This window comes from Rhizobium sp. BT04 (assembly GCF_030053135.1).
Classification (GTDB): Bacteria; Pseudomonadota; Alphaproteobacteria; order Rhizobiales; family Rhizobiaceae; genus Rhizobium; species Rhizobium binxianense.
On record NZ_CP125647.1, the window covers coordinates 57,672 to 112,817 of the forward strand.

The window sequence follows — 55,146 nt, forward strand, 5'->3', positions numbered from 1 at the left end:
TGCCGACCGCATCGTCGTCCTTCGGCTCGGGCGCAATAACGGCACTTTCGTGCCCGATGCCTCCAACGAAGAGCTCGTCAGCGCGATCACCGGCGCATCCAACAATTCCGTCTCCCGCCGCGCCATGCGCCGCAAGGCGCAAAGCCAAGAGAATGAGGAGGGCAGGGCATGATGAAGACCTTGCAAAATGAACCTGCGGCACCTGCACTCCTCGACCGGCGTGACGAAAGAGTGCGCCATGACGATAGCCTTGCCGGCTCGATCCGCGCCTTCTGGGATCGCGTCCGCTCCGGCGACCTCGGCTCGCTGCCGGTCATCGTCGGCCTGGCGATCATCTGGACGGTGTTCCAGGCGCTCAATCCGGTGTTTCTCTCCAGCGCCAATCTCGTCAACATGCTGTTCGACTGCTCGACGGTCGGCGTCATCTCGCTCGGCATCGTCTGCATCCTGATGGTGGGCGAGATCGATCTTTCCGTCGGCTCGGTCAGCGGTTTCGCCTCGGCACTCACCGGTGTCTTCTGGGTAAACCAGGGCTGGCCGGTCATCATGGCGGTCCTCGCCGCGATGATCGTCGGCGCGCTGATCGGCGCGCTCTATGCCTTCCTGTTCAACCGCTTCGGCATGCCGAGCTTCGTCTCCACCCTGTCAGGGCTGCTCGCGGTTCTCGGCCTGCAGCTCTATATTCTGGGCGCGACCGGTTCGATCAATCTCCCCTATGGCTCCTGGCTGGTGAATTTCGGCCAGATCATGGTCATGCCGGACCCGGTCGCCTATCTGCTGGTGGCGCTTGGCGGCATTGCCTTCTTCCTCGCGAGCTACCGCACCTCGGCGCGCCGGCGGGCAGCCGGCCTGTCGTCGAAATCGGTCGGCGGCCTGTGTCTCCATGCCGTCGTCATCACGGTCGCCCTGGCGGCGGTTGCTTTCTATCTCAACCAGTCGCGCGGCATCCCCTGGATGTTCGGCCTCTTCGTCGGGCTCGTCGCCGCCATGAACTATGCGCTGACGCGCACCAAATGGGGACGCTCCATGCATGCCGTCGGCGGCAACAGGGAGGCCGCCCGCCGCTCGGGCATCAACGTGTCGCGCATCTATACGAGCGCCTTCGTCACCTGTGCCCTGCTTGCGGCGACCGGCGGCGTGCTTTCGGCCGCGCGGCTCGCGACCGCAAGTCAGCAGGCCGGCACGGGCGACGTCAATCTCAACGCCATCGCGGCGGCGGTCATCGGCGGCACGAGCCTGTTCGGCGGGCGGGGCAGCGCCTATTCGGCCCTTCTCGGCATCATCGTCATTCAGTCGATCGCCAGCGGGCTGACGCTTCTCGATCTGTCATCGTCGCTTCGATACATGATCACCGGCGCCGTCCTTGCCGTTGCCGTCATCGTCGACTCGCTGGCACGCCGATCGCGAATTTCGCACGGCCGGGCCTAAACCATAGAAAAGCAGAGGAAGAAAATGGGACAGGATCTGTCTGGAAAGGTCGCAGCCGTCACCGGGGCGGCGTCGGGTATCGGCCTGGAATGCGCCAAGGCCTTGCTCGCTGCTGGCGCCCGGGTCGCGCTGGTCGACCGCAATGAAGACGCCTTGAGGGAAATCTGCTCGAAACTCGGCGCGAAGGCCATTCCCTTGGTCATCGATCTCACCGATCCGAAAAGCGTGACGCGGATGATGCCTGAGATCCTGGGAAAAGCCGGCCAGTTGGATATCTTCCATGCCAATGCCGGTTCCTATATCGGCGGCGAAGTGCTGGGCGGCGACCCCGATGCCTGGGACCGGATGCTCAATCTGAACGTCAATGCCGCCTTCCGCTCGGTGCATGCCGTTCTGCCGCATATGGTTGAGCGCAAGACCGGGGATATCATCCTGACGAGTTCCGTTGCCGGCATGATCCCAGTCGTCTGGGAGCCGATCTACACAGCCTCGAAACATGCCATCCAGGCTTTCGTCCACACGCTAAGGCGGCAGGTGGCCAAGCATGGATTGCGCGTCGGCGCCGTCGCTCCGGGCCCGGTCGTCACCGCTCTTATCAGCGATTGGCCGCAGGAGAAGCTGGAAGAGGCACTCGCTGCAGGCGGCCTCATGGAGGCGAACGAAGTGGCCGAAGCGGTGCTCTTCATGCTGACGCGTCCACGCAACATCACCATCCGCGATCTCGTCATCCTACCGCAGAGTGCCGATATCTGACGAAAGTGCGAACGGCTGCTCAGAGCAATTCCAGCAAAAGTGTGCAGGGGTTTTGCCAGGCAAGGCGCGAAACACTTTTGCCGCAATTGCGCGAAAACAAAGAGATAGAGCATTTTCATGTTTCGAAGAAAAACGGAAATGCCGTAGGAGGAAGAAAACATGATCTTCGACAGATTTCGCCTGAACGGTCAGGTGGCGCTGGTGACCGGCGGCACGCGCGGCATCGGGCTTGCCATTGCCGAGGCGCTCGGCGAGGCGGGCGCCAAGGTCATCATCACGGGCCGGGCTCGCAATGCGGCGGCGGAAGACCGGCTCTCCAAGGCCGGCGTCGATTGCGATTTCATCGCCGCCGACCTGATGAAGGAAAGCGCTGCCGACGAACTCGTCACGGAGACCCTTTCACGGGCGGGCCGGCTCGACATCCTCGTCAATAATGCCGGCATCGCCATTCATGGCGACAGCGGCGAGTTCTCCGATGCCATCTGGCGCGAGATCATGACCGTCAATGTCGACGCCGTCTTTCGCGCCTGCCGCACCGCACTCGCTCCCATGCGGCGCCAGGGCGGCGGCGTCATTCTCAATATCGGCTCGATGTCGGGCATCGTCTCCAACATTCCGCAGAACCAGGTCGCCTATAACACCTCCAAGGCGGCCGTCCATATGATGACGAAGAGCCTCGCCAGCGAGGTTGCCGCCGAAAACATCCGCGTCAACGCCATCGCGCCGGGCTATATCGAAACCGATCTATCGCGCGGCGGCATCGACAATCCCGACTGGTTTCCGACCTGGCGCAGCATGACCCCGATGGGACGCGTCGGGCAGCCGGAGGAAGTGGCCGGCGCTGCACTGTTCCTCTGCTCGGCGGCAGCAAGTTACGTCACTGGCGAAGTGCTTGTTATCGACGGTGGTTATACGACCCGATAAGACGCTGGGTCACCGCGTTGGGTAGGGCAGGGTGGTGCCGCCCCCACGAGCTTCAGGCACATTCTCAACCCTTTGAGAACTGAACGGGGAGGGTGATTTCGAACGCGGCGCCGGCGCCGGCCATCTGCAGCAGGCGGATCGTACCGCCATGCGAGCCCAGCATGGCGCGGACGATACCCAGACCCATGCCGGTACCACCCTGTTCGCGGCGGGTTGAGAAGAACGGCTGGAAGACGCGTTGGCGATTTGCCTCGGAAATACCGCCGCCATCGTCGCGAACGAGAATGACGACTGTTCGCGGCCCAGCTGACACGGCAAGTTCCAACGACGTGGCGCCGTGCTGAAGGGCATTCTCGGCAAGGTTGGCAAAGACGATGCCAGCGGCTTCCTGAGGAAGAGCAACCGATATTTCCGTATCGCCTCCGCCTGAGATATCCAGGGTGGAAAATCGCCCGCGCAGTGAGGATAGGATGTCCATGACGCTGCTTTTGCCCTCGGCTACAAGGGTTTCCGCCTGCGCAAGTTCCCTCAGCCGCTGCAACAATGCATCGAGCCGGACTGCGTCGGCGACGATGTTGTCGAGAAAGTGCGAACGCTCTGCCTCCGTCATCGGCCTCTCGGCATCGTCATCACGCAAAAGCTCTGCCGCACCCCGGATAGCCGTCAGCGGCGATTTCAGCTCGTGGGAGACATGGGCGGCAAAGGAGCTGATATATTCGGTGCGATCGACTAGTTTCCCGGCAAGATCGAGGAAGCTTTGCGACAGTACGGCGATCTCACGCGTTCCATAGCTTTCAAGCGGCCGGATTGCCCCCTTGCCGCCGCGGGCGATCTCTTCGGTACGGCCGATCAAAGCGTTGATCGGGCCGGTGATGGTGCGCGTCAGCACATAGGCAACGCCGAGCGTCAGTATGAAGACCGTGGCGAGGGCGCCGATTTCCGCCGGCGCCATTCGGCCCGAACTCACGTCAAAGGCACGAAACCAGATGACGATCAGGATCGGCAGCGCCATGACGGCAAGAAGCACGACATAGACGATCAGCGCCAGCGTCGGCCGCCATTTCGTCCTGACTTTGAGCGCCGGCATCAGGCCTTCCTCCCGATTTCAGTGCCGAGTTTGAAGCCGATGCCGTGAACCGTCGCGATGATCCCTTGGCCGCCGGCCGTCAGGAACTTGGCCCTGATGTTGCGGATATGGCTGTCGATCGTCCGGTCAGCGACATAGGTGCCGGCGCCATAGGCCGCTTCCATCAATTGTTCGCGGCGGAAGACCATATCGGGGTGTGACAGCAATGCGTCCAGAATGGCGAATTCGAGCGCCGTCATCGGGATTTCGCCATTGCGGAAGGTGACTGTCCTGCCGCGGCGATCCAGGCTGAGTTCACCGGCGACGAGGGTGGCGTGACGCCTCTGGGGCTCAGCCCCATTGCCGCTGCGCTTCAAGATCGCCTTGACCCTAGCCACGAGCTCGCGCGGGCTGAAGGGTTTGGTGACATAATCGTCTCCCCCGATTTCGAGACCCAGCACCCTGTCGATCTCCTCGTCGCGCGCCGAAAGAAACAGGATCGGCAATCCCGACGTCGTGCGGATCTGGCGGCAAACCTCCAGACCATCCATATCCGGCATGCCGATATCGAGAACGATCAGATCGATATTGCCGCGCCGAAAGGCCGCCATCGCCTCGGTGCCGTTGCGGGCGACCGTCGATGTCAGGCCGGCGCGTTCAAGGGCGAAGCAGATCACATCGCGGATGTGAGGTTCGTCATCGACGACGAGAATGCGGGGTGCCATCACCGGTCCTGCGTTGGTTTGTCATGCCTGTTGTTATCGTTCTCGCTCTATCTTGCAATGGCGGCGGGAGACAGAAGGTGAGTATCCAATCGCGCCGCGCGGAAGGTCCAGTTCCGCCAGTCACGGGGGCGCCGTTCAAAATCCCTGACGAGATCGTATCGAATTTCCAGCGTTTGATTCCTCTTATCGACCAGGTGATCCGGCAACATCTGGAGATAGAGATCGAGCGCCGGAAGGACCGAAGGACCGAGCGAGGAGAGATAAGAAAGGTCGAGCGGCGGACCGTCCTGGTTGATTTCCTGGCTGTGGACGACATTGAAGCGGGCGATCACAGCCGGGAAATCGATGAAGGCGCTGATATAGAGAACCGCAATGAGAGAAGCGAGGTTCATGGCGACCAGCCACTCGTTGGAGCGGTTGAGAAGAATGCGCAGCAGGATCAAAGCAAGGCCGATGGCGACGATGCCGATCCAGACACCGGCGGCGACACGCAATTCCGTCAGCGAATAGGCCCCGACGTAAAGGTCGAGCCGCAGCATCGATGACAGGCAGAGAAGAATGTTCTGACCGATCCAGGCGTGGACGAGACCGCGGATCAGCGCACTATGATCACCGGGCCCGCCGCGCCGCATGGCGAGAAGGACGAAACCGGCGGCAAGCAGCGCTGTCGCGATCAGCGGATAAGCGCCGCGATGAGCATATTCGGCATGGCTCATGTGATCGGGCAGATCCGCACCGCCCCAGAGATAGACGAGATCGAGAAGTGTCTGTACGGCAAAGACCGCGTTGAACAGGATCAGCGAGCGCAGCAGCGAGGCATGGCCGAGCGGCGCATTTCTGGTGGGCACGATCATGAAGGCCCTGTCGGCCTGCGACCTCGCAGCGCGACGCTTCAGGCGCGGCCGCAGCATCGCCCAGACCGTAACGGCGATCATGATCCAGAACCCGATCCGCCAAAGATCGAGAAATTGCAGCAGAACGGCAAAGCGAATGCTGCGCAGCGCACTCTCGATAAGCGGGTTCGCCGCCGCAAAGAGAGACACGAACACCGCCGCGAGAACGAGCGGCATGACCCAAAGGCCGACGCTTTGGCGAAACCCGACAAAGGAGAAACGTTTGGCCGGCGTCGCAAGGTATTTCCAGCAATCCTCCGCAAGCCGCAGAGGAATGACGAGGGCGAAGCGAAAAAATGCCCGGGGCAGGCCGGTGAGGCGGCGGGGCATGAGCTGGGCGCTGACCAAAGCAACCGCCATCAGCGCGCCGAGGCAAAGGGCAAAGCCCGTCAACGAGGGCGCCTCCAGCAAGGGTGCCGAAGCCAGGAACAAGAAAACCAGCAGGAAAGCCGCCGTCAATGGCGACGGCTTCTTCCGAGCCGAGAGCAGAATGCCGCCACAGACGGCGAAGGCAAAGAGAAAAAGGTTTATCCCGGGCGCGGAGCCGAAGATCAGAAAATCGGCAAGTGCAACAAGCGCAAACAGGACGGCAATCCGGCCGCTGCCACGTTTGATCGGCATCGGTTCCGTTAGGGTATTGGTTGTGTCCATTGCTGCTCCTCTCGCAGATGCGGCTTTTCGATCAGGATGAGCGTGTCAACCGGGTCCACCGCGGCAGGCGTGCCTTGACGTCCGCTTGCCGCGACCAGCCACCATCCGTCGTTGCGCAGCCTATCCGGCAAGGCGGGTGGGGTGACGCGGGGCGGGATGTCGTTCTTGCTCATGGCGGGAAGATGCCGCGCCGGATTGCAGATTTTGTGCAGAGAGTGAGGAGCAATTCAGGAAAATCGACCTGGTCGGCGAGGCCTCGAAGAGAGCTCCGAGGTCAGATCCTATGAAGGTGGTATTGGGTTTATGATTGCCGTGGATGGAATTGCGACGATCGCGATATTTGGATCGCCGCATGCAGTCCAAGGAGGGCCAAGACGGCGAGCATCACCTCACCAGGCGATGTTGCGCCGTCTCGTTCACCGAGTGACTTGCCGGAATTTGTGAGAAGATCGTTGAAGAGTGAGAGGAAGCCTCATCGGAATCTTGGCGCACGCTTGGCATTGTGCAGCAGTTCGCAGGCGGTCGCGAACGGCCCGAAAAGTTTGAGCAACAGCGCTTGTTGCTCGGCATCTATACGGTGACGAGCGCAGAACTCGGTTACGGACCAGACTTTCGTCAGATCGTCTGTTTCGATTTGGCTGGGTTCGATGTGTTCGGTCAAGGGCGTATCCTCCGAACATCGAGACTACCGCTCCCCGGCGTTTATAAGAACTAGCTAAAAAGAATTATGCCGCAAATGTGATTGGGTCGTGTCTGGCCTTGCGTTGAAACAAGCGAATATACGAAAAACGCCCGCCGATTGTGCGGCGGGCGTCGTGCCTCACTGATCTATTGCCGTTGATCAAGCAATATGAGTGGCATCAAAATCCGTGCCGGTGATGTTGAGTGTCACCTTGGCAGTGTCCGTGTGGCCTTCGCCATCGGAGATCTTGTAGTAGCGGAGAACTTCCGTGACATGATCGCCGGCAGCGATGTTTGACGTCAGCTCATAGCTGAATGAACCATCTGCCTTGACGTGGAACGTGCCATAGGTGCCGGCAACGTCGGTAACGGCGCCATCCTTGGCGTTTACCTGTGCGCCCAGGAACTGACGGAGGATGAGCTTGCCGTTGTCGCCGGCAATATCGTTGGCGAGAACGTTGCCGGCGAGGGCGCTGCCTTCGGTGAAGTTGAAGGTATCGTCGACGGCGACCGGCTTGACCTGGGTTACGCCCTGAATGTTCAGTGTGAAGAGGCCGACATCGGTATGACCGGCGCCGTCTGAAATCTTGTAGGAAACCTTTTCAACCAGCGTCTCACCGTTGGTGAAGCCGATCTTGGCGGCGTCGCTCAACACGTAGGTGTAGCTGCCATCCGGCTTGACGAAGAAGGTGCCGTAATCGCCATGGATCTCTGTGACCTGGTTATTGCCCTGCTTGGCGCCAACGCTTTCGCCGTCGAAGGCGGGGAGGAACAGGTGGCGCTGACGCCCTCCCGCCATCCGTTGCAATCGAAGCCGCCGATACCTATGTTGCCGATGTGCCCGATCCAAGCGAAATCGAAGCCGTTGTTGGCTTGATTGAGGCGCTTATGCATCGGCGCGCACCTGGCGCATCGGCCCGGAAATCGGAATCGATCTTCGGAAAGCACGATGCGTAGAGTCAACGCGTTAGCGTGATGGCGATCCCACAAACAATCGATGAAGCCGGCCACGGCCGACGAAGGATTTCTTTTTGAACAACATACATACAGCCACCGCGCTTGCCGCGGCAAACTCGCGCAGGAGTGAAGAGGTCATCCGCGACGCTGCCGGGACCTGGAAGCCGTCCCCCTGCCTTCTCACGCGCCGCGAATTGCAGGCTCTGATCGCCGAGCAGCTCGGCTGAGCAGCGATCGGCGCATCATTCGAACAAGGAGAACTCGGAATGCAGGTACTCGTCAGAGACAATAATGTCGATCAAGCACTGAGAGTCTTGAAAAAGAAAATGCAGCGCGAAGGGTTGTTTCGTGAAATGAAGGAACGGCGCGCTTATGAGAAGCCGTCCGAACGACGCGTCCGGGAAAAGGCGCAGGCGATCAGTCGGCAGCGCAAGGCTGCACGCAAGAAGATGCAGCGCGAAGGCTTGATCGCCGGGCCGAAGCGGGCGGCGCTCACCCGTTAACAGCCTCATCCTCACCGGCCTTCCCCCGGCTTGGGCGGTTGCATCCCGTGAAAGGACAGACAATGGACGAACTCAATAGCCTCACCGTTTCGGAAGAACGCCTCGAGGATTGCCGCGATGTCGTGGAGCCGGATCTGCAGGATCTGATCCAAAGTGCTTTGACATCGGGCTTTTCCCGGGAGGAAATCCTCATCGCCGTCAGCGAACTGGTTGCCGAAGACTTCGCAATGGTGATGAAAACCCCAAGCGTCCATTGAGGAATGGGTGCAGTGAACGGGCGGTGCAGACGGATCTTGTTTGCAGTAGCCGACGAGACACTCCGGGTCTCGAACAGCAAGCCTGATATGGGCGATAATGCCCGAATTCAAGCTTTGACGCATGGAAGCGCCCAACGAAGATCGGAGGCATGGCTCAAGCCCGCAAACGTCAAGTCTGGTTTGCCGATGCCTTGACAAAATCGATGAAAGCCCGGAGCGGCGCAGGCACAAGGCGTCGTCCGGGATAATAGAGGAACGGCCCGGAAAAGCTCTGCCACCACGGTTCGAGAATGGGTTCCAGCGCACCACTGTCAAAATGCGGGCGCAGCCAGTCCTCGAAAACGAAAATGATGCCTATGCCCGATATCGCTGCGTCGACGGCAAGATCCATTGCCCCGCCGACCCTGACGATCAATGGTCCCGAAGGTTCGACCCGTACCACCTCGCCGTCTCGCTCGAATTCCCAGGGCGACGTCAGCGCACCGCTGGCAAAACGGCCCAACAGGCAGGCATGGCCGAGCAGTTCGCTCGGATGTTGCGGCCGGCCATGGCGGTCGAGGTAATCAGGCGAGGCCGCGCCGGCAAAACGCTGGATACGCGGCCCGATCGGCACCGCAATCATATCCTGCTCCAGCCGCTCGTCATAGCGGATGCCGGCGTCGCAGCCGGCAGCAAGCACATCAACGAAACTCTCTTCGGCAATCACCTCGAGGCGAATGTCGGGATAGGCGGCAAGGAACGGGGGAACGATGGCGGGCAGCACCAGCCGCGCCGCGCTGACCGGCACATTGAGCCGCAACGAGCCGGCCGGCCTGTCGCGAAACCCGTTGACCACATCGAGCGCGGACTCCACCTCTGCCAAAGCAGGGCCGAGCCGCTCCAGCAAGCCCTTGCCCGCTTCGGTCGGGACGACGCTGCGTGTCGTGCGGTTGAGCAGCCTGACACCGAGCTCGGTCTCAAGACGACGCACTGCCTCGCTGAGAAAGGAGGCGCTGCTGCCGCTGACACGTGCGCCTTCGCGAAAACCACCGGCCCGCGCCACGGCAACGAAGGCGTTGAGATCACCCAGGTCTGCTTTCACTGTTCGCCACTCCGCACGGCCCGTGCAGATTGTACCTAATTATCACGCGCGGCGACAACGCCTATCTTGGTCTCATCTCTTGAAAGGAGTGAGATCATGCCCACCATCGATCAATCCGGAACCTTCAATCTCGGCGGCCGCAAGGTGAAGCGGCTCGGCTACGGCGCCATGCAGCTTGCCGGGCCCGGCGTGTTCGGTCCGCCCAAGGATCATGGCGCAGCCCTGGCGGTGCTGCGCGAGGCGGTTGCGAGCGGCGTCAACCACATCGACACCAGCGATTTCTATGGTCCGCACGTCACCAACCGGATCATCCGTGAAGCGCTCCACCCCTATCGCGACGATCTCACCATCGTCACCAAAATCGGCGCCCGACGTGGCACCGACGGATCCTGGATTCCGGCCTTCTCGCGGGCGGAGCTGACGCAGGCAGTCCACGACAACCTCCGCAATCTCGGCCTGGATGTGCTTGACGTCGTCAACCTCAGGATCATGTTCGATGTGCATGGTCCGGCCGAGGGGTCGATAGAAGCGCCCCTGACGGTGCTTGCCGATCTCCAGCAGCAAGGACTCGTCCGACATGTGGGCTTAAGCAACGCCACATCGAGGCAGATCGCCGAAGGGCGCGGAATTGCCGAGATCGTCTGCGTGCAGAACCAGTATAATCTGACGCAGCGGGCCGACGATCGCCTGATCGACGACCTCGCGCGCGACGGCACCGCCTATGTGCCGTTCTTCCCGCTCGGCGGATTCACCCCGTTGCAATCGTCCACCCTGTCCGATGTCGCCGCTCGCCTTGACGCCACGCCCCTGCAGGTCGCACTCGCCTGGCTGCTGCGTCGAGCGCCGAATATCCTGCTGATCCCCGGCACCTCGTCCGTCGGCCATCTCAGGGAGAACCTCGCCGCCGCCGGGCTGGTGCTGCCGGATGATGCTGTCTGGGAATTGAACCGCATTGCGAATATCGCTGCCTGACGGCATCCTGAGCTCGCGTCACGCTCTCCCGCGCGGCATAGGCGTTGCCGGATCGCCAGCTGAGTGATTTCATGCTGGGTGGAATTGACCATACGACCGGGAATCGTGCCTCACGGCCGTTGAAAACGTCAAAGGCTTTTCAAGTCGGACGATAGCATCAGGATGGCTTCCTTGTGAGAAGCTCATAGGCCGCGAAGGCCACTGACATCGCCAGAAAAACCACGAGTGCCAACGGATAATTGGCACTCGTATTCGGATCGACCAGCTTGGGTATGCCGATGACCGTGCCGGCCGCCAGAACCGCCGACAGCGCGACCTCCCTAACGATCAATTTCGAAAAGCTCGTCATGACCGACCTCCTGTCGCCTCAGTGGGAATCTCAAAGCGAAGCTAGTGCCCGCTGGGGAATGGTCCAGAGGACTGGCCAAGGCCGCGCTTTCAATAGCGCTCCGGCACGTGCATTTCAGGCGGAACCGGCGCCCTGTTGTAATCGGCATGACGGATACGGTCCGGCAGCTCGATCTCCGGCTTCGGAACATCCTCGTACGGAATCTGCTCAAGAAGATGGGCGATGCAATTCAGCCGCGCCCGCTTCTTGTCCACCGCCTGTACCACCCACCAAGGCGCTTCCTTGGTGTGCGTGCGCGCCAGCATTTCTTCCTTGGCCTTGGTATATTCCTCCCAATGGACACGGCTTTCCATATCCATCGGTGAAAGCTTCCATTGCTTCAGCGGATCGTGGATGCGCATCTTGAAGCGGAATTCCTGTTCCTCGTCGGTGATCGAAAACCAGTATTTGATCAGCACGATTCCGGAACGGACCAGCATGCGCTCGAATTCAGGCACCGAGCGGAAGAACTCCTCGAGTTCATCAGGGGTGCAGAACCCCATCACCCGCTCGACACCGGCGCGGTTGTACCAGCTTCGGTCGAAGAGCACCATTTCGCCGGCTGTGGGAAGATGCGGGACATAACGCTGGAAATACCATTGATGGCGCTCCCGCTCGGTCGGGGCAGGCAGCGCGACGGTGCGGCAGACGCGCGGATTGAGCCTTTGGGTGACGCGCTTGATCGCGCCGCCTTTGCCGGCCGAGTCGCGGCCTTCGAACAGCACCACCACCTTCAACTGCTTATGCTGAACCCAATCCTGCAGCCGCACCAACTCATGCTGCAGCCTGAAAAGTTCCCGGAAGTAGATCTTCCGCTCAAGCGTCTGCTCGGCCGGTTCCGACATTCCTTCAGCGACCAGATCGTCCAAGCGATCTTCTTCCATCTGCATTTCCAGCTCCTCATCGAAGCTGTCGGCGATTTCGGCCTTTATCCGGTTGAGCTGGTCCTGATGTGATTGCGACATGGCCTTTTCCTTCTGCTTTTTTTGACAGGAGCATGTCCGTGCGAAGTTTGTGTGACGACCACGCATAGAAGACCAAAACGGCTACTCGCGCCTCTCGTTCCCCGCGCTCGGCAGAAGCAGGATGAGCGCGCCTACAGCTGCCCTGCTCGGTACTGCTGGACAAGGTTCCGGCAGGCGCGGATTGTCAGGGCCATGACGGTGAGCGTCGTGCCGGCGATACCGCTGCCGGGGAAGGCGCTGGCGTCCGTGACGATGAGGTTCGGAGCATCCCAGACCTGGTTATAGGGATTGAGCACCGAAGCCTCCTGGGTTTCGCCCATGCGGGCACCGCCCGTCTCATGGATGGCCGCGCCCATGCACATCGTCTTGCGAAACCATGTGCGGAACATGAAGCGGCTGAAGGCATCGGCGTCGGGGAAGGCGCCCTTGCCCATCTCCTTGAGGCCGGTCGGCGAACCGATGAATTCGAGCTCGCCGCCGACCTCCCTGATCATCGCAATCAGCGTTTCTTCCTGCTTTCTGAGCAGCGTCTGCTCCTCCTCCTGCATGACGCAACGGATATGCGGCACGGGAATGTTCCAGGCATCCCTGCGCCTGGCATCCAGCGTGATACGATTGTCGGCATAGGGCAGCATGCGGCCGAAGCCGAAGAAAGCGAGACGCGCATCGGTCTCCCCGGAGACCGGCGCACGGCCGACGCTACCCTGGTAATCGAAATCGCCGCGGTCGACATCCTCCTCGCCGAAGCGGGGAATGAAGATCCCGCCCGATGGATTGTAGAACGGATCGGTCGGCGCGGACTCGTCCGCCGCCCAGCCCTTCGCCTTCGAAAAGGAACCGAAGGCGAGGCATGGAAGCTGGTCCATGAAATAGCGGCCGAGGACGCCCGAGTTGTTGCCGAGCCCATCAGGATGTTTCGCCGACGCCGAATTCAGCAGAAGCCGCACGCTCTCGATCGGCGAGGCCGAAAGCACCACCGTCGCGGCGCGCACCGTCGATACCTCGCCCGTGTTGCGATCGATGAACTCCGCGCCGGTGGCGCGGCCGGTCTTCTCATCAGTGGTGATACGGCGAACGACGGCATCGTAGCGGACGGCCAGCCGGCCGCTGGCCTTGGCTTCGCGCAGCGGCCGCGGCATGCGGTCGGCGTCGGGCGCGATATAACGCCAGGAGACGACGTTGCGTTCCGGCCATCGGCTTTCCACCGCCTGCTTGAAGATTTGTTCGGCCGGCGTCAGGTTTGCCGGTTTCGCATAGACGCCGTCCGGCAGCGTGGCGACGTTATCCGTATTGCCGTAGAGCCCGAGATAGGCCTCCACCTCGTCGTAGAAAGGCGCCAGTTCGTCATAGGAGATCGGCCAGTCCTCGCCCTTTCCCAGGCGCGAGCGGATCTTGAAATCGTCGTCGGTCCAGCGCAGCAGCACGCGGCCGAAACTGTGGAGGCGCCCGCCGCCCTGGCGGCCGCGGATCCAGAGGAAGGGTTCGCCCTTCGGCGTCGTATAGGGGTTCTTGCGGTCATTGACGAAGAAGTGGCTGAAGCGCTCGGAAAAAAAAGCCGCGCGCGCCTGGATCGGCTGGCCCTTGAGGGTGGCCCACGCACGCTCCCAGATATTGATGCTGCTTGCCGGCGCCTTCTTACGGGCCGGGTCGAAATCCCTCGGCCCGACGGCGGGACCGGCCTCGAGCAGCAGCACCGACAGTCCCTGTGCCGTCAGTTCTTTTACCGCAAATGAACCCGCCGCGCCGGAGCCGATCACCAGCGCATCATAGACGATCTCAGACATGTCTTTTTCAAATCCTGTCCTGGAGCAATCCTCAAAACGGCGCGAAATGCACCCGGAATTGCGGGAAAACAAAGGGACGGCGCGTCACAGCCGCGATCCGTCAGCGCCGAAGAGGGAGGCCTTGGCGATATCGAGCCCGGGAGTCAGAACATCGCCGGGCTCAAGGGCCACGTCACCCATCAGCCGGAGCGAGAGGCTTTGGTCCGCCCAGTCGAACCAGACAACAGCATCCGAACCCATCGGCTCGACGACGGAAACGCGGCCCGGAATGATGGGCAGGCCGCTCGCAGCTCCATCGAGCGCAAGGTGTTCCGGGCGAAAGCCAAGGGTAGCAGGACCTTCCGCCGCGACTGCACGGAAGGAATAATTGGAGAGATCGATGCTCAGCCCGTTACCCCGGAAGACGGGCGCCGCCCCGTCGCCGCGCTCGATCCGGCCCTCGATGAAATTCATGGCCGGAGCGCCAATGAAGCCGGCAACGAAGAGGTTGGCCGGGCGGCGGTAGATCTCGGCCGGCGAGGCGAGCTGCTGGATCACACCGTCGCGCATGATGGCGATACGATCGGCAAGGGTGAGGGCCTCGACCTGATCGTGGGTGACGTAGATCATCGTGTTGCCGAGGCGCTGGTGCAGCTTCTTGATCTCGACGCGCAATTCGTTGCGCAGTTTGGCGTCGAGGTTCGACAGCGGTTCGTCGAACAGGAAGACATCGACTTTGCGCACCAGCGCCCGGCCGATGGCGACGCGCTGGCGCTGGCCGCCCGATAGTTCGGCAGGGCGCCTATCGAGCAGCTTGTCGAGCTGGAGAAGGGCAGCTGTGCGGGCGACACGGGCCTCGATCTCGGCCTTCGGCAGACCGGCGACGCGCAGACCGAAGGAAAGGTTCTTGCGCACCGACATGCGGGGATAGAGCGCGTAGGACTGGAAGACCATGCCGATGCCCCGGTCTTTCGGCTCCTCCCAGCTGACATTCTTGCCCGAGATCCAGACCTCGCCCGATGTAATGTCCTGCAGGCCGGCAATGGCGTTCAAAAGCGTGGACTTGCCGCAGCCGGAAGGGCCGAGGAGCACCAGGAACTCGCGCGGTGCGATGTCGATCGACATCTTCTCGATCACCGTATGGTCACCATAGGCGATCTTCAGGTCCTTGACAGAGACGGCAGATTGCATGGAAGCGTTACCCCTTGACTGCGCCGGCCGCGATGCCGCGCACGAACCAGCGGCCGGACAGGAAATAGATGGCAAGCGGAACGATGGCGGTCAGGATCGTGGCCGCCATGTTCACATTGTAGGTACGCTCGCCCATCGTGGTGTTGACGATATTGTTGAGCTGCACGGTCATCGGCAGGTTGTCGCGCCCGGCAAAGACGAGACCGAGCAGGAAGTCGTTCCAGATGCCGGTGAATTGCAGCATGGAGACCACCACGACCATCGGCACGGCAATCGGCAGCATGATCTCGAAAAAGATGCGCCAGAAGCCGGCGCCGTCGACGCGTGCCGCCTTGCAGAGCTCCTCCGGGACGCTGACGAAATAGTTGCGGAAGAGCAGCGTCACCAGCGGCAGGCCGAAGATGACATGGACGAGGATGATACCGGGCAGCGAATTGTAGAGATCGATATTCGCCATCGCCCGGACCATCGGATAGAGGAAGATCTGGTAGGGGATGAGGCCGCCGGCCATCAGCAGGCCGAAGAGCAGGTTTGCCCCGCGCGGGCGCCACAGCGACAGAGCATAGCCGTTGACGGCGCCTGCGAAAACCGAGAGCGCGACCGAGGGCATGGTGATCGCCACCGAATTCCAGAAACCGCTGCGAATGCCGACGCAGACGGTTCCCATGCAGGCGCCCGACCAAGCGGTCACCCAGGCGGAGAAATCGAGCGTCGTCGGCAAGGCGAAGATCTGCCCGAGCCGGATTTCGTCCATGGACTTCAGCGAGGTGACGACCATAGTGTAGAGCGGCAGGAGGAAGAACAGCGCTGCGACGACAAGGAAGGCATAGAGGCCGATGCGCCCGGCGGTGATCTGTGCCGGCTTCGGGCCGTTCGGATGAGGATCGGCCATCACGCGGCTCTCTTTGCTTGGTCACGCATGTGCATCGCATAGCGGAAGGGGGCGACGGCGACGATCACGCCGAGAACAAGCACCGTCGCGCCGGCTGTGGCGAGGCCGAGGTTCTGGCGCCCGAACAGATTGTCCATGATGAATTTCGCCGGCACTTCCGTCGCATTGCCGGGGCCGCCATTGGTCATGGCGACGACGATGTCATAGGTCTTGATCACGCCCATGGCGAGCAGCATGCCGGCCGCGGCCAGCGCCGGTCCGAGCTGCGGCAGGATGATCGAGACATAGATCCGCCAGACGGGAATGCCGTCGATCCGCGCCGCCTTCCATTGCTCGGCCTCGATGCCGCGCATGCCGGCGAGTGCAATGACCATGACGAGCCCCGCACCCTGCCAGACGCCGGCAAGCACCAGCGCATAGATCGCCATGTCGCGATTGACCACCCAGTCGAGGACGAAGCTTTCCCAGCCGAGCGAGCGCACGCTTGCCTGGATGCCGAGCGTCGGATTGAGCATCCATTGCCAGATCAACCCGGTCACCACGAAGGACATGGCGTAGGGATAGAGGAATATGGTCCTGAAGGCGCTTTCGAATCGGATCTTACGGTCGAGTGCCGCGGCCAGCAGGAAGCCGAGCAGCAGGCAGCCCGCGACGTAAAGAACGCCGAAGATCAGCACGTTTTGCAGCGATGCCAGCCATTTGGCGGAAGAAAAGAGCTTCGAATATTGCGCGAAGCCGACATAGGTCGAGGACGGAAAGAGCGTCGAATTGGTAAAGGACAGGCGGATCGACCAGGCCATGGTACCGATGAAGACCACGACCGCGACGAACCAAGTCGGCAGCAGGGCGATGGTGGCGGAAAGATTGGGCTTGCGTTTGATGGACATCGGCCAGCTCGTTGACGGGAAAGCAGGGCTTGCGCCGCCGTACGATGCGGCGGCTGTGGCGTCGGATCAGGCCGACGCCACAGGCACTATCCTACTCGAAGATGGCGAAGAAGTTTCCGGCCGCAGCACCTGCATCATTCGAGCCGCTCCAGTATTCGTCGACGAAATCGTCAAGCGCGCCGACCTGCTGGGGCGTCAGCACGATCGCCTGGTCCGGCACGATGGCGCCGGCGCTCATCAGTTCGGCGCCCTTCTGGGCACAGACATCCAGCTTCGACTTGTCGACGTCGGTGCGCATCGGAACCGAGCCCTTCTTGAGGGCGAATTCGACCTGGATGGCCGGGTCCATGACGACTTCGGCGAGAAGTTTCTGCGCCTTGTCGGTCGCGGCATTGCCGGTCTTCGGGAACCAGAGGGCGTCGGCGATATAGACCATGCCCTTCGACTCCGGCGCGATCATGCAGCCATAATCCTTGCCCGGCTCCTTACCGGCGACGGTAAATTCCCCCTTTGCCCAGTCGCCCATGAACTGCACGCCGGCCTTGGCGGTGATCAGCATGGCGGTCGCGTCATTCCAGTTGCGGCCGGCGGCACCCGCGTCGACATAACCGCGCAGCTTGCCGAGAATTTCGAGGGTCTTCTTCACGCCGTCGACGGATGCCTGGCTCTTATCCTTGTCGACATAGATCTTCAGGAAACCGTCGATGCCGACCTGCGAGAGCAGGATCATGTTGAAGACCTTGGTCTGCTGCCAAGGCTGGCCGCCCCAAGCGACCGGAATGATCCCGGCAGCCTTCAACTTGTCGAGATCGGCGAAGAACTCGTCCCAGGTCTTGGGCTCTTGCGCGATGCCCGCCTTGCCGAAGGCTTCTTTGGAATAGAAGACCCAGCTTTCACCATGGGCGCCTGTCGGAGCGAGATAAACCTTGCCGTCATAGGAAATGAGATCATGGATCGATTTCGGCAGGGCGTCGGCCCATTTGCCGGCAGCGGCGACGTCGTCGATCGGATTGAACAGGCCCTGGCTGACGAAATCGGCGGCGGCGAGGCCGATGACGCCCTGCTTGGCGCCGGGCGCGTCACCGGCGACGATACGGTTCTGGAAGGCGGCATCGGCTGCGCCGAACCCGGCGATCGAGGAATCCTTCCAGACGCCGCCGCGCTTTTCGAACTCGGTCTTGATGACGTTGAGCGCGGCGGCTTCGCCGCCGGACGTCCAGGACGACATGATCTCGATCGTCGGCTTGTCCTCGGCATGCGCCGAGGCAAAAAGACCGGCGAATGCGACACCGGCAAGAAAAAGCTTCATCATGGTCTTCATTGTTCCACCTCTTGAAAATGCCCTCTTGGCGGGGCGTTTGTTGTCTTCGGAATAATATCAGCGATAGATCGGCAGGAGCGCCTGCCGGACGAGCGTGAGCCCGTTGGCGATGTCGCGGACGGGATCCGGCGCGGCATCGAGTTCGAGGATCGCCCAGCCTTCATAGGCCCGGTCGCGCAGCAGCCGGATCCAGGCCGGCCAGTCGACCCGCCCGAGGCCGAAGCCGCAGAAATAGGGCTGGTGGCGTTCGTGGATGTGCTTGTCGATCGGCGTGTCGGCGGGCATCGGGCCGATCGCATCCTTCCAGTGGGCGATGATCATACGCTCGTGATGGCGATCGACGAGCTGGACGGGATCGGAGCCGGCAACGATGATGTGAGCGGTGTCCGGGCACATGTGCACATAGGCCGGATCGGTGAGCATCATCATCAGATCGACGTCGCGCGCGGCGGCAAAGATCGAGTGCGCCTCGGTGTGCAGCGCAAGCCGCACGCCCCTGGCATAGAGGGTCGCGCCGAGCCGGTTCAGAAAATCGGCAATCACCTTGGCACGATCGAAGTCATGGAACTGCACCGGCTGGGCGCCGAGCGTCTGGCGAAGCGGAGCGCCGATCACCATGATGTCGCTGCCGCAGGCTTTCAGGAAGTCGGCATAACGCTCCGCCTTGTCGATCAGCGCGCGCTGGGCCTCGGGCTCGGCGAAATCGCCCGCCGCCTCCAGCTCCGCGAAGAAACCGCTGCACAGCGTCAGGCCGCGTCTTGCCAGTTCGGCGGCGAAGGCGTCGATGGAACCATAGGTCTTGATGGCGTCCTGCCAGTTGAAGGGAGAGAAGGTCAGTTCGACGCCGGTAACGCCCGAGGCCTGGACGCTGTCGAGGATCTTGTCCCAGAAGGCGCGCGGCTCGGCGCGTGCATGATCGATGATCGCATCATGGCTGTCGACGCCCCAGAAGCCGGGATGGAAGAGTGTCACGAGATCGACGCCGAAGCGCAGCCTGTCGCCGGTGGCCATAACCTATCCATTTCTCAAGGCATGACCTACCCGCGTGCGAAAAGGAGAGTTCCGCATCCAATAAGCCATGGATTTTCAACGCATTAAGGAATGGCAATCGTTTGCCATGCCTAGATGATAATCAAGCTGGTTTTTTAAGCAAGCGATTTTTGGCAAACGTTTGCTATAAATTGCCGCCTGCCTTAAAGTTGCAAATCGGAGCATCCGGGAGAGAGAAGTAAAAGTGAACAAAAACAAGGATGTGGCGGGAGAGGATCAGTCAGGCGCCTTGATGGCCGACGTCGCGCGGCTCGCCGGTGTGGCGATATCGACAGTCAGCCGGGCGCTTGCCAATCCCGGACGGGTCAACGAGAAGACGCGCGCCAAGATCAATGCCGCGGCGAGGCAACTGGGCTACACCCCCAACGCGATGGCGCGCGGTCTCAGGGTCGGCAAATCCAACATCATCATGATCATTCTGCCGGGATCGCTCTACTATGGAGCTTCCCAGGTCATTCCGCAGGTGCTGCAGAGTATCAACAAGTCGCTGATCCAGGGCGGCTACAACCTGATGATCGCCAACCTCGATCGCGACGAGACTTCCGAACGACATATTCTCGACCTCGCTTTCGGCGGCAGCGTGCGTGGAGCCATCATCCTGTCGTCGAAGCTTCCGGAGGTTGACGGGCGTTCGCTGGCCAATTCCGGTCTGCCGATCGTGTCGATGCTGCTCGACATGAGCGATGCCGGCCTGCAGAGCGTCGTTACGAACGACCGCGAAGCCGTGCGCGACGTCGCGGCCGAACTGATCCGATTGGGTCATCGACGGTTCTTCTATCTTGCAGGGCCCGAAGGCAATTATCACGATGTCGAGCGTTACGGCGGCGTGCTCGAGGCGCTCGAGGCGGCAGGATTGTCCGAGGACTCGGTGCATCGCTCGGGTGGCCATCTCGATTATCAGCACGGCTTCGACATTGGTGTCCAGGCGGCGGAAGATTTCGCCGAGTTGACTGAGAAACCGACAGCAGTCATCGCGACCAGCGACGACATGGCCATTTCTTTTGTCAGCCGTATCCAGCGAACGGGCCTAAGCATTCCCGGTGACGTGTCCGTCGTCTCCTTCGACGGCTCCCCCGTCTGCGAATTCTGCTCTCCGCCGCTCTCGACGATCAAGCAGCCGGTGGAAGAGATGGGGCGCGCGGCGGTGGATCTCCTGCTCGACGCCATTGGCCAGAGGCAGAATACGGCGGCGGTTCGCACCGTCATCCGCAGCAGCCTGATCTTGCGGGAGAGCATCGCTGCTCCGAAGAATTGACGATGCCGGGACCGGCTACGCACAGGGGGACATGGGAACGCTTGCCGCGGTCAATGATGTCACCGACCCTTTAGTTCACGGTCGGAAAGCCTCGTAACGGCCATGATCCGTCAGAAAAGCATTGTGCGTTCGTTGAACGCATTCATAGACAAACACCGCGGGTAAGCATAAGTTAGCGCTAGGTAATACCTTTAACTAAGGAGGTCTGATGGCATCGCCAACCTCGCTCAAGCTCGATGATGAGCTAAAGGGCCGCGTTCAGCAACTGGCCGAAGCTCGCCGCCGCTCGTCCCACTGGATCATGCGTGAAGCTATCGCGCAATATGTTGAGCGCGAAGAGAAGCGCGAGGCACTGCGGCAGGAGACGCTTGACGCCTGGAATGAATTTAAAGCGACGGGACTGCATGTCACGGGCGCCGAGGTCGAAAAATGGCTTTCGACTTGGGGAACTGACGAGGAATTGTCCGCACCCGAATGCTACAAGTAGTCTTCTCCCCCGCCGCAATCCGCGACCTTGAGCGGCTCCGGGAGTTCTTACGGCTGAAAAACCCATCGGCCGCGAAGCGAGCAGCCGAAACTATCCTCAACGGCTTGAGAGTCCTCGGCGCACATCCCCATATTGGACGCCTCATCGAGGACTTGCCTGAGCAATACCGGGAGTTGCTCATCGATTTTGGAGATAGTGGATACGTCGCCCGTTATCGTATTGATGGCGCCATTTTGACGATCCTCGCCGTACGGCATCAGAAGGAAGCAGGGTTCTGACACGGACGCCATCGCCGACGATAGGTTCCCGCAGGCCGATTGCGCTCCATCAAAACTTCGTCTGACCCCATCAATCGACGCATCGTGCTACGAAAAATCACAACACCGAGCGACTTGAAATATCAGGTCTGCGCGGTGGAATTCTGAAATTCCGAGCACGCACATGGACCTCTCGAAGATCAAGACGCTGATCGACTTTGTCGGACGATCGAACATTACCGAGCTGACCGTGACGGAAAAGGACGTGACGGTGCGGATTTTCCGCACCTCGCCGGGAGAGGCAGCTGTTGCCGAGCCCTCGCAAAAGCCGGAATCGACGACAAGCCCCGTCACCGATGCGCCTTCGAGCGTTGAGAAAACCTCCCATGCGGTGAAGGCGCCCGTCTTCGGCGTGCTGCACAAGGCCCCGGCGCCCGGCGAGCCGCCATTCGTCGCGATCGGTGACGCGGTGGAGGAAGGGCAAACCCTCTTCATCATCGAGGCAATGAAGGTCTTCAACACGATCGCCGCGCCGCGGTCCGGGCGCATCACGCACCTGACCGATATCGACAATGGCGAGGTCGAGACCGGTGACCTGCTGGCGGAGATCGCCTGATGCCGGAGACGCCAGAACATTTCGCTGCCGCAGGGCGCCGTTTCGATACCGTCCTCATCGCCAATCGCGGCGAGATCGCCGCCCGGATTCAGCGCGCCTGCCGCGAACTCGGCCTGAAGACGGTTGCCATCTGCTCCGAGGCGGACAGGCAAGCGCCCTATATCAAGACCGCAGACAGTTTTCTCTGCATCGGTCCGTCGACTGCGGGCAAGAGCTACCTCAATCAGGATGCCATTCTTCTCGCCGCCCGCCTGACCGGCGCGGGCGCCATCCATCCCGGCTACGGTTTTCTGTCGGAAAACGCCGCATTCGCCGGCGCGGTTGAAAAGGCCGGGCTGGTCTTCATCGGCCCGACGGCGTCATCGATCGCGACCATGGGCGACAAGATCGCGGCAAAGCGGGCGATGATGGCGGCCGGCGTCCCCTGCGTTCCCGGCCCGGATAGCGCGCTACCCGACGACCCGGCATCGGTCGAGCGCATCGCACGGGAGATCGGCTATCCCGTCATCGTCAAGGCGTCAGGAGGCGGTGGCGGGCGTGGCATGCGCGTCGTGCTAGAGGCCGGCCAGTTGCATGAAGCGATCGCGCTGACACGGGAAGAGGCGCGCAAGGCCTTCGGCTCGCCCTCGCTCTATATGGAGAAATTCCTCCAGCATCCGCGCCATGTCGAGATTCAGGTCATTTGCGACGACCACGGCAATGCCGTGTGGCTGGGTCACCGGGATTGCTCGATGCAGCGCCGCCATCAGAAAGTGGTGGAAGAGGCGCCGGCGCCCGGGATCGCGCCCGATATCATCCAACCGGTCGGCATGGCTTGCGTAGAGGCCTGCCGCCAGAACGGCTACCGCGGCGTCGGCACGTTCGAATTCCTCTATGAGGACGGCGCCTTCTATTTCATCGAAATGAACACGCGGCTTCAGGTCGAGCATCCCGTCACCGAGCTGACGAGCGGGGTGGATATCGTCCAGGCGCAGATAAAAGCAGCCCAGGGTGACGTTCTGAACCTCATCCAGGGCGAGGTGACCTGCGAAGGCCACTCTTTCGAATGCCGCATCAATGCCGAGGATCCCGACACCTTCCTGCCGTCGGCAGGGGTCGTCACCCATCTGGCTTTGCCGCAGGGGCCGGGCATCCGCGTCGATACGCATATTCATGCCGGCTACAGGGTTTCGCCCTATTACGACTCGCTGATCGCCAAGCTGATCGTCCACGCGCCGACGCGGGCGAAAGCGATGGCCAAAATGTGCGAGGCGCTTGCCGGCACCGAGATCGAGGGCATCGCCACCAACATCCCCTTCCTGCGCGCCCTGTTCGAGGATCACGCCTTCGCGCGCGGCCAGACCGACATCCACTATCTCGAGCAATGGCTGAAGCTGCGGAGGGCGGCGGCGTGAGCGCGATCGATTTCAGCGATCCCACAACCATTGCGTTCCTCACCGACGCGCTGACGGCTGCCGGAGTGGAGGGCCTCGAGATCTCCCGGCCGGACGGACAGCTTCGCATCGTCGTTTCGGGGGAGGGCGCCCGGATCGGCGCGCACGAAGCCGCAGGCCGCGCTCCAGGCCCCACATCGGCGGTCGTGAAGGCGCCGGTTGCCGGACATTTCTGCGCCGCATATCCGGCCGCCCCGGCCGTATCCGGAAATCTGCCGCGCTCCGTATCCGACGCCGATATCCTCGGTTTCGTCAGGGTAGGGCATGTCCTGCTTCCCCTTTGCGCCGGCCGTTCGGGTGTTTTGACCAAGCTGCTTGCCGAGCCCGGCGCCCTGGTCGGCTTCGGCGACCCTCTGTTCGAAATCGAGCTGCCATCATGATCGCCACGACGAACAGACATGCCTCGGGACGCGAAATCGTTCCGGCTACCCAAAGCCGGGCGCGGGTTTCCGCGATCGGCGCCAGATCCTTTCTGCTCGAGGCGCCAGGCGATTTCGATCTCATCGCGCAACGGCGGATCTGGGCGCTGTCCCAGACGGTGAAGGGCTGGACGGACCTTGCCGAAAACATTCCGGGGATGACCAACCTGCTGGTGATCTTCAAGGAGACGCCCGAAGATCCCGATGCGGTGGTCGCCCGGCTGCTGGAGGCATGGGAGAACGCCCAGAGCATCAATCTCAACGGCAAGACCATCGAGATCCCCGTCCATTACGGCGGCGAACATGCGACCGATCTTCCCGCCCTTTGCGATCTCTCGGGGCTCAGCGACCGCGAGGTCGTCCGCATCCATCATGAAGCCACCTATCGTGTCTTCGCCTTGGGCAGCGCGCCGGGTTTCGGTTATCTGCATGGCCTCGATCCGCGCATCTACATGCCGCGAAAAACTGTGCCGTCGCTGAAGATGCCGAAGGGCTGCGTGACCATCGGCGGCATGCAGACCGGCGTCGCCATGCTGACCGGCCCCAACGGCTGGAATTCCATCGGCTTCGCATCACTGCAGATGTTCGACCCAACTTCGCCGACCCCCGCGCTGATGGCGCCGGGAGATACGGTGCGGTTCCTGCCGGCAAGGATCGAGCTATGATCGAAATCTTGGAAAGCGGCCCTTTCAACACGGTGCAGGATCTGGGACGCCCCGGCTATCGCGACATTGGCGTATCGGCGAGCGGCGCCATGGATCCGCTTGCGGTGAGGATCGGCAATATTCTCGTCGGCAATGACGAAAATGCGGCGGTGATCGAGGTGCAGACCTTTCCGTTGAGGCTGCGTTTCGAGCGGCGCACCGTCTTTGCCGTGACCGGCGCCGACGGCCATGTCAGTCTCGACGGATCGGAACTCATTCCCTGGTGCGCCTATACGGCGGAGCCCGGACAGATTCTCCAGCTGCAGCAGCCCCCACGGCTGGCGCGGGCCTATATTTCGGTCGGAGGCGGGCTGGATATTCCCGTGGTCATGGGGTCGCGAAGCACGTCGCTGCGCGGCGGCTTCGGCGGCAATGACGGCCGGCCTCTGGCGAAGGGCGATCGGATTGCAGTCGGCGAGGACTTGGAGATGGCCATGCTACCGCCCACGGGCCTCGCCGTCGTCGAGCCGACCGTGGCACTGCGCGAGGTCTTCCCGGCGCCCGTCGACGGCACGCTGCCGATCCGCGCCCTGCCGGCCGGCGAGCACGATCTTTTTGCTGGAGACGGCGAAGCCTTCTGGAGCCAGACCTGGAAGATTTCCTCGCGAAGCGACCGCACGGGCTACCGTCTGTCCGGCGAGCCGATCACACCGACCGCATCGATCGAGATGCGCTCCCACGGCGTCGTGCCCGGCGTCATCCAGGTTCCGCCCGGCGGCGAGCCGATCGTACAGATGAGCGATGCAAACACTGCCGGCGGATACCCGAAGATTGCCGGCGTGATCGAGTGCGATCTCTGGCGGCTCGGGCAGGCCCGCATCGGCACCCGCCTGAAATTCGTTCGCTCGACGCATGCGGAGGCGCGCAGGGTTGAACAGGCTGTCGCCCGCTATGTCGAAGACGTCAGGCAGACATCCGGGATGGTCAAACGCGCCCTGAAGGCGATGGCTTAAGGCCATCGAAAGGAGGAACTGATGAAAATCGATCTGAATTCCGACATGGGCGAAGGATTTGGTCCCTACCGGCTGTGCGACGACGAATCGATGATGAAAATTGTCTCGTCGGCCAATATCGCCTGCGGTTTCCACGGCGGCGACCCGGATACGATGGGGCGCATGGTGCGGCTGGCAAAACAGAATGGCGTCGGCATCGGCGCGCATCCCGGCCTGCCCGATCGGCTCGGCTTCGGCCGGCGGGAAATACCGTTTCCGGCGGACGAGCTTCGCCAGCAGATGCTCTACCAGCTCGGCGCGTTGATGGCGATCGCCAGAGCCGAGCGGGTCACCGTCTCTCATATCAGCTTCCATGCGGCCATGGGCAATATGGTCAATCGCGATCCTGTGCTCGCCGACCTGATGATGGATGCGATCGCCACCGTCGACGCCAATCTGGTCGTCTTCGTCACGTCAGGCAGCGAGATCCAGCAGGCGGCCAAACGCGCGCGCTTGAAGACGCTGGCGCTTTTCCTTGCGGACCGGGCTTATGACGCCGAGGGCAGACTTGTCGCCCGCGGGCTCGCTGGCGCCCTCGTCAAGGATGAAGCCGCCGTTCGCGCACGCGTACGACAATTCCTCCTCGAAGGAACCGTCACGACGATCGATGGCGCCGTGATCGCGATGCCGGCGCGTTCCATTCTCGTCCACAGTGACACGCCCGGCGCGCTGGAGCTTGCCCGCATCGTGCGCGGCGAGATCGAAGCCACGGGTGCGGCGCTCGCGCCTGCCGCCGAACTCGCCGACTGACATAACCCGATCGCCTGCGGCGGTCTTCCCACTTCAATCTCTCATCGAAGGACCATGTCGATGTCCGTCATCGCAGACCGCCTGAAAAACGTCTCCATATCCGCATCCGCCGCCATGACCCAGCGCGCCCGGGAACTGGCCGCCAAAGGCATCAAGGTCGTCAGCCTTTCGTCCGGCGAGCCGGATTTCCCCACCCCGGCACACGCGATCGAGGCCGCCCATGCGGCGGCACTTGCTGGCGATACGAAATATCCGCCGATGGACGGGACACCGGCGCTCAAAGCCGCGATCATCCGGAAGTTCAAGCGGGACAACAATCTCGACTACGATGCCAGCCAGATCGTTGTGTCGGGCGGCGGCAAGCAGGTGATCTTCAATGCGATGCTGGCAACCTGCAATCCGGGTGACGAGGTCGTCATTCCCACGCCCTCCTGGGTCAGCTATGCCGACATCGTCAAATTCGCCGGCGGCATCCCGGTCGCCGTTCCCTGCCACGAGCAGGCCGGCTTCAAGCTGCGTCCGGAGGATCTGGAGGCGGCGATCACGCCGCGCACCAAATGGCTCTTCCTGAATTTTCCGAACAATCCGACCGGGGCAGCCTGCTCCCGGTCGGAGATGGCCGCCATCGCCGAGGTCATGCTGCGTCATCCCAATGTCTGGATCATGACCGACGACATCTACGAACACCTGGTCTATGACGACTTCCAGTTCTGCACCATCGCTGAAGTCGAACCCAGGCTCTATGAGCGCGTCCTGACGATGAACGGCGTCTCCAAGGCCTACGCGATGACCGGCTGGCGGCTCGGTTTTTGCGCGGGGCCGAAAGATCTGATCTCGGCCGTCAGCAACGTCAACGGCCAGAATGGCGGCGGCATCGCCACACTCACCCAGGCGGCCGCAACCGCGGCCCTCGACGGGCCTCAGGATCTCTTGAAGGAGCGTGCCGCGATCTACAGGGAAAGACGCGATTTCGTCCTCGACAAATTGTCTGAGGTGGAAGGGTTGCGCTGCCATAAGCCCGAAGGCGCCTTCTATATCTATCCCAACATATCGGGGCTGATCGGCAAGACCAGCAAGGGCGGGCGCAAGATCGAGACCGATGTCGATTTCGTTATGGCGCTCGTCGACGAGCATCATGTCGCGACCGTGCAAGGCGCGGCTTACGGAATGAGCCCCTTCTTCCGTATTTCGTACGCGACAAGCATGGAAAAACTTGGCGAGGGCTGCGCCCGTATCGCTGACTTCTGTAAAGATATGCGCTGAAGGGGCGGCGCCTCAGTCCTTCAGCCGCGCCGTCAGCTCGACAAGGATGTCGCGGACGGCAAGGGCCGGTTCCGACAGGGGGTTCTGGTCGGAAACGCAAAGCGACAGGGTTTCCTCGATGCGAGGCGAGACGAGCCGGCAGATCAGCGGCTCGCTCGATTCCGAGACGATGCGATCGGCGATGGCTTTCGGCATGATGGTCGCGCCGAGACCGCTGCCGACCGCGCGGGCCAGCGTCCGGACGATTTCGACTTCCGCCACGACCTTCAAATTAGTGCGGGTGCGGGTGAAGGCGGTATCGACCGCGCGGCGGACGAAATTATAGGCCGGCGGCAACAGCAGCGGTATTCCGTCAAGCGCGTTGACCGGAACGGGTTTCGCATCCGCTTCGATGGAAAAATCCCGGTGGGCGACCAGGAAAAACTCTTCGCTGAGGATCGGTTCGAACCGTACGCCCTTGATCGGCCCAGTGCCATGCAGAAGCGCCATCTCCAGCCGGCCGTTCATGATCATCTGGCTATAGGTCTGTCCGACGCTTTCGGTCAGATGCAGCAGGATGCCGGGATGCCGTTTGCGGGTTTCCGCCAGCAGGTCGACCGAGAGGGTCGCCGCGCTGCTGAACGGCACGAGGCCGACGGACACGCGCCCGGCCAGCGAATTGCCGGCGGCCGATGCATCGGCTTGCGCCTGCTCCATCTGCCGGAGGATAATCTGCGCATGGCGATATACCGCGTGTCCGGCATCCGTCATGCTGACGCCCTGCTGGCTGCGGATCAGCAGCTTGTGGCCGAAATGCTCTTCCAGCGCCGCAAGCTGCTGGCTCAGAGCCGGCTGGGCGATATGCAAAAGATCCGCCGCTCGCGTGATGCTGCCGCTGTCGACGATCACGATGAAAGATTTGAGGCGTCTGATGTCCATGGGGATCGGGGTACCATTCTGATCTGCGAGTTGCATGTTTGCAGACGCGCATTGCTTTTGCAACGCGAGGCCGTCTGAGACGAGGCTGCGAGAGAATGCCGGCGTCGCCGCTTTCTCTTCTTCAGCAGGGGGCACCCGCTCCATAACCGTTGCTTATTGCTCCAGAGATAATCGGTCTTAGGCAAGGGGTTAAAGCTTCGCTACTGTCTCTAACAACAACAAGGGAACGACAATGCCATTCTCCGACTACAAGACCGCACTGGTGACTGGCGCATCCTCCGGGATCGGCGCAGCCGTGGTTGAGCGGCTTCGTCGGGAGAACATCGAAGTCCATGCCGTTGCCCGCAGCGCCGAAGCGCTGCAGCGGCTGGCCGAGCGCACGGGCTGCATCGCCCACGCTATCGATGTGACCGATCGGCCGGCCATGGCCGCGCTCGCGCGTCGGGTGGAATTCGACATTCTCGTCAACAATGCCGGCGTCGACCGGCCGAAAAAGTTCCTGGAAGCCGACGAGGGCGATATCGATCTCATCGTCGACGTCAATCTCCGGGCGGTTCTGCATCTCTGCCGCCTGGTCGTGCCGGGCATGGTGGCGCGAGACCGCGGCCACGTCATCAACATCTCGTCGATCGCCGGCGCCTATAATTTCGGCGGCAACTCATCCTATCACGCCACCAAAGCAGGCGTGAGCATGCTGTCCAACCAGCTGCGCATCGACGCTTTCGGCAAGCGGGTGCGGGTCACGGAAATCTGCCCCGGCCGGGTCGCCACGGACATTTTCAATCACGTCCACGGCAATGATCCCAGCATTCGGGAACGGTTCATCGACGGTTTCGAACTGCCGCAGGCCGCCGATATCGCCGACGCGATCGCCTTCGCCATATCGGCTCCGGTCGCCGTCAACATCGGACATATGGAGATCACGCCGACACTGCAGGTCATGGGTGGCCTGCAGACCGCAAGACCGCAGCCGAAGACAGATCCATCCGGGGAGCCAACTCCGTGAGCGGTTTCGACCTTTCGGCAATCCTGGGAAATCCGGAATATGCCGCCATGCTGCTGCATGGCATCGAAATGACCTTCATCATCTATGCCGGGTCCTGGTCGCTGGCAATGGCGCTCGCACTTCTGCTGCTGTGCGTACGCCTGTCGCCCTTTCGCTTCGGCGATCCGTTGGTCGCCGCTTACGTATCCTACCACCGCAACGTCCCGACGCTGGTTCAGCTCATGCTGTGGTATTTCGGGATTTTCACCCTGATGCCGAACGGGGTCGCGACATGGCTGGCGAGCCACAATGCCGAGGCGATCTTTGCGGTGATCGGGCTCGGGCTCTGCCAGGCAGCCTATTTCAGCGAGGATCTTCGTTCGGGCGTGCGCTCGGTCGGTCCCGGCCAGATGCAGGCGGCCCGTGCGCTGGGCCATGGCTACGTCTCGGCGATGCGTTTCGTCATCATGCCGCAGGGCGTGCGCAACGCGCTGCCGCCGCTCATCAATCACAGCGTCTCCCTGTTCAAGAACAGCAGTCTCGCCGTCGTCATCGGCGCGTCGGAACTGACGCATGCCGTCAAGGAAATCGAAAACCTCAGCTTCCGCACCTTCGAGATCTATCTGATCGGCACGGTTCTCTACCTCTTCTTCTCGCTCGTGATCATGAGCATCGGCGCCTATCTATCGATGCGCGCAGATCCCGCCAGGAGTGCGCGCGCATGATCCAGGACATGATCGCCATCGTCCGCGACTACTGGCTGCTGCTCTTGATCGGCCAATATCCGAACGGACCGCTCGGCGGGCTCGCCAATACGCTGATCCTTTCGGCGCTCAGCATCACTCTGGCTTTTCCGGCCAGCATCCTCTTCGCGCTGGCGCGGCTCTCCAAGTCGCCGCTGCTGCGCTGGCCTGTCACCGCGCTTGTCTATTTCACCAGGGGCGTGCCGCTCTTGATGCTCATCCTGTGGAGCTATTTCCTGGTTCCGCTCTTGACCGGTGCCGACGTGCCGAGCTTCGTCACCATGCTGACGACGCTCGTGGTTTATCAGAGCGCGTTTCTCAGCGAAGTCGTCCGTGCGGGCATCGTGGCACTCGGACCGGGCCAGATGGATGCGGCGCGTGCGCTCGGCCACGGCTATATGGGCGCAATGCGCTTCATCATCCTGCCGCAGGCGCTCTACAACATGATCCCGAGCATTCTCTCCACCTTCGTCTCGACGATCAAGGACACGACGCTCGGCTATGTGATCAACGTGCCGGACCTGACCTTTGCGGCAAGCCAGGTCAACAACCAGCTCCTGACGCAACCCTTCCAGGTCTTCCTCATCCTGGCGATCGTCTACTTCGCCATCTGCTGGACGCTCACCTACTTCGCAAATCGCCTCGAGCGCAGCATCACGCGGCGGCGCGCAGGACTTTCCGGCCTTCCTGCCGCCTCCGTGGTCACGCCGTCGAAAATCGTATCGGAGCAGCTATGACAATGTCGGTTTCAGCACGGGAAACACAGACGATCCGGCTTTCGCAGGTCTGCAAGAGCTATGGCGACTATCCGGTCCTGAAGGACATCGATGCGCAGGTGGCGCGCGGCGAGGTCGTGGTCATTTGCGGCCCGTCCGGCTCGGGAAAGTCGACGCTGATCCGCACGATCAATCGCCTCGAGGAGATCAACAGCGGGTCGATCACGCTCGACGGGCAAAACATTCATGCCGCCATGCGGGCTGGCGAACTTAACGCGATGCGCAGCCGGATCGGCTTCGTCTTCCAGAACTTCAACCTGTTTCCGCATCTTTCGGTCGCCGAAAACGTATCGATGTCGCCGATCCGGGTGAAGGGCGTGGCGCCCGATGTCGCGCATGAAAAGGCCCTCAAGCTCCTCGATCGTGTCGGCCTCGCCGACAAGGCCCGAGCCTATCCCGGTCAGCTGTCGGGCGGCCAGCAGCAGCGGGTGGCAATCGCCCGTGCCCTTGCCATGGAACCGCCGGTGATGCTCTTCGACGAACCGACGAGCGCGCTCGATCCCGAGATGGTCGGCGAAGTGCTGGCCGTCATGAAGAGCCTGGCATCCGAAGGCATGACTATGCTCTGCGTCACCCACGAAATGGGTTTTGCCCGCGACGTCGCGGATCGGATCTGGTTCATCGATGCGGGCCAGATCATCGAAATGGCGACCCCCGAGGAATTCTTCAGCAATCCGCGCCATCCCCGGGCTCAGCGTTTCCTCGCTGATCTCCGGCACTGATACCAACCACCAAAAACAAAGGAGAACAGCAATGAACTGGAAATACCTGACCCTCACCGCCGCATTTGCCGGCCTGGCGGCCGCCGTGCCCGCAAAAGCCGATCAGCTCGACACCATCCTGTCGGCGAAAACCCTGCGCTGCGCGACGTTTGCCGACGTTCCGCCTTTCGCTTCTCCTGATCCGAAGACCCGCGAAATGGCCGGCTTCGACGTCGATCTGTGCGGCGCCATCGCCAAGGAATTGGGCGTCAAGGCCGAGATCAAGCCGGTTTCGGTCGAGGCCCGCGTGCCTGAGGTCAAGCTCGGCCGCGTCGACATCACCGTTGCCAACCTTGCCTATACGCTCAGCCGCGCCGAACAGATCCAGTTCAGCGATCCCTATTATCTCGCCAAGGAAATGCTGATCGTGCCGGCGGACGATGCCGGCAAGACGAAGGCCGATTTTGCCGGCCAGCGCATCGCCTCGACCAAGGGCTCGACCTCGGAAATGTCGATCAAGCTCAACAAATCCGACCCGCTGACCTTCCAGGATACCGCCTCTGCCTATCTCGCCGTCCAGCAGGGCAAGGCGCGCGGCATGGTCGCCAACACGATGACGACGACCAAGTTCGTCAATGAATCGAAGAGCAAGGGCAAGCCAATGCGGATGATCGAGGAGCCGATGCTCTATCAGCCGATCGGCATCGGCATGGCCAAGGACCAGCCGGCGCTGACCGCCAAGATCAACGAGATCCTCCACAAGCTCGACGAGTCTGGTGAGATCAACAAGATCTGGGACAAGTGGCTCGGCCCCAGCACCGAATACAAGATGACCCGCACCGACAAGGTCGTACCGCTCGCGCAGCTGAAGTTCGACCCGATCCCCTAGAGCATGATGCCGAAAAATGTGAGCGGTTTTCGGACGACATCATGCTCTAATTCTTTGATCTAGATACGGATTCAGATTTTAGGCCGACCGGCCTAAAATCATCCGGATCTAGGACCTCGGCGTTCTCCGATAACAATGTCCAAATGAAATCAGACGGCGGGACATGCCCGCCGTCGGCCAACGAAGGGAGGCATCCATGATCCATATTAAAGATATTGCCGAACGGCCAAGCAAAGCCGATATCGACGCCGTTTCGAGATTTTCGCCCGCGACGATCCACGAAGCCCAGGGGCGCCGCGGAGCCCTTTCCTCCCGTCTGAAGCCTGTCGACTACCGGATGAAACTCTGCGGTCCGGCCTTTACGGTGAAATGCGCGCCGCGTGACAACATCATGCTGCAGCTTGCGATCAACTACGCAAAGCCGGGCGATATCATCGTCGTATCGGCCGGCGAATATGAAGAGGCCGGATCCTTCGGCGATGTCCTCGCCAATGCCTGCCTGGCAAAGGGCATCGGCGGTCTGGTGACCGACACCGGCGTCCGCGACACGCTTCAACTGAGGGAGCTTGGCTTCCCGGTCTTCTCGCTCAGCGTCTGCATCAAGGGCACGGTGAAGGAAACCATTGCGGCGGTGAACGACACGATCATCGTCGGTGGTGAAATCATCCATCCCGGCGACATCATCGCCGGCGATGCCGACGGCCTGGTGGTCGTGCGTCGCCAGGAAGCGCAGGAAGTCGCCAGGCTGTCACAGGCCCGCGAAGATGCCGAAGCCGGCTATATCGCCGCCTACAAGGCAGGGAAATCGGTCATCGAGGTCAGCAATCTCGAACCGGTGCTGAAAGCCAAGAGTCTCGTCGTCGACATCTGACGCGACACCGCAATAGCGATCAGCCCTGCCGCATTATAGGGCGGCTGGCCTTTTCGGCCTGCCGCCCTATGCAAACCGGGCGGTTCAAACGCTTTCGGGCGTAATCGTTTCGAAGGGAACCACGCGCTGAAGGATGGTTGTGCTGTCGCGGTGTTCCAGCGCTGCGATCATCGTGGCGATCAATTCGTCCGATATCTGATCCAGTGGATGGCACAATGCCGCCATGATCAGGCCTTCCGTCAAGCCCTTTCGCGTTTCCGGGCCGATGTCGCGGCAGACGACCCTGACCTTATCTCGCTTTTCGACCGGCGCTTCGCGAAGCGCGCGCAGCACGCCGGAGATCCCCCCTCCGACAATGAAAATGCCTCTGAGGTCATCGAGTTCGGAAAGCAGCTGGCTGACGATCCGGTAGGCTTCTTGCGGCTCCTCATGTGTCGGTCTGCTGTCATCCACCTGAAGATGGCGCGCGTGCTCGCGCATATAGGATCGAAAGCTCGCATCGGAGACATCCTGGCACTGATAGCGATGATTGCCGATGAAGACGGCGATCCGGCCGGGCATCGGCGTGGTCTGAGCCAGAAACCATGCGGCGGTCCGCCCGAGTTTCCAATTGTCGGTGCCGACGAAGCCGGCGCGATCCCGGGCGGACTGATCGGTTATATAGGCAACAACCGGCTTTCCCCTCTCCTTGAGGGATTGGATGGTCTGCCCGATTAAAGGGTGGTCACCCGCAATGACAGCAACGGCATCACAGCGTTTGCCAAGCGCTTCGAGACGATCTGCAATATTTTGTGGCTCGAGGACATCGACGAAATCGACCACAGCCACGACTTTCTCGTGCTGGCGTCTCGCGGCCGCCTCCGTGATCTTGGAGCCGAACAGCCGGTAGAGCTCACGGCTCGACTGCTGGAGAAGAAAGCCGAAACGATAATTCGGCAGGAGCCGCTGCCTGCGGTCCTCGATCACGCCGCGGCCATAAAATCCAATCTCTTCCGCGGCATTTTGCACCCTCTCGATCGTTTCCGCACGCACTGCGCCGGTACCTCCGAGGATGCGGTTGACCGTGGCGATGCTGACGCCGGAGGCCTGGGCAAGATCGGCAATGGTCGGTCTCTTCATGATATATTTCATTCCATTTTCGGATGAAATGAAATGATACATTAATTTCATCTAAACGCAATAAACATTCCATTTTCAGCGGTCGGTTGATACAAATATTCCAGCGAGTTGGGAGCCTTGCTTTGAGGAATTGTTACTCTCGACCGCCTTTTTGGGAGGAAATCATATGAGTTTTTCAATGCGCGCCGTACGCGGGCTGCTGGCTGGCGCTGTTGTCGTTCTTGGCGCTTCTTCTGTCATGGCCGCGAATATTGCTGTCGTCGGCGGCAAGACCGATGACGAATTCTGGAGCCGCATCAAGAAGGGCGTCGATGACGCCCGGCTCGTCGTCGAGAAGAACGGCGGCTCCGTCAGCTATCTGCAGCTGCAGACCTACGACAATCTCGGGCCTGACGCCGCCCAGCTCGTCCGCACGGCCATCAGCCAGGGCGTGACCGGCATCGTGGTGCCCGACTGGGTGCCCGAGGCGGAAGACGAGGCCATCAAGGCTGCCGTCGCTGCGGGCATCAAAGTCATCCTCATGAATGCCGGCAACATCGACAAAGCTCGCGAGCTTGGCGCGATCAACTATGTCGGCTCGGATGAATACACGGCCGGCAAGGCAGGCGGCGAATATTTCGCGTCCAAGGGTGCGAAAAATGTCATTTGCGTCAATACGCTCCCGGGTGCGGCAAACCAGGAGGCGCGTTGCAAGGGTGTCATCGACGGCATCACCGGAAAGGGCGGCGCTGGCAAGCAGCTGCCGTTGCCGGCGACCAGCTTCGGCGATCAGACGGCAATCGCCGAGGCCGTCAAGGCGACACTGCTCCAGGACGACACCATTGACGGCGTCCTCAATGTTGGGGCTTCTGACGCTGATGCAGCTGCAAGCGGGATCGCTCAGGCGAATAAAGTCGGCAAGGTCGCGCATGGCACCTTCGACCTGAATGCCTCGGGGCTTGCCCGCATCAAGGACGGTTCGCAGACCTTTGCGATCGACCAGCAGCCTTACCTGCAGTCGCTGCTGGGGGTTTCGCTTCTCGCCTCGCATATCGACTACGGCACCAACCTGCCGACCGCACCGGTGCTGACCGGCCCGGGCATCGTCGATGCGGCGAACATCGACGCCACCCTGGCCGGCGTCAAGGAAGGCGCTCGCTAATCGTTCGAAACGGGCTCCGGCCCGCGGGATATCCGCGGGTCGAAGTTTATCGAGCGTGCGGACCACCGCGTCCGCACGCCTGGAGATTCACGCCCAGACTGGGATAGGCATATGAACAATCTTTCATTCGGCAACCTATTGCGCCGTCCCGAGGCGGGCGCATTCCTCGGACTTGTCGGCGTCCTCGTGTTCTTCGTCGTGTTCGGCAGCACCAAATTCCTGGAGCCCGCCGGCGCCGCAAGCTGGCTCAACGTCGCCGCCAATCTCGGCATTATCGCTCTTCCCATCGGACTTTTGATGATCGCAGGCGATCTCGACATTTCGATTGGCGCGATGATCCCCGCCGGCTCCATGACTGTCGCGGTCCTCTCGGGCTACTACGATCTTCCCATATGGGTCGGAATGCTCGGTGCGCTTGCCTTCGGCCTCATCGTCGGGCTGGTCAACGGCTACCTCGTCGTGCACACGGCCGTACCTTCGCTGATCGTAACGCTCGGCACCCTCTTTGCTGTACAGGGCCTGATGCTTGGCACCTCGGTTCTCGTAACCGGCACGACGAGTGTGGCGCTGACTGCCGACCCCTGGGCAAAGTTCCTTTTCGGGCAGTTCCTGGCCGGGTCGTTTCAGGTGATCATTTTGTGGTGGGTGGCCATCACCGCAATCTTCATCTTCTTCATTCACTTCTCGCCTTACGGGAACTGGATTTTCGCGATGGGTGGAGACAAGGTCAGTGCCCGCAACGCCGGCATTCCGACGACCCGTCTGACGATGGTCCTCTTCGTCCTCTCGGCGATGAGCGCCTCCTTCGTCGGCATGTGTCAGGCCATCCTGTTCAATTCCGCGCAGGTTTCGGGCGGAATGACATTCATCTTCAACTCGATCATCTCGGTCGTCGTCGGAGGTGTGCTGCTGACCGGAGGGTTCGGGTCGGTGATCGGGATCTTCTTCGGCACGATCACCTTCGCCGTCGTCAACCAAGGTATCTATTTCACGACCTTCGACCGCAATTGGTCGAGCCTGATCATCGGCGTGATGCTGCTCGTGGCCGTCCTCATGAACAATACGTTCCGCCAGATGGCGCTGACCTATTCACCCAAGAAGAAGAAGTGAGAGCTGAGACATGGCTGGCCCAATTCTTGAACTTGAAAACGTCAACAAGTCCTTCGGCCCGATCGATGTGCTCTACGACATCACGTTGAGCGTCCATCCCGGTGAAGTGCTTTGCCTGCTGGGTGACAACGGTGCAGGAAAGTCCACCCTGATCAAGACCTTTGCCGGTGTCTACAAGCCGACGAGCGGCGCGGTGAAGTTCGAAGGTCAACCCATCGTCTTCCAGAATCCGCGCGAAGCCGCAGACCTCGGCATCGCGACGGTCCATCAGTTCGGCGGCACCTTTCCGCTGATGAGCATCGGCCGTTCGTTCTTCGTCGGGCGGGAGCTGACCAAGGGCTTCGGCCCGTTCAAAATCTACGACCGCAAAGCCGCAAATGAAATCGCGGTCAAGGCCGTGCGCGAGTTCGGCATCACCCGCATCGACGATGGCGATCGTCTAATCGGCGGTCTGTCGGGCGGGGAGCGGCAATCCCTGGCAATCGCCCGAGCCGTCCACTTCGGCGCCCGGGTGCTGATCCTCGACGAGCCGACCGCCGCTCTCGGCGTCAAGGAGGCGGCGCACGTGCTGCGTATCGTCCTGGAAGCGCGCCGTCGCGGCCTCGCCGTCATTTTCATCACTCACAACGTCATTCACGCCATGACTGTGGGAGACCATTTCGCGGTGCTCATCAAGGGTGCGAAGGCGGCCGATTTCCGCAAGGGCGAAAAGACGCGCGAAGAGATTACCGACCTGATGGCAGGAGGCGAGGCCATGGCCGAACTCGAAGCCGAGATCGAGGCGTACTCGACGGCGCACAGCGGACACCCCCCGCCGGTCTGACCGACCGCCGCCGCAGATGAACTCCAGAAACTCTAAAGAGCTCGCCTACCCCGGCGGGATGGCCCAGCACAATCATCGGACGGGTAACAGCCATGAAGATTGCAATCGATCCCTATATGCATCGCCACCTCTCACTCGAAGAATTGCCCTCGAAAGTGGCTGAACTCGGATACGAGTGGATAGAGCTCAGCCCGCGGGCCGATTTTCTCGAGTGGTTCAAGGCGCCGCGCGTGTTTCCGGCCCGCGCCAAGGCATTCAAGAAAGCGCTTTCCGATGCCAATGTCGGCATTGCCTCGATCCTGCCGATGTACCGGTGGGCCTCGAACGATGAAAATGAGCGGCAAGCTGCCGTCAAGCACTGGAAGCGCGCCATCGAGATCAGCGTCGAGCTCGGCGTCGACACGATGAACTCGGAATTCGGCCGCGGCCCCCACCCGGACAAGGGTTCGTGCTACTGCTGCCATACCGGTTCCATGATCGAGGCCTGCGAAGACGCCTGGTGGCGCTCGATGGAAGAGTTGGTGCCGATCTTTGAAAAGGAAGGCATAAATCTGCACGTCGAACCGCATCCCGAGGATTGGTGCGAAACCCTGCAGCCGGCGCTCGATATCATCAGGACGGTCAACTCGAAGAACGTCAAGTTCCTCTATTGCGCGCCGCATACCTTCTATTTTGGCGATGATACCAAGGCGATGCTCCGGGAAGCAATGGACGTGCTCGCCCATGTCCATGTCGGCGACACTTTCAATCACAAGGCCTCTTCGGGGCTTCGCTACATTCTCAACCCTCCGGGCACGCAGGCCAGGGTGCATCAGCACCTGAACATCGGCCAGGGCGAGGTTCCCTGGGAAGATTTCTTCAGCACGCTGGCGGAGATCGGGTTCGACGGCATCATGACCGCATGCGTTTTCGCCTGGGAGGACAAGGCCGACCACTCCGGCAAGTTCATGCGCGCCGAAATGCAGCGCTTCGTCGACAAGTACTGGACCGCGAAATAACGCGCGATGCAGCCAGGCGATTGGCGCGAGCGACCGCGACCGGGACTCTGCCCAGAACGCTTAAACATCACAGACATCATTCCTGGAAGGACAGAAGATGATCAACGGAGAAAGATCCATCGAGCACCCCCTGCGCTGGGGCATGGTCGGCGGGGGCCGCACCGGGCAGGTGGGCTACAAGCATAGAACCGGCGCCCAGCGGGACGGCACCTACCGGCTCATCTGCGGAGCCTTCGATCTCGACGCCGAGCGCGGACGCGACTTCGGCACGAAGATCGGCGTCGCTGCGGACAGATGCTATGGCGACTATAAGGAGCTGATCGCCAAAGAGGCCGGGCGTGAGGACGGAGTCGAAGTCGTCTCGATCGCCACGCCGAACTTCACCCACTACGAGATCACCAAGGCGTGCCTGGAAGCCGGCCTTCACGTGATCTGCGAAAAGCCGCTGTTTTTCACCGTCGCCGAATGCGACGAGGTCGCCCGGCTGGCGGAAGAGAAAGGCCTGATCGTCGGCGTCACCTACGGTTTCACCGGCCATCCGCTGGTTCATCAGATGGCGGCCATGGTCAAGAAGGGCATGCTCGGCGATATAAGAATCGTCGACATGCAATATTCCCACGGCTTCAACGCGGGCGACGATGTCGGCGCCGGCGAAGCCGTGAAATGGCGCACCAATCCCAAGACGGCTGGCCCGACCTTCGTTCTGGGCGATATCGGCACACACCTCTACTATCTCTCCGAAGTGGTGCTGCCGCATATGAAGATCGAAAAGCTGCTCTGCGACCGCAAGGCCTTCATTCCGACCCGTGCGCCGCTCGAAGACCATGCGACCGTTCTCATACATTACGACAACGGCGCCCGCGGCCGTCTTTGGGTGTCCTCGGTGAATGCCGGGAATATGGGTTCGCAGCGCTACCGTTTCGTCGGTTCCAAGGCCTCCGTCGAATGGTCCGATTCCCACCCCGACCAGCTGATTTACGAAGTACAGGGTGAACCGAACCGCACCTTGCATCACGGCATGCCCTACCTCGAAGAGGAAAGCCTCGCCTACGATCGCATGGGCGCGCTGCACACCGAAGGCCTGGGCGACAGCTGGGCGAACATCTACCTCTGGATCGCCCAGGCGATCGACGCAAAACGCCGCGGCGACGACGCCTTCCTCAAAGGCCATCATTATCCCGGCATCGAAGCCGGCACCGAAGGTGTGCGCTGGCTGGAAAACTGCGTTCGCTCGGCAGACGCAGGTTCGGCCTGGGTCGAGTTCAAGTGATCGATCAGGGGGCGCGTCGGATCTCCTCCATCCTCCTCCCAGGTGCGTCCCCAACCTCTCTTTTGGAAAGACAATGATATGAAACTATCGATCTGCACGGACGTGATGGGCGACCTTTCCTTTACTGACATGCTCGACAAATGCGTCAAACTTGGTGTCGAAGGTATCGAGATGACCGGCGGCGGCTGGTCGCGCGGGCCGCACTTCCGTGCGGACGAGCTGCTGGCCGACAGGGGCCTGCTCAAGACCAAGCTGAGGGAAATCGAAGCCCGCGGTCTGGAAATCGCCGCGCTGAATTGCTCGGCAAACCCGCTCGATCCGGGTGACATGGGCAAGCGCCACGGCAAGGAAATGGAAGACACCATCCGGCTCGCCGGCGAAATCGGCGTGAAGAAGATCGTCACCATGTCCGGACTGCCGGAAGCAGCACCCGGCGACATGGTTCCGAATTGGCTGGTCTACACGAAAAGCTGGCCGGAGGAGATGCCCGAGCGCGATCGCTACCAGTGGGAGGACCGCGCATTCCCACTCTGGCATGATCTCGTGAAGCTTGCCAAGGAAGTGGGCGTCGAGAAATATGCACTGGAAAACTTCTCGGCCATGCTCGTCTGGAACCCCGAGACTCTGTTCCGTCTGCGCAACGAAGTCGGCCCGACCGTCGGCATGAACCTCGACCCCAGTCACCTGTTCTGGAAAGGTGCCGACCCGATCGCCTCCGCCCGGGCGCTTGGAAACGCAATCCACCATTGCCATGGCAAGGACACGCGCATCGAACGCGGGCTTGCCGATGTCAACGGTCTCCTTGAACTCAAGGACGTCACGGACGTGGCCAACCGCACCTGGAACTACGTTGCCGTCGGTGCCGGACATGATCTGCAGTGGTGGAAGGAATTCTTCTCCGTCGTCCGCATGGTCGGCTACAATGATTGGATCAGCCTCGAGATGGAAGACTTCACCATGTCGACCGAGGCGGGCATCCAATCCTCCATCGATGCGCTGCAGGCAACAATCAGCCGCTGATGGCCAGGCGCGGGCGGTCGTTCGCCCGCGCTCCCTTGCATTGGTCGGTTCTTGTGAAGAGGCCGACGATGCCCAACCCGATCAGCATGACCGAATTCAATAATATTGCGAGGAAACCGACATGACCAAGACATTGGACGTGATCACGATCGGGCGAGCCGGCGTCGACCTCTATGGGGCACAGGTCGGAGGACGGCTGGAGGATATGGGATCCTTCGAAAAATATATTGGCGGCAGTCCGACCAACATTGCCTGCGGCACGGCGCGACTGGGCCTCAAGTCGGCACTGATCTCCCGGGTGGGCGATGAGCATATGGGCAGGTTCATCCGCGAGGAGCTTGCCCGGCATGGCGTCGATGGCAGGGGTGTCGTGACGGACCCCGAGCGGCTGACGGCACTCGTCATTCTCGGGATCCGGGACGAGGAACGTTTCCCGTTGATATTCTACCGGGAAAATTGCGCCGACATGGCGCTTTGCGAGAAGGATATAGACGAGGCTTTCGTTTCCAGCGCCCGTTCGGTGCTGGTGACCGGAACACACCTCTCCCATCCGCGCACGGAAGCGGCCGTGCTCAAGGCGCTCGGCTTTGCGCGCAAGCATGGCGCCAAGACGGCTCTCGACATCGACTATCGTCCAAACCTTTGGGGGGTGGCCGGCCATGGCGAGGGGGAAAGCCGCTATGTGGCAAGCGGGCAGGTGACCGAAAAGCTCCAGACGACGCTTCATCTGTTCGATCTGATCGTCGGGACCGAGGAAGAATTCCACATCGCCGGCGGGACGATCGATACCGTGGCGGCACTACGGGCCGTGCGCGCCGTGACTTCGGCAACGCTCGTCTGCAAACGCGGCGCCAAGGGAGCGGTCGCATTCGAAGATGCGATACCGGACAATCTGAACGAGGGCATTTCGGGCGAAGGTTTCCCGGTCGAAGTCTTCAACGTTCTCGGCGCTGGAGACGGCTTTTTCGCCGGGCTGCTGAAGGGCTGGCTTGACGGCGAGGATTGGCCGACCGCACTCAGATATGCCAATGCCTGTGGCGCTTTTGCAGTCTCCCGTCACGGCTGCACGCCGGCATATCCGTCACTTCAGGAGTTGAATTTCTTCCTCGAGCGCGGCATGACGCGTCCCGACCTGCGCAATGATCCCGAACTGGAGCAGATACATTGGTCGACCAACCGGCATGGCGACTGGTCCGAGATGCGAGTCTTCGCCTTCGATCACCGGATGCAGCTCGAAAGCATGGCGGGCTACACGCCGTCGAAGGGCGGCGCCTTCAAGGAGCTTTGCCTTGAAGCGGCACTCAAGGTGCAGAGCGGGCGTTCCGGCTACGGAATCCTCTGCGACGACCGGATCGGCCGACGCGCACTCCACGCCGCCTCCGGGACCGGCCTTTGGATCGGCAGACCCTGCGAGTGGCCGGGGTCTCGGCCGCTTAGCCTGGAGCCGTCGCTTGGTCCCGATTGCGGGGGGCTTTCGGAATGGGCGCGCGAGAACGTCGTCAAGGTGCTCTGCTTCTGCCACCCCGATGACGACGATGCGACCTGGGGCCGGCAGCTGGCGGAAGTGCGGCGACTTTACGTCGCGTCGCGCCGCAACAGGCTGGAATTCCTGCTCGAGGTCATCCCCTCCAAGGTCGCAAGCATCACCACGGACACAACCGCGACACTGATCCGCCGCTTCTATGCCGAAGGCATTTATCCCGACTGGTGGAAGCTGGAACCGATGGATGAGCCCGAAGCTTGGGCGCAGGTCTGTGCCGCCATCGAGGAAAACGATCGTCATACAAGAGGGATCGTGGTCCTCGGCCTGGATGCGCCGGAGGAGGTGTTAAAGGCGAGCTTCGAAGTTGCCGCGAGCTTCCCGCTCGTCAAGGGATTTGCCGTCGGCCGGACAATCTTCGGCTCCGTCGCCCGCGGCTGGTTCGAGGGCTCGATCAGGGATGAAGAGGCCGTCGAAGAGATGGCGAAACGATATTCCCGGCTTTGCACGGTCTGGGACGGCGCGCGGGCGCGCGTGCAGGAGGCAGCAGAATGATAACTATACGACTGACCGCCGCGCAGGCCATGATGAAATGGCTCTCGGTCCAGATGACCGAGGATGGCGAACGCTTCATCGAAGGCGTCTGGGCGATCTTCGGTCACGGCAACGTCGCCGGCGTCGGAGAGGCGCTGCATGGGATTGGCGATGCCCTTCCCACATGGCGCGGCCAGAATGAACAGACCATGGCGCATGCGGCGATCGCCTATGCGAAGACGCTGAAGCGTAGGCGCGCCCAGGCCGTGACATCCTCGATCGGCCCGGGCGCCACCAACATGGTCACGGCTTGCGCGCTTGCCCATGTCAACAGATTGCCTGTGCTGTTCATACCCGGCGATGTGTTCGCCAATCGCCGCCCCGAGCCGGTGTTGCAGCAGATCGAGGATATGAACGACGGAACCGTCAGCGCCAATGACTGCTTCCGGCCGGTCTCGGCTTATTTCGACCGGATCGCCCGCCCCGAGCATCTCCTGACCTGCCTGCCGCGAGCCTTGGCCGTCATGACCGATCCCGGCAGTTGCGGCCCGGTCACGCTGGCGTTCTGCCAGGATGTGCAGGCAGAACTCTACGACTACCCGGAAGCCTTTTTCGAACCGAAGGTGTGGCGCATCCGTCGTCTCGAACCGGATCCGCGGGAGGTCGAGGATCTCGCCGAGGCCATCCGGGCTGCGCGCAGGCCGGTCATCATATCAGGCGGCGGCGTCATCTATTCTGAGGCCGAGGCCGAGCTCGCCGCATTCGCGGAGAAGCACCATATCCCATTTGTCGAAACACAAGCCGGGAAGGGCGCCAACAGCTGGGAGCACCCGCTGAATTTCGGATCACCTGGTGTGACCGGATCGGCGTCAGCCAATGCGCTTTGCGCCGACGCGGACCTCGTGATCGGCATCGGCACGCGCTTCCAGGATTTCACGACAGGGAGTTGGGCGCTTTTCCGTAATCCCTCGCGCCGGCTCGCTTCGATCAACCTTGCCGGATATGACGCGACCAAGCATTCGGCACTGCCGTGCGTCGGCGATGCCAGGGTCACGCTGGCGCGTCTGTCCGCCGCGCTCGAGGCGTATCGCGGGCCTGGCGTCGATGCCGGGAGCAGGACCGATTGGCACCAAGCGGTCGAGCGCGTGACGGCGGCGCCGGAAGTGGACGGGCCTGGAAACGTGCCCACCGATGCGCAAGTCATCGGCGCCGTGCAGCGGGTGGCGACGGAAAACTCCGTGGTTATGTGCGCGGCCGGCACCATGCCGGGCGCACTGCAGGTGCTGTGGCACTCTGCCAAGGGCGGATACCACATGGAATATGGTTTCTCCTGCATGGGTTACGAAGTGGCGGGCGCCATGGGCATCAAGCTCGCACGCCCCGACAAGGAGGTCATCTGCTTCGTCGGCGACGGCTCCTACATGATGGCCAATTCGGAACTCGCTACCGCCGTCATGCGGCGGGTGCCGTTCACCATCGTTTTGACTGACAATCGCGGTTACGGCTGCATCAACCGTCTTCAGATCGAGTGCGGCGGCGCTGAGTTCAACAACATGTACAAGGACTGCAATGTCGATGTGCAGCCCGAGATCGACTTTGTCGCGCATGCCGCCTCGATGGGCGCCCATGCCGAAAAGATAGGGTCCATCGCCGAGCTCGAGGCACGTATCGTGGCGGCGCGGGAACGGAACATTCCGAGCGTTCTGGTGATCGACACCGATGCGGTTCCCGGGACCGAAGCAGGTGGCCATTGGTGGGATGTTGCCGTTCCGCAGGTCGGCGGCCCCGAGCGGCTCGAGCAGGCCCGCGCGCGTTACAACGAGAATGCCGCCAATCAACGCGTGTTTGATTGAAGGACAGGAACCTGGCTCTCAGCCTGGATGCTCCCACGACACGGCGGACGCCGGCGCTCAAAGATCGGTCTGGACACTATTATGGACACATGTTCTATAAAATGGACAGATTCGACGGGAGCACGCCATGCATCTTTCCATGTGGACTTACCCCTGGGACATCCAGGACCAGGGGCTGGCGGCACTCACCGCCGACCTTCGCGACCGTGCTGGCCTGACGACGGTCAGCCTGGCGACCTCCTATCATGCCGGCCGGTTCCTGCAGCCGCGCAGCCCGCAGCAGAAGGCATACTTTCCCGAGGACGGGACGGTCTATTTCCGGCCGGATGAAAGCCTCTGGCAGGACAAGCTGATCCGGCCGCTGATGGCGGGGAATGTCACCGAGCGCGGCGACATGCTGGAAGCCCTGGTCCGGGGACGCGACACGACCGGCCTCAAGGTCTCCTGCTGGACGGTCTGCCTGCACAATAGCCGTCTCGGCATGCTGCATCCCGATCACGTGACGCGGAATGCCTTCGGCAATGCCAACTATTACAATCTTTGCCCTTCCAGCCCGGCGGCGCGGGACTATGCCGTCACCCTCGTGCGCGACATCACGACGAACTACCGGCCCGACATGGTGGAGCTCGAGAGCCCGAACTTCATGGGATTCGCGCACGAATACCATCACGAGAAAGACGGCGTCGGCCTGAACGCCGAAGACGATTTCCTGCTGTCGCTCTGCTTCTGCGACCATTGCACGACGCGCGCCGAGAGGGCCGGCGTACCGGCCGAAGGTGCGCGTCGGTCGGTCGCGCGCTTCATCGCCGAACTCTGCGAACGGGCTGTCCCGGAACGGCAATTTCCCGACTTCCCGGCAGCCGGCATCGGGGCCTTCCGCGACCATCCTGACCTGCATGCCTATCTCTCATGGCGCAGCGAACCGGTGACCAGCCTGATCGGCGAGATCAAGGCGGCCGCCGATCCGGCGACGCGCATCGTGCTGATCGACCTGAAGGACGGCTGGCTCGGCGGGGTCGATCTCGCGGCGGTCGGCAAGCTCTGCGACGGGGCGATCCTCTGCTGCTACGATATGGCGCCGGACGCCGTCGGCGATGTCATCCGCACCGGCCGGGCGGCAATCGGGCCGGGAAAATTCCTCGGGGTGGGCCTGCGCGTCTTCTATCCCGAGGTCAGCGGGCCGGAGGTACTCGCCGCACGCGCCAAGGCCGCCGTCGATGCCGGCGCCGACGGCGTCAACTTCTACAATTACGGCCTGATCCCGGCCAAGCGTCTCGACTGGGTCAAGGCAGCGGTCGGCGCAGTCACTTGAGCAGATCGGCGCTTCTCAGGATGCGATAGGTTCGGCGACCTGGATCAGGCAGTCGCCGGCCTGGCTGTCGCAATGCAGCCGGTGGGAAATGACAATACCGCTCTCGGCAAAACGCAGCTCTTCCTCCGGCTGCTCCAGCCGTTCGAGATCATGATACCATCCGGCCAGGTCGCCGGCGGTAACGGTGGCGCCGAGAGCTGCGGCCGGCTCGAACCAGCCTCTGCGGTTGGCATAGATGCCCTGGCTGTGCCGGGACAGCGACAGCAGCTGCAACGGCCCGGGCTGGGCGAGCGGTACGCGTGACAGGACCGGACGTTCGACGATGCCGAGTGTGACGAGCAGCCGGTCGATCGCCGCCGCTGTGAAACCCATTGTCTCAGACGTCACGGTGCCGCCGCCGCCGAATTCGCCGGAAAGACCGATAGTTCCGGCCCTTGCCGCAGCCCCCATCGATGTCGGCGCGGTCGGCCCGTTATCGGCGATGAAGGCATGCGATGCGCCCATCGCCCGCATCAGCGAGACGGACCGCTCGAAGCGGGCGGCATCGGCCTGCCGCTCGATCAGCGTGCAGGGCAGGTGCGCCATCGAGGTGCCGCCCGAATGCAGGTCGAGCACAACGTCATGGCGCGGAAAGAGTTCGTGCTCGAGGAAATGTGCCATCCGCGCCGTCGGCGAGCCGGTGGGATTGCCGGGAAAGGCCCGGTTGAGATTGCCGCCGTCGAAGGGCGAGCAGCGTTTGGCCGCCATTACCGCCGGCAGGTTCGCCATCGGCAGGATGGTGACGGCGCCGCGGATGTCGGTGACCTCAAGCAGCCGCATCAGCCGGCCGAGTTGCAGTTCGCCCTCATATTCGTCGCCATGATTGCCGGCCATCAGCAGCAAGGACGGCCCCTTGCCATTCTGCAAGCGAAGGATCGGAATGCGGATCTGATAATAGGGCGAACGGTCGATCGAATAGGGAATGGCAAGGTGGCCGGCCTGCCGGCCCTCGCGCAAAAAGTCGATCGGATTGACGAGGCCGCTGTGCATGATGTCTCCAGTGCCGGCAGTTGCCGTGCCGTTACAGCGCCGCGACCGCGGTCATTTCGACGCGCAGATCCGGATCGGCGAGGCGTGCTTCGGTGCAGGCGCGAGCCGGCGGATTCTCGATGTCGATCCAATTGTCGTAGACGCCGTTCATCGCCTCGAAATCAGTAATCGCCGGCAGGAAGACGTCGACGGCGAGGAGGCGCGAGCGGTCGGTGCCGGCTTCCTTCAAAAGCGCGTCGATCTTGGCGAGCACATCGCGGGTCTGATCCTCGATGCCCGCCTTGCGATTTTCCGCGACCTGGCCGGCAATATAGACGAGACCACCATAGCTGACGGCTTGGCTCATACGCGAACCTTTCTGATAACGCTGGATCATAAGCGGGTTTTCCTTTTCTTGCTTTTGGAGGGAGAGGTCAGCCGAAGCTTGTGAGATAGGCCGCCGTCACCACATGGTCCGGGTCGAGGCCGTAGAGGATGGCATGCCGGTCGAGGCAGGTGCAGGGATGCGAGATGCCGTATTCGATGATGTCGCCGACGCAAACGTCGCTACCCTCGGCAAGGGCGACGAAGGCGTGCTGATCGTTGAGGCGGAAAACTTCAGCACCCCCGAGGTCGGCAAAATGCGCACCGTTGCGATAGAGCGCTAAGGGCCGCGGCAGGCCCTGGTCCATCGCTACGTCGCGCATGCCCATGCCTGAGATCGCAAGCCGCGGCTCCGGCCGGGAGAGGACCTCGGCCCAGACCCGCAGCGCCGGCCGGAAACCGGCCGCCGCCGAAACCGTCTTGCCGCCGATGCGCAAGCCCTCGCGCGCATCGAGGCCGGCAAGACCGCGCTCGTAGATACCGTGATCGTGGAAAAAGATCGCGCCGCTGCGCAGCACCAGCCGGCAGGCGGGATCGGCCGCGACGGCAGGTGAAAGCCGCGCCGCCACGACGTCGAAAAACACCGAACCGCCCGCCGTAACGAGAAGCGGCCGCTCCTGGCCGATGTGGGCACGCACCTTCGGCAGGAAATCTGATGTCATCGCCATCAAAGCGTCGATGCGAAGCATCGTCTCTTCCGCGTCACCGGTTGCGGCCGCACCCTCATAGGCGGCGATGCCGGTCAGCCGGAAGGCCGGCGTCTCCACCGCCAGGATCGCGTCGAGAATTGCCGCCGCGGTTTCGGCGCTGCGAATACCGGCGCGGCCGGCACCGAATTCCAGCAGCAGGCCGAGAGGCGGCAAATACCGGCGCTCCTGCCATGCGGACCGAAGCGCCTCGACGAGCGCCGTCGAATCCACGAAGACATGCAGTTCCGCATCGGGATAATGGCCAAGCAAGGCCGCAAGCCGGCGGGCGGCGGCGATCCCGCCGATCTCGTTGGCAAGGATCAGCCGGCGCTGCCCCGCCTTGAGCAGGACGGCGGCCTGGCGGATATCGGCGACGGTCGTGCCCCAGGCGCCGGCCGTTAGAAGCGCATCCGACAGCGCCGTAGACATCGGGGTCTTGGCGTGCGGGGCGATTTCGGCGCCAAGGCTTTTCACATAGGCCATCATCAGTTCGACATTGCCGGCGAAGGCCTGCCGGTCGAGCGAGATCAGCGGCAGGGCCATCCGGCCGTCATAAGGTCTCCATCCCTGTTGGCCGATCTCCGCAAGCTGCAGCGGCGGATGGCCTGGCGGAAAGCCGCGCACCCGCTCGTCGATCAGCCCATTTTCCGCTACGGCATGAAGGTCAGACATGGCGGCCTTTCCCGATCTCGGCCGGATCGGCCAAACCGAGGCGATAGGTGTCGTTGGCGGTGGCAAAGAACAAGGCGCGCTGCTCGTCGTAAGAGAGCTCAGCGACGACCGTGCGGAAGGTCTGATAGACCTCGTCGAAAGAGGCGTGCAGGCCCGCGACCGGAAAGTCGCTGGCAAACATTGCGCGGGCCGGGCCGAAACAATCGAGGCAATGCTCGATCACCGGCCGTAGGCTTTCGAGCGTCCACGCATGGTCATAGGCGACGAGATCGGAAATCTTCACGCGCACGTTGGGCGCGCCGCCCAGCGCCCGCAGGCCGCGGTGCCAGAGCGCCATGCCGTCCTTCGTCCGGTCGGCAGGACTGCCGCCGTGGTTGATGACGAAAAGCGTTTCGGGAAAGGCCTGCACCAGATCGAGCGCCTCGGCCATCTGCCAGGGATAGAGCATCAGGTCGAAGACCAGCCCGAGCCGCGTGGCATGGGCAAGCCCCGCGCGCCAGGCGGGATCGCCCATGCGATCCGGGCGCGGCGCAAAACGCTTCGCCGCATCGGGATGCCAGCTCAGAATATCGCGGATGCCGACGACGTTGGGGTTTTCCGCTTCCGCTTCGAGCAGGCGCAAAGCGTCCGGCCCGTCGAGGGGAACCCGGGCTATATAACGGCGCGCCACGCCGGAGCTGCGGTCGAGGCCATCCAGCCAGCGGCTCTCTTCCAGCGGGTAGGCAACGGACCAGCCGGCCTCCACATGCACTGACGCGACAATGCTCTGGCGGGCAGCATCGGCGCGATAATCGTCGATGCCATAATCGCGCAGGATCGGCGCCAGGCTGCCGAACACCATCTCCTCGCCGGAGGCCCGCGCCTTCTGAAGCCAGGGATGACGTTCCAACTTGAGGTCCCAGAGGTGATGGTGCGGGTCGATCACCGGCCCGTCATAGCGCTGCTTCATCGGCGCGCCTCGCGGCCGGAAACCAGCAGCAGGGCGAGGATCAGCGTGCCGAACATGATCGACCGCCAGCCCGGCGAGGCGTTGACGACGGTGATCAGCGCCGTCGTCGTCACGAGCAGGATCGCCCCCGGAATGGTTCCCGCATAGGTGCCGCGGCCGCCGAGGATGGAGGTGCCGCCGAGCACCACCGCCGCGATCGAGGTCAGCAGATAGGGATCGCCGATGCCGACATAGCCTTGCCGGTTCATGCCGAGCACGAGAATGCCGGCAAGACCGGCGAAAAAGCCCGATAGGGTATGAGCAATCAGCGTGTTGCGGGTGACGCTGACGCCGGAGAGCCGGGCCGCCAGCGGATTCGCCCCAAGCGCCAGGAAACGGGCGCCGATCGGCATGCGGTGGACGAGCAGCAGGACGACGATTGCGACGACGAGCCACAGAATGATGCCCGAGGGAATGCCGAGCGGCCGCGCCTGTCCGAGCAGAATGACCGCCGGATTGCTGACGGTAACGGCGCTGCCGCCGGCGACCATGACGAGCAAGCCCTGCAGGAAGGTCGCCATGGCAAGCGTCATGATGATCGGCGGCACACGGAGATAGGCGGCTCCCGCGCCGTTCATCAGACCGATGCCGGTGGCAATAGCAAGCGCCGCCGCGATGCCGGCGAGACCGGTCGGATCCCAGGCCGGCGAGATTAACGGCAGCAGAATCGCCGTGACGGTGATCACAGCGCCGACCGACAGATCGATGCCGCCCATCAGGATGACGAGCGTTTGCCCGGCAGCAACGATACCGATCACGGCGGCGAGTTCGAGCAGGTAGCGCAGGTGGCCATAGGCGCCGAAACCGCGCAGCGTCATGCTTGCGACGATCCAGACGAGCGCGACCAGAAGCAACGTCAGGAGCGGCAGATTGCGGAACGCGGACCTGATCACATTCATCGCCTTGCCCTCCGTTGCCCGAGAAGTTCCGGAACGGCGACCGCGCCGACGATGATCAGCCCCTGCGCGACATATTGCGCGACCGGCGGGAAGCCGAGAAAGAACATGACGTTGATCATGACAGAGAGCAGCAGGCTGCCGCAGATCGCCCCACGCATCGTGCCCTTGCCGCCGAGGAAACCCACGCCGCCGAGCACGGCGGCGGCGATCGAATTCAGCGTAAAGGGCGTGCCGATCACCGGATCACCCGAACCGGTTTGCGCCGCGACGAACAAACCGGTCAGCGTTGCAAGCAAACCGGAGAGTGCGAAGGCTGCGACCTTCACCCGTTCGACCGAAACGCCGGAGCGGAACGCGCCGACCGGATTGTCACCGGCCGCGTAGATGCCGAGGCCGAGCGGCGTGGCGAGAAAGACCTTCCAGAGCACGAGGATGACGACGAGCAGCAGGAAGGCGACGGGGGTGTGGCCCGCCAGCACCGTCGACAGCCAGTCCGGAATGAACCCGCCCGGCCGCGGCAGCAGGATGAGTGCCACCCCGCCGATGATGAAAGAGCCGGCAAGCGTGACGATGATCGCAGGCAGCCTGAGATACGTGACGATGGCGCCGATGACGGCACCGATCGAAAGACCGGCGAGCGCCACCGCGAGAATGCCGCCCGGCACGTCGAGCGCCCCTTGCATCGTCGTCGCGGCAATCACCGCACCAAGACTGACAAGCGGGCCGATCGCCAGGGTGATGCCGCCGTTCAGCATCAGCAGCGCCTGCGCCATGGTGACGAGCGCCAGCGGGAACCAGTTCTGCGTGAACTTGGAGAAGCCGCCGATGGAAAGAATGCCGGGAAAGAGCAGCGCATAGAGGACGAGAAAGGCGGCGACGACCAGATAGAGGCCGGCAAGGCCGCGATTGCGGCGGAGCTGGATCGAACCGTAGAGCCGGGATGACGAAATCGTGCTCATGCCGCCTCTCCCTGGGTCGCGGCGGCAACGCCCATGGCCGCGCCGACGATCGCCCCTTCGCTGATTGCATCCTGCGATAGTGTTGCCGCGACGCGCCCCTCGCGCAGAACCACGACGCGGTCGCAGAGATGCACGAGTTCCGGCGTATCGGAACTGGCAAGAAGGACCAGCCGCCCCTCGGCGGCGAAAGCGCGGAGCATGAGATAGATTTCCCGCTTGGTCTCGATGTCGACGCCGCGGGTGGGATCGTTGAGCAGCAGAACGGTTGGGTCGAGCGGCAGCCATTTGGCGAGCGCCACCTTCTGCTGATTGCCGCCGGACAGCGCCTGCACCGGGCGGGCCGTGTCGCCCTTGATCGTCAGCCGGCGCGCGAGATCGGCGATCAGGCCGTTTTCCGCCGGCCGGTCGCGTAAGCCCTTGCGGGCGAGCCGGCCGAGCGAGGGCAGGATGAGATTGGAGGCGATGGAGTGGGGCAGCACCAGCCCCTCGTGCTTGCGGTCGGCCGGGACATAGACAATACCGGCGGCATTCGCCTCGCCGACATCGGCGGGCAGGGCGGGTTTGCCGGATACTTCTGCCCGACCGGCGGAGGCCGGAATCGCGCCGTAAAGGCCGAGCAGCAGGTCTTCCTGCCCCTGTCCCACGAGCCCGCCGATGCCGACGACCTCGCCGGCGCGGGCGGAGAAACCGATATCTAGTACCATGCCGGCGGAAAAACCTTCGACGCTGATGCGTGTTTCGCCGGGCTTGGCGGCGGCGCGCGGCGGGAACAGGTCGCCGGTCTCGCGGCCGACCATCAGGCGCACCAGCCCTTCGCCGTCGATGCCGGAGAGCGACTGGTCGGCGGTGACCAGGCCGTCCTTCAGCACCGTGACATGCGAACAGAGCGCCTGCACCTCGTTGAGGCGGTGGGAAATATAGAGAAGGGCGACGCCGCGCGCCTTCAGCGTCTCGATGAGGCGGCCAAGGATGCCGGCTTCGTGGGCGGAGAGCGACGAGGTCGGCTCGTCCAGGATCAGCACGCGCGGCTTGCGAAACAGCGCCTTGGCGATCTCGACCATCTGGCGGCGGCCGAGCGCGAGATCGGCGACCGGCATGTCGAGCGGTTCGGTGAGCCCGACCATGTCGCAGGCCTCTCGCACGCCGCGATGAAGCGCTTTGTAGTCGATGAGGCCGAACCGGCGCGGAAAGGCGCCGAGCCCGATGTTTTCGGCAATCGACAGACTGGCCGTCAGGCTCAGCTCCTGCTGAACCACCGCGATGCCGGCTGCACGCGCCGCCGCCGGGCTGAAGCGCCCGACGGGCCTGCCGTCGACCAGGATGGAGCCGCCGTCCGGCTGGAGGGCGCCGGCCAGGAGGTTGATCAGCGTCGACTTGCCGGCGCCGTTTTCACCGAGCAGGGCATGAACCCTGCCCGGCAGAAGGGCGATGTCGACGCCCTTCAAAACGGGATTGCCGAAAAATCCCCTGAACACCTGCCGGGCTTCCAGCAGGGGCCGTTCTTCCGTCATGACGGTTTCCTCAACCCGGGATTACTTGGTGGCAAGCAGCTTGTCGAAGAGCGCCTGATCGTAATCCGAGTAGATATAGCCGTCAGCCGGGAACTTGTCGGCGCGAGCGAGATAGCTGCCGATCGTGCTGTCGTCGATGACGGGCAGCGGCACCTTGACGAAAGCGGGCACGTCCTTGCCTTGCAGCGCCTGCACGGCGGTATAGACGGAAAGCGCGCCGAGCCAGTTGGGCTGCATGGTCGCCCAGCCCTTCAGGCCCTTCTCCTTCCAGAGCTCCAGGAACTGCCTTGCGTTTTCACCAGTCGTCGGCACCTGGTCGCGGCCCTGGCGCTCGAAGGCGAGGACGGAACCGGCCGACAGCGCGCCGCCGAGCGACAGCACGCCGTCAATTTCGGGATTGGCGAAGAGCAGGCTGGTCATCGCTTCCTGCGCCGGCGCGACGTTATATTCCGTGTTTGTCTCGGTGATCACCTGGAGACCCGGATTGGCATCGAGGACCGGCTGGGCGCCCTTGCGGCGATCGTCGCTCACCGAAATGCCGGCCGGGCCGTTCATGATGATGATCTTGCCCTTGCCGCCAAGCTGGCTGACCATCCACTTGGCAGCGGTCGAGCCCCATTCGTTGGAATCGGTATTGATCTTCGCCGTCACCTTGTCGGTGTTGACAAGGCTGTCGAAATTCACGACGGCGATGCCCTTGTCGCAGGCATCCGATATGACGCGGTCGAGCGCGTTGGAGGAGCCGGCGATGACGACAATGGCGTCGACATTGGCGTCGATCATCGACTGGATATGCTGGATCTGCGTCTGGGCGTTGCCCTGCGCGTCCGTGATCATCAAGTCCTTCACCAGGCCGGCCTTTTTCAGCTCCTCCACTTCGGCGGTGATGGTGCCTTCGGTCTGCTTCATCCAGGTCGGCACCGAATAGATGTTCGCCCAGCCGATCGTATAAGGCGCTTTCCTGTCGCCCTTGATGCAATTGGCGGCGGCCGAGGCCGTGCCTGTGGAAAAGACGAGGAGGGCAGTTGCAGCGGCTGCGCCCGCGAGAAGGCGGCGGCGCAGCGAAGCGGAAATACTGTTTTCAAAATTCTTCATGTCGATCCCCTTTTTTGTGCGGCAGCCTTGACGGCTGGCCATCAATGTCCAATATAACAGACATCTGATCTGTATACCGGACGAGACGATCTTATGCCGATTTTTCCGCCTCGCAAGAGGGATGAAAAAAATTTTCGTTTGCTGGGAATGACGGGTCGGTTGACAGATGCGACAGAGGATTTGAAAAGCTTGGCCGAACAGAAATTGGGATCGACAGCAATGGATGCAGTTCAGGACGAAGCAGCCGGCAAACGCGCCCGTGGGCTCGACCGCGCTTTCGAGATCCTCGATTTCCTGCGCCAGAAACGGCAGGCCCTGAAGCCGAACGAAATCGCCGCGCAGATCGGCGCGCCGCGCTCGTCGGTGTACGAACTCGTCAATCTGCTGCTGAGCAACGGCATTCTCGAATTCACCGGCGGCGAGGGGCGGGTCTATCTCGGCCGCAAGCTCTATTTCCTCGGCGCGGCTTACGAGAACCATTTCGATTTCACCCGCGAATGCGAGGCGACGTTGGAACAGCTTGCCGACGAGACGCGGGAGACGGCGCAGTTCTGCATGCTGGATGGAAACCGGTACACCGTCGTGCGCATGCGCGAAGGCGCACGACCCTTCCGCATTTCGACGGATGTCGGCCAGTCGGTGCCGATCCCGTGGACGGCGTCGGGCCGCCTGCTCGTCGCGCATCTGTCCGATCAGGACATCCTGAACTTCATTCCGCCGCAGGATTTTCGCCTGCCGGGGGGTGAATGGCTCGAGCCGCAAACCTTCATCGCCGAGGTACGCCAGGCCGAGCGTGAAGGTCTCTTCACCTTCAACAGCATCGTCGACAGTTTCACCCACTGTTTTGCCGTGCCGGTGCGCGGCGAGGAAGGTC

The 55,146-nt window shown here is 62.2% G+C and carries 59 protein-coding genes (2 of these 59 running past the window's edge); 34 read left to right on the forward strand and 25 right to left on the reverse strand.

The annotated features are described in order from the left end of the window. From QMO82_RS00315 to QMO82_RS00330, 4 genes are all read left to right on the forward strand, one after another. Positions 1–172: the 3' end of an ATP-binding cassette domain-containing protein gene (locus QMO82_RS00315; RefSeq protein WP_183610254.1), read on the forward strand. 650 nt of this gene lie to the left of the window's left edge; only the last 172 of its 822 coding nucleotides appear in the window; its start codon lies off the left edge, out of view; it ends in the stop codon at positions 170–172. Further along, positions 169–1,428: a sugar ABC transporter permease gene (locus QMO82_RS00320; RefSeq protein ID WP_183610255.1), complete on the forward strand. Its 1,260-nt coding sequence runs from the start codon at positions 169–171 to the stop codon at positions 1,426–1,428. Before QMO82_RS00315 ends, QMO82_RS00320 begins: the two co-directional genes overlap by 4 nt. Before the next feature lie 24 nt (positions 1,429–1,452). Continuing rightward, positions 1,453–2,181 (forward strand): SDR family oxidoreductase, encoded by a 729-nt coding sequence (locus QMO82_RS00325; RefSeq protein WP_183610256.1) that lies wholly within the window; start codon positions 1,453–1,455, stop codon positions 2,179–2,181. A gap of 159 nt (positions 2,182–2,340) precedes the next feature. Next, entirely contained in the window at positions 2,341–3,105 is a 765-nt protein-coding gene (locus tag QMO82_RS00330; protein ID WP_183610257.1) for an SDR family NAD(P)-dependent oxidoreductase, read from the forward strand. Positions 3,106–3,169: 64 nt separating this feature from the next. Here the strand turns inward: QMO82_RS00330 and QMO82_RS00335 are convergent, their stop codons facing one another. From QMO82_RS00335 to QMO82_RS00360, 6 genes are all read right to left on the reverse strand, one after another. Continuing rightward, entirely contained in the window at positions 3,170–4,192 is a 1,023-nt protein-coding gene (locus tag QMO82_RS00335; RefSeq protein WP_183610258.1) for a sensor histidine kinase KdpD, read from the reverse strand. After that, positions 4,192–4,896, reverse strand: a complete 705-nt coding sequence (locus tag QMO82_RS00340; protein ID WP_183610259.1) for a response regulator transcription factor — start codon at positions 4,894–4,896, stop codon at positions 4,192–4,194. The genes QMO82_RS00335 and QMO82_RS00340 overlap by 1 nt, the downstream gene beginning before the upstream one ends. Before the next feature lie 47 nt (positions 4,897–4,943). Beyond that, positions 4,944–6,440: a DUF4153 domain-containing protein gene (locus QMO82_RS00345; protein ID WP_183610260.1), complete on the reverse strand. Its 1,497-nt coding sequence runs from the start codon at positions 6,438–6,440 to the stop codon at positions 4,944–4,946. Then, entirely contained in the window at positions 6,419–6,613 is a 195-nt protein-coding gene (locus QMO82_RS00350) for a hypothetical protein (RefSeq protein WP_183610261.1), read from the reverse strand. The genes QMO82_RS00345 and QMO82_RS00350 overlap by 22 nt, the downstream gene beginning before the upstream one ends. 299 nt (positions 6,614–6,912) lie before the next feature. Then, positions 6,913–7,101: a hypothetical protein gene (locus tag QMO82_RS00355; RefSeq protein WP_028757536.1), complete on the reverse strand. Its 189-nt coding sequence runs from the start codon at positions 7,099–7,101 to the stop codon at positions 6,913–6,915. A gap of 180 nt (positions 7,102–7,281) precedes the next feature. Beyond that, positions 7,282–7,920: an Ig-like domain-containing protein gene (locus tag QMO82_RS00360; RefSeq protein WP_277546355.1), complete on the reverse strand. Its 639-nt coding sequence runs from the start codon at positions 7,918–7,920 to the stop codon at positions 7,282–7,284. 232 nt (positions 7,921–8,152) lie between these two features. On the opposite strand from QMO82_RS00360, the gene QMO82_RS00365 reads away from it, so the two are divergent. The 3 genes from QMO82_RS00365 to QMO82_RS00375 all read left to right on the forward strand — a co-directional run bounded on the left by QMO82_RS00365 (position 8,153) and on the right by QMO82_RS00375 (position 8,838). Further along, the gene (locus QMO82_RS00365) at positions 8,153–8,305 is read left to right on the forward strand and encodes a hypothetical protein (protein WP_183610262.1); all 153 of its coding nucleotides are present in this window, start codon (positions 8,153–8,155) and stop codon (positions 8,303–8,305) included. 39 nt (positions 8,306–8,344) lie between these two features. Beyond that, positions 8,345–8,581, forward strand: coding sequence for a 30S ribosomal protein S21 (gene rpsU, locus QMO82_RS00370; RefSeq protein ID WP_183610263.1), 237 nt, complete (start codon positions 8,345–8,347; stop codon positions 8,579–8,581). 62 nt (positions 8,582–8,643) lie between these two features. Further along, a complete protein-coding gene (locus tag QMO82_RS00375; RefSeq protein ID WP_028755951.1) occupies positions 8,644–8,838 on the forward strand; it encodes a hypothetical protein in 195 nt (64 codons plus the stop codon). A gap of 169 nt (positions 8,839–9,007) precedes the next feature. On the opposite strand, the gene QMO82_RS00380 is transcribed toward QMO82_RS00375, so the two are convergent. Next, the gene (locus QMO82_RS00380; protein WP_183610264.1) at positions 9,008–9,919 is read right to left on the reverse strand and encodes a LysR family transcriptional regulator; all 912 of its coding nucleotides are present in this window, start codon (positions 9,917–9,919) and stop codon (positions 9,008–9,010) included. Between the two features lie 96 nt (positions 9,920–10,015). On the opposite strand from QMO82_RS00380, the gene QMO82_RS00385 reads away from it, so the two are divergent. Further along, positions 10,016–10,891 (forward strand): aldo/keto reductase family oxidoreductase, encoded by an 876-nt coding sequence (locus QMO82_RS00385; protein WP_183610265.1) that lies wholly within the window; start codon positions 10,016–10,018, stop codon positions 10,889–10,891. A 157-nt stretch (positions 10,892–11,048) separates the two neighbouring features. Here the strand turns inward: QMO82_RS00385 and QMO82_RS00390 are convergent, their stop codons facing one another. From QMO82_RS00390 to QMO82_RS00425, 8 genes are all read right to left on the reverse strand, one after another. Beyond that, entirely contained in the window at positions 11,049–11,240 is a 192-nt protein-coding gene (locus QMO82_RS00390; protein ID WP_097620044.1) for a hypothetical protein, read from the reverse strand. Positions 11,241–11,329: 89 nt separating this feature from the next. Further along, positions 11,330–12,244 (reverse strand): polyphosphate kinase 2, encoded by a 915-nt coding sequence (gene ppk2 / locus QMO82_RS00395; RefSeq protein WP_097620045.1) that lies wholly within the window; start codon positions 12,242–12,244, stop codon positions 11,330–11,332. Between the two features lie 131 nt (positions 12,245–12,375). After that, the gene (locus QMO82_RS00400) at positions 12,376–14,028 is read right to left on the reverse strand and encodes a GMC oxidoreductase (protein ID WP_183610266.1); all 1,653 of its coding nucleotides are present in this window, start codon (positions 14,026–14,028) and stop codon (positions 12,376–12,378) included. An 84-nt stretch (positions 14,029–14,112) separates the two neighbouring features. Next, the gene (locus tag QMO82_RS00405; RefSeq protein ID WP_183610267.1) at positions 14,113–15,198 is read right to left on the reverse strand and encodes an ABC transporter ATP-binding protein; all 1,086 of its coding nucleotides are present in this window, start codon (positions 15,196–15,198) and stop codon (positions 14,113–14,115) included. Positions 15,199–15,205: 7 nt separating this feature from the next. Then, positions 15,206–16,090 (reverse strand): carbohydrate ABC transporter permease, encoded by an 885-nt coding sequence (locus QMO82_RS00410; RefSeq protein ID WP_183610268.1) that lies wholly within the window; start codon positions 16,088–16,090, stop codon positions 15,206–15,208. Then, a complete protein-coding gene (locus tag QMO82_RS00415) occupies positions 16,090–16,977 on the reverse strand; it encodes a carbohydrate ABC transporter permease (RefSeq protein ID WP_183610269.1) in 888 nt (295 codons plus the stop codon). The genes QMO82_RS00410 and QMO82_RS00415 overlap by 1 nt, the downstream gene beginning before the upstream one ends. Before the next feature lie 91 nt (positions 16,978–17,068). Continuing rightward, positions 17,069–18,298, reverse strand: coding sequence for an ABC transporter substrate-binding protein (locus QMO82_RS00420; RefSeq protein WP_183610270.1), 1,230 nt, complete (start codon positions 18,296–18,298; stop codon positions 17,069–17,071). Between the two features lie 57 nt (positions 18,299–18,355). Continuing rightward, positions 18,356–19,309, reverse strand: coding sequence for a sugar phosphate isomerase/epimerase (locus QMO82_RS00425; RefSeq protein ID WP_183610271.1), 954 nt, complete (start codon positions 19,307–19,309; stop codon positions 18,356–18,358). Between the two features lie 223 nt (positions 19,310–19,532). Between QMO82_RS00425 and QMO82_RS00430 the strand changes: the two genes are divergently transcribed. The 10 genes from QMO82_RS00430 to QMO82_RS00475 all read left to right on the forward strand — a co-directional run bounded on the left by QMO82_RS00430 (position 19,533) and on the right by QMO82_RS00475 (position 27,524). Beyond that, complete coding sequence (locus QMO82_RS00430; protein ID WP_183610272.1) at positions 19,533–20,603, forward strand: LacI family DNA-binding transcriptional regulator; 1,071 nt, start codon at positions 19,533–19,535, stop codon at positions 20,601–20,603. Between the two features lie 208 nt (positions 20,604–20,811). Then, positions 20,812–21,090: a CopG family ribbon-helix-helix protein gene (locus QMO82_RS00435; protein ID WP_183610273.1), complete on the forward strand. Its 279-nt coding sequence runs from the start codon at positions 20,812–20,814 to the stop codon at positions 21,088–21,090. Further along, positions 21,078–21,368: a type II toxin-antitoxin system RelE/ParE family toxin gene (locus QMO82_RS00440; protein ID WP_183610274.1), complete on the forward strand. Its 291-nt coding sequence runs from the start codon at positions 21,078–21,080 to the stop codon at positions 21,366–21,368. Before QMO82_RS00435 ends, QMO82_RS00440 begins: the two co-directional genes overlap by 13 nt. A 163-nt stretch (positions 21,369–21,531) precedes the next feature. Beyond that, on the forward strand, positions 21,532–21,963 hold the full coding sequence (locus QMO82_RS00445) for an acetyl-CoA carboxylase biotin carboxyl carrier protein subunit (RefSeq protein ID WP_183610275.1): 432 nt from the start codon (positions 21,532–21,534) through the stop codon (positions 21,961–21,963). Beyond that, positions 21,963–23,357, forward strand: coding sequence for an acetyl/propionyl/methylcrotonyl-CoA carboxylase subunit alpha (locus tag QMO82_RS00450; RefSeq protein ID WP_183610276.1), 1,395 nt, complete (start codon positions 21,963–21,965; stop codon positions 23,355–23,357). The genes QMO82_RS00445 and QMO82_RS00450 overlap by 1 nt, the downstream gene beginning before the upstream one ends. Then, on the forward strand, positions 23,354–23,776 hold the full coding sequence (locus QMO82_RS00455) for an acetyl-CoA carboxylase (RefSeq protein ID WP_183610277.1): 423 nt from the start codon (positions 23,354–23,356) through the stop codon (positions 23,774–23,776). The genes QMO82_RS00450 and QMO82_RS00455 overlap by 4 nt, the downstream gene beginning before the upstream one ends. After that, a complete protein-coding gene (gene pxpB / locus QMO82_RS00460; RefSeq protein ID WP_183610278.1) occupies positions 23,773–24,480 on the forward strand; it encodes a 5-oxoprolinase subunit PxpB in 708 nt (235 codons plus the stop codon). Before QMO82_RS00455 ends, pxpB begins: the two co-directional genes overlap by 4 nt. Next, positions 24,477–25,472 (forward strand): biotin-dependent carboxyltransferase family protein, encoded by a 996-nt coding sequence (locus tag QMO82_RS00465; RefSeq protein ID WP_183610279.1) that lies wholly within the window; start codon positions 24,477–24,479, stop codon positions 25,470–25,472. The genes pxpB and QMO82_RS00465 overlap by 4 nt, the downstream gene beginning before the upstream one ends. Positions 25,473–25,493: 21 nt before the next feature. Further along, complete coding sequence (locus tag QMO82_RS00470; RefSeq protein ID WP_183610280.1) at positions 25,494–26,261, forward strand: 5-oxoprolinase subunit PxpA; 768 nt, start codon at positions 25,494–25,496, stop codon at positions 26,259–26,261. 60 nt (positions 26,262–26,321) lie between these two features. Further along, positions 26,322–27,524 carry a pyridoxal phosphate-dependent aminotransferase gene (locus QMO82_RS00475; RefSeq protein WP_183610281.1) on the forward strand — a complete coding sequence of 401 codons (1,203 nt, stop codon included), beginning with the start codon at positions 26,322–26,324 and terminating at the stop codon, positions 27,522–27,524. Positions 27,525–27,536: 12 nt separating this feature from the next. On the opposite strand, the gene nac is transcribed toward QMO82_RS00475, so the two are convergent. After that, the gene (gene nac / locus QMO82_RS00480) at positions 27,537–28,442 is read right to left on the reverse strand and encodes a nitrogen assimilation transcriptional regulator NAC (protein WP_183610282.1); all 906 of its coding nucleotides are present in this window, start codon (positions 28,440–28,442) and stop codon (positions 27,537–27,539) included. A 232-nt stretch (positions 28,443–28,674) separates the two neighbouring features. On the opposite strand from nac, the gene QMO82_RS00485 reads away from it, so the two are divergent. From QMO82_RS00485 to QMO82_RS00510, 6 genes are all read left to right on the forward strand, one after another. Further along, on the forward strand, positions 28,675–29,448 hold the full coding sequence (locus QMO82_RS00485; protein ID WP_183610283.1) for an SDR family oxidoreductase: 774 nt from the start codon (positions 28,675–28,677) through the stop codon (positions 29,446–29,448). After that, positions 29,445–30,152 carry an amino acid ABC transporter permease gene (locus QMO82_RS00490; RefSeq protein WP_126907786.1) on the forward strand — a complete coding sequence of 236 codons (708 nt, stop codon included), beginning with the start codon at positions 29,445–29,447 and terminating at the stop codon, positions 30,150–30,152. Before QMO82_RS00485 ends, QMO82_RS00490 begins: the two co-directional genes overlap by 4 nt. Continuing rightward, positions 30,149–30,907: an amino acid ABC transporter permease gene (locus tag QMO82_RS00495; RefSeq protein WP_183610284.1), complete on the forward strand. Its 759-nt coding sequence runs from the start codon at positions 30,149–30,151 to the stop codon at positions 30,905–30,907. The genes QMO82_RS00490 and QMO82_RS00495 overlap by 4 nt, the downstream gene beginning before the upstream one ends. Beyond that, the gene (locus tag QMO82_RS00500) at positions 30,904–31,668 is read left to right on the forward strand and encodes an amino acid ABC transporter ATP-binding protein (RefSeq protein ID WP_183610285.1); all 765 of its coding nucleotides are present in this window, start codon (positions 30,904–30,906) and stop codon (positions 31,666–31,668) included. The genes QMO82_RS00495 and QMO82_RS00500 overlap by 4 nt, the downstream gene beginning before the upstream one ends. A gap of 31 nt (positions 31,669–31,699) precedes the next feature. Further along, positions 31,700–32,536, forward strand: a complete 837-nt coding sequence (locus tag QMO82_RS00505; protein ID WP_183610286.1) for an ABC transporter substrate-binding protein — start codon at positions 31,700–31,702, stop codon at positions 32,534–32,536. A 196-nt stretch (positions 32,537–32,732) separates the two neighbouring features. Then, positions 32,733–33,407 carry a 4-carboxy-4-hydroxy-2-oxoadipate aldolase/oxaloacetate decarboxylase gene (locus tag QMO82_RS00510; protein ID WP_183610287.1) on the forward strand — a complete coding sequence of 225 codons (675 nt, stop codon included), beginning with the start codon at positions 32,733–32,735 and terminating at the stop codon, positions 33,405–33,407. Between the two features lie 84 nt (positions 33,408–33,491). Here QMO82_RS00510 and QMO82_RS00515 read toward each other — a convergent pair whose 3' ends face one another. After that, entirely contained in the window at positions 33,492–34,529 is a 1,038-nt protein-coding gene (locus tag QMO82_RS00515; RefSeq protein ID WP_183610378.1) for a LacI family DNA-binding transcriptional regulator, read from the reverse strand. 163 nt (positions 34,530–34,692) lie between these two features. On the opposite strand from QMO82_RS00515, the gene QMO82_RS00520 reads away from it, so the two are divergent. The 9 genes from QMO82_RS00520 (at position 34,693) to QMO82_RS00560 (ending at position 46,067) form a co-directional block, all read left to right on the forward strand. Next, the gene (locus tag QMO82_RS00520; protein ID WP_183610288.1) at positions 34,693–35,667 is read left to right on the forward strand and encodes a substrate-binding domain-containing protein; all 975 of its coding nucleotides are present in this window, start codon (positions 34,693–34,695) and stop codon (positions 35,665–35,667) included. A gap of 111 nt (positions 35,668–35,778) precedes the next feature. Continuing rightward, positions 35,779–36,777: an ABC transporter permease gene (locus QMO82_RS00525; protein WP_024320315.1), complete on the forward strand. Its 999-nt coding sequence runs from the start codon at positions 35,779–35,781 to the stop codon at positions 36,775–36,777. A gap of 10 nt (positions 36,778–36,787) precedes the next feature. Then, positions 36,788–37,600, forward strand: coding sequence for an ATP-binding cassette domain-containing protein (locus QMO82_RS00530; protein ID WP_129421274.1), 813 nt, complete (start codon positions 36,788–36,790; stop codon positions 37,598–37,600). A 92-nt stretch (positions 37,601–37,692) separates the two neighbouring features. After that, positions 37,693–38,598, forward strand: coding sequence for a sugar phosphate isomerase/epimerase family protein (locus QMO82_RS00535; protein WP_183610289.1), 906 nt, complete (start codon positions 37,693–37,695; stop codon positions 38,596–38,598). Between the two features lie 97 nt (positions 38,599–38,695). Then, the gene (locus tag QMO82_RS00540; RefSeq protein WP_183610290.1) at positions 38,696–39,868 is read left to right on the forward strand and encodes a Gfo/Idh/MocA family protein; all 1,173 of its coding nucleotides are present in this window, start codon (positions 38,696–38,698) and stop codon (positions 39,866–39,868) included. 78 nt (positions 39,869–39,946) lie between these two features. After that, entirely contained in the window at positions 39,947–40,888 is a 942-nt protein-coding gene (locus QMO82_RS00545; protein ID WP_183610291.1) for a sugar phosphate isomerase/epimerase, read from the forward strand. Between the two features lie 121 nt (positions 40,889–41,009). Beyond that, on the forward strand, positions 41,010–42,923 hold the full coding sequence (iolC, locus tag QMO82_RS00550; protein WP_183610292.1) for a 5-dehydro-2-deoxygluconokinase: 1,914 nt from the start codon (positions 41,010–41,012) through the stop codon (positions 42,921–42,923). Beyond that, complete coding sequence (gene iolD / locus QMO82_RS00555) at positions 42,920–44,755, forward strand: 3D-(3,5/4)-trihydroxycyclohexane-1,2-dione acylhydrolase (decyclizing) (protein WP_183610293.1); 1,836 nt, start codon at positions 42,920–42,922, stop codon at positions 44,753–44,755. Before iolC ends, iolD begins: the two co-directional genes overlap by 4 nt. A 127-nt stretch (positions 44,756–44,882) precedes the next feature. Continuing rightward, complete coding sequence (locus QMO82_RS00560) at positions 44,883–46,067, forward strand: hypothetical protein (protein WP_183610294.1); 1,185 nt, start codon at positions 44,883–44,885, stop codon at positions 46,065–46,067. Between the two features lie 15 nt (positions 46,068–46,082). On the opposite strand, the gene QMO82_RS00565 is transcribed toward QMO82_RS00560, so the two are convergent. The 8 genes from QMO82_RS00565 to QMO82_RS00600 are packed head-to-tail and all read right to left on the reverse strand — an operon-like array spanning position 46,083 to position 54,272. After that, complete coding sequence (locus QMO82_RS00565; RefSeq protein ID WP_183610295.1) at positions 46,083–47,096, reverse strand: succinylglutamate desuccinylase/aspartoacylase family protein; 1,014 nt, start codon at positions 47,094–47,096, stop codon at positions 46,083–46,085. Positions 47,097–47,127: 31 nt separating this feature from the next. Continuing rightward, a complete protein-coding gene (locus tag QMO82_RS00570) occupies positions 47,128–47,472 on the reverse strand; it encodes a RidA family protein (protein ID WP_183610296.1) in 345 nt (114 codons plus the stop codon). 37 nt (positions 47,473–47,509) lie between these two features. Next, entirely contained in the window at positions 47,510–48,820 is a 1,311-nt protein-coding gene (locus QMO82_RS00575; protein WP_183610297.1) for an alanine racemase, read from the reverse strand. Beyond that, complete coding sequence (locus tag QMO82_RS00580) at positions 48,813–49,769, reverse strand: amidohydrolase (RefSeq protein ID WP_183610298.1); 957 nt, start codon at positions 49,767–49,769, stop codon at positions 48,813–48,815. The genes QMO82_RS00575 and QMO82_RS00580 overlap by 8 nt, the downstream gene beginning before the upstream one ends. Then, entirely contained in the window at positions 49,766–50,707 is a 942-nt protein-coding gene (locus QMO82_RS00585; protein ID WP_183610299.1) for an ABC transporter permease, read from the reverse strand. The genes QMO82_RS00580 and QMO82_RS00585 overlap by 4 nt, the downstream gene beginning before the upstream one ends. Next, the gene (locus tag QMO82_RS00590) at positions 50,704–51,666 is read right to left on the reverse strand and encodes an ABC transporter permease (RefSeq protein ID WP_183610300.1); all 963 of its coding nucleotides are present in this window, start codon (positions 51,664–51,666) and stop codon (positions 50,704–50,706) included. Before QMO82_RS00590 ends, QMO82_RS00585 begins: the two co-directional genes overlap by 4 nt. Beyond that, the gene (locus QMO82_RS00595; protein ID WP_283196498.1) at positions 51,663–53,177 is read right to left on the reverse strand and encodes a sugar ABC transporter ATP-binding protein; all 1,515 of its coding nucleotides are present in this window, start codon (positions 53,175–53,177) and stop codon (positions 51,663–51,665) included. Before QMO82_RS00595 ends, QMO82_RS00590 begins: the two co-directional genes overlap by 4 nt. A 21-nt stretch (positions 53,178–53,198) precedes the next feature. Then, a complete protein-coding gene (locus tag QMO82_RS00600; protein ID WP_183610302.1) occupies positions 53,199–54,272 on the reverse strand; it encodes an ABC transporter substrate-binding protein in 1,074 nt (357 codons plus the stop codon). A gap of 219 nt (positions 54,273–54,491) precedes the next feature. Here QMO82_RS00600 and QMO82_RS00605 point away from each other — a divergent pair, with 219 nt between their 5' ends. Beyond that, positions 54,492–55,146, forward strand: partial view of an IclR family transcriptional regulator gene (locus QMO82_RS00605; protein WP_183610303.1) — the 5' portion only. 131 nt of this gene lie beyond the right edge of the window; only the first 655 of its 786 coding nucleotides appear in the window; the start codon lies at positions 54,492–54,494; its stop codon lies beyond the right edge, outside the window.

Coding starts and splice junctions, on each gene's coding strand:
- QMO82_RS00325 (WP_183610256.1), top strand. CDS start 1,453: ATGGGACAGGATCTGTCTGGAAAGGTCGCAGCCGTCACCGGGGCGGCG.
- QMO82_RS00485 (WP_183610283.1), top strand. CDS start 28,675: ATGCCATTCTCCGACTACAAGACCGCACTGGTGACTGGCGCATCCTCC.
- QMO82_RS00335 (WP_183610258.1), bottom strand. CDS start 4,192: ATGCCGGCGCTCAAAGTCAGGACGAAATGGCGGCCGACGCTGGCGCTG.
- QMO82_RS00545 (WP_183610291.1), top strand. CDS start 39,947: ATGAAACTATCGATCTGCACGGACGTGATGGGCGACCTTTCCTTTACT.
- iolD (WP_183610293.1), top strand. CDS start 42,920: ATGATAACTATACGACTGACCGCCGCGCAGGCCATGATGAAATGGCTC.
- QMO82_RS00435 (WP_183610273.1), top strand. CDS start 20,812: ATGGCATCGCCAACCTCGCTCAAGCTCGATGATGAGCTAAAGGGCCGC.
- iolC (WP_183610292.1), top strand. CDS start 41,010: ATGACCAAGACATTGGACGTGATCACGATCGGGCGAGCCGGCGTCGAC.
- QMO82_RS00420 (WP_183610270.1), bottom strand. CDS start 18,298: ATGAAGACCATGATGAAGCTTTTTCTTGCCGGTGTCGCATTCGCCGGT.
- QMO82_RS00450 (WP_183610276.1), top strand. CDS start 21,963: ATGCCGGAGACGCCAGAACATTTCGCTGCCGCAGGGCGCCGTTTCGAT.
- QMO82_RS00530 (WP_129421274.1), top strand. CDS start 36,788: ATGGCTGGCCCAATTCTTGAACTTGAAAACGTCAACAAGTCCTTCGGC.
- QMO82_RS00340 (WP_183610259.1), bottom strand. CDS start 4,896: ATGGCACCCCGCATTCTCGTCGTCGATGACGAACCTCACATCCGCGAT.
- QMO82_RS00360 (WP_277546355.1), bottom strand. CDS start 7,920: ATGGCGGGAGGGCGTCAGCGCCACCTGTTCCTCCCCGCCTTCGACGGC.
- QMO82_RS00500 (WP_183610285.1), top strand. CDS start 30,904: ATGACAATGTCGGTTTCAGCACGGGAAACACAGACGATCCGGCTTTCG.
- QMO82_RS00600 (WP_183610302.1), bottom strand. CDS start 54,272: ATGAAGAATTTTGAAAACAGTATTTCCGCTTCGCTGCGCCGCCGCCTT.
- QMO82_RS00385 (WP_183610265.1), top strand. CDS start 10,016: ATGCCCACCATCGATCAATCCGGAACCTTCAATCTCGGCGGCCGCAAG.
- QMO82_RS00375 (WP_028755951.1), top strand. CDS start 8,644: ATGGACGAACTCAATAGCCTCACCGTTTCGGAAGAACGCCTCGAGGAT.
- QMO82_RS00415 (WP_183610269.1), bottom strand. CDS start 16,977: ATGTCCATCAAACGCAAGCCCAATCTTTCCGCCACCATCGCCCTGCTG.
- QMO82_RS00400 (WP_183610266.1), bottom strand. CDS start 14,028: ATGTCTGAGATCGTCTATGATGCGCTGGTGATCGGCTCCGGCGCGGCG.
- QMO82_RS00565 (WP_183610295.1), bottom strand. CDS start 47,096: ATGCACAGCGGCCTCGTCAATCCGATCGACTTTTTGCGCGAGGGCCGG.
- QMO82_RS00425 (WP_183610271.1), bottom strand. CDS start 19,309: ATGGCCACCGGCGACAGGCTGCGCTTCGGCGTCGATCTCGTGACACTC.
- QMO82_RS00525 (WP_024320315.1), top strand. CDS start 35,779: ATGAACAATCTTTCATTCGGCAACCTATTGCGCCGTCCCGAGGCGGGC.
- QMO82_RS00505 (WP_183610286.1), top strand. CDS start 31,700: ATGAACTGGAAATACCTGACCCTCACCGCCGCATTTGCCGGCCTGGCG.
- rpsU (WP_183610263.1), top strand. CDS start 8,345: ATGCAGGTACTCGTCAGAGACAATAATGTCGATCAAGCACTGAGAGTC.
- QMO82_RS00390 (WP_097620044.1), bottom strand. CDS start 11,240: ATGACGAGCTTTTCGAAATTGATCGTTAGGGAGGTCGCGCTGTCGGCG.
- QMO82_RS00475 (WP_183610281.1), top strand. CDS start 26,322: ATGTCCGTCATCGCAGACCGCCTGAAAAACGTCTCCATATCCGCATCC.
- QMO82_RS00510 (WP_183610287.1), top strand. CDS start 32,733: ATGATCCATATTAAAGATATTGCCGAACGGCCAAGCAAAGCCGATATC.
- QMO82_RS00535 (WP_183610289.1), top strand. CDS start 37,693: ATGAAGATTGCAATCGATCCCTATATGCATCGCCACCTCTCACTCGAA.
- QMO82_RS00570 (WP_183610296.1), bottom strand. CDS start 47,472: ATGATCCAGCGTTATCAGAAAGGTTCGCGTATGAGCCAAGCCGTCAGC.
- QMO82_RS00585 (WP_183610299.1), bottom strand. CDS start 50,707: ATGAATGTGATCAGGTCCGCGTTCCGCAATCTGCCGCTCCTGACGTTG.
- QMO82_RS00575 (WP_183610297.1), bottom strand. CDS start 48,820: ATGTCTGACCTTCATGCCGTAGCGGAAAATGGGCTGATCGACGAGCGG.
- QMO82_RS00440 (WP_183610274.1), top strand. CDS start 21,078: ATGCTACAAGTAGTCTTCTCCCCCGCCGCAATCCGCGACCTTGAGCGG.
- QMO82_RS00580 (WP_183610298.1), bottom strand. CDS start 49,769: ATGAAGCAGCGCTATGACGGGCCGGTGATCGACCCGCACCATCACCTC.
- QMO82_RS00345 (WP_183610260.1), bottom strand. CDS start 6,440: ATGGACACAACCAATACCCTAACGGAACCGATGCCGATCAAACGTGGC.
- QMO82_RS00320 (WP_183610255.1), top strand. CDS start 169: ATGATGAAGACCTTGCAAAATGAACCTGCGGCACCTGCACTCCTCGAC.
- QMO82_RS00470 (WP_183610280.1), top strand. CDS start 25,494: ATGAAAATCGATCTGAATTCCGACATGGGCGAAGGATTTGGTCCCTAC.
- QMO82_RS00465 (WP_183610279.1), top strand. CDS start 24,477: ATGATCGAAATCTTGGAAAGCGGCCCTTTCAACACGGTGCAGGATCTG.
- ppk2 (WP_097620045.1), bottom strand. CDS start 12,244: ATGTCGCAATCACATCAGGACCAGCTCAACCGGATAAAGGCCGAAATC.
- QMO82_RS00495 (WP_183610284.1), top strand. CDS start 30,149: ATGATCCAGGACATGATCGCCATCGTCCGCGACTACTGGCTGCTGCTC.
- QMO82_RS00410 (WP_183610268.1), bottom strand. CDS start 16,090: ATGGCCGATCCTCATCCGAACGGCCCGAAGCCGGCACAGATCACCGCC.
- QMO82_RS00560 (WP_183610294.1), top strand. CDS start 44,883: ATGCATCTTTCCATGTGGACTTACCCCTGGGACATCCAGGACCAGGGG.
- QMO82_RS00540 (WP_183610290.1), top strand. CDS start 38,696: ATGATCAACGGAGAAAGATCCATCGAGCACCCCCTGCGCTGGGGCATG.
- QMO82_RS00595 (WP_283196498.1), bottom strand. CDS start 53,177: ATGACGGAAGAACGGCCCCTGCTGGAAGCCCGGCAGGTGTTCAGGGGA.
- QMO82_RS00350 (WP_183610261.1), bottom strand. CDS start 6,613: ATGAGCAAGAACGACATCCCGCCCCGCGTCACCCCACCCGCCTTGCCG.
- nac (WP_183610282.1), bottom strand. CDS start 28,442: ATGGACATCAGACGCCTCAAATCTTTCATCGTGATCGTCGACAGCGGC.
- QMO82_RS00445 (WP_183610275.1), top strand. CDS start 21,532: ATGGACCTCTCGAAGATCAAGACGCTGATCGACTTTGTCGGACGATCG.
- pxpB (WP_183610278.1), top strand. CDS start 23,773: ATGATCGCCACGACGAACAGACATGCCTCGGGACGCGAAATCGTTCCG.
- QMO82_RS00520 (WP_183610288.1), top strand. CDS start 34,693: ATGAGTTTTTCAATGCGCGCCGTACGCGGGCTGCTGGCTGGCGCTGTT.
- QMO82_RS00590 (WP_183610300.1), bottom strand. CDS start 51,666: ATGAGCACGATTTCGTCATCCCGGCTCTACGGTTCGATCCAGCTCCGC.
- QMO82_RS00405 (WP_183610267.1), bottom strand. CDS start 15,198: ATGCAATCTGCCGTCTCTGTCAAGGACCTGAAGATCGCCTATGGTGAC.
- QMO82_RS00330 (WP_183610257.1), top strand. CDS start 2,341: ATGATCTTCGACAGATTTCGCCTGAACGGTCAGGTGGCGCTGGTGACC.